Below are 55,814 nucleotides of genomic sequence, written 5' to 3' on the forward strand. Positions count from 1 at the left end.
GATGAAAAAGAGCGTCAAGCCAGGTATCACCACCGGGGAACTCGATCAAAAAGCAGAGGATTACATCCGCGCGCAGGGAGCGGAACCGTCTTTCAAAGGGTATAACGGCTATCCCGCGTCGATCTGCGCATCTGTCAATGAAGAAGTTGTTCATGGTATACCGGGTATACGACAGTTAAAAAATGGTGATATTATCAGCATTGATGTGGGAGCTTTTATCAAAGGTTACCATGGCGATGCGGCCATAACGTTGCCTGTCGGTGAGATCGATCAAGAATTGCAGCGTTTGCTCGATGTGACGGAAACATCGCTGGAACGCGGCATCGAGAAAGCCCGTAAAGGCAACCGGCTCTTTGACATATCGAACACCATTCAAACCTACGTAGAGAGCAACGGTTTTTCCGTTGTTCGTCAATATGTCGGTCACGGCATTGGCAAAAAGATGCACGAAGCTCCCCAGATCCCCAACTTCGGTCCCGCCGGACGAGGTCCGCGGCTTCAACCGGGTATGGCCCTGGCCATTGAACCGATGGTCAATGCCGGTACCTATGAAGTAGAGACTAAGGAGGACCAGTGGACGGTTGTTACCACGGACCGTAAACCGTCTGCCCATTTCGAGCATACCATCGCCATCACCGAGCAAGGTCCGGAGATACTCACCCGACCCCGCTAACGGGAGAGGGTCTTACTCCTGCCAACGGCTAGGTCGCCAGCGCTGGAGCTTTAGGACGCTGAACTGCTGTCTGTGAAATAAGGAGGCTGGAAATCCCCATGTCCAAAACCGACGTGATAGAAGTGGAAGGGCGCGTTCTGGAACCACTCCCCAATGCGATGTTCACCGTAGAACTCGAGAGTGGTCACAAAGTCCTAGCCCACGTATCGGGGAAAATTCGTATGAACTTTATCCGCATCCTGCCAGGAGACCGGGTGACGGTGGAACTGTCACCCTATGACCTTTCGCGGGGACGGATCACCTATCGCTTTAAATAATCGATTGAATATGGGAACGGCAATCGGGCATCAAGGATATACCCCTTGCGCTCATAATTCGTCCTCCTAAGGAGGTAATTCGCGATGAAGGTTCGTCCTTCGGTCAAGCAGATCTGCGACAAATGCAAGATCATCAAACGCAAAGGCAAAGTGATGGTCATCTGTGAGAACCCTAAACACAAACAAAAACAAGGCTAGCAACCGGGAGGTGCAAACAACTTTATGGCACGTATCGCCAGCGTCGATTTACCCCGCGACAAGCGGATTGAAATCGCCCTGACCTACATCTTCGGGATTGGCCGTTCCACGGCTACTCAAATCCTGGCCGCTACCGGTGTCAGCCCTGACACCCGGACGCGCGACCTGACCGACGATGAAGTTGCACGTCTCCGCGAATACATTGACAAACAAGTCAATGTGGAAGGTGACCTGCGTCGGGAAATCTCCCTGAACATTAAGCGCCTGATCGAAATCGGTTGCTATCGCGGCATCCGCCATCGTCGTGGACTGCCCGTTCGGGGCCAACGTACCAAAACCAATGCTCGCACACGTAAAGGTCCGGCACGGACTGTGGCGGGCAAGAAAAAAGCAACGAAGTAAGAAGGGGGGTAGGAATCCACTATGGCAGCAGCACGACGTGTTACACGCGTCAAGAAAAAAGAGCGCAAACATGTGGACCGCGGTGTGGCACACATTCGCTCCACCTTCAACAATACGGTGGTTACGATCACCGATGTCAATGGCAATACCCTCTCGTGGGCATCCGCTGGCGTCATGGGTTTCAAAGGCTCACGGAAATCGACCCCTTTCGCTGCGCAAATGGCCGCCGAAAGCGCCGCCAAAGAAGCAATGGAACATGGGTTGCGTGAAGTCGAATGCCTGGTCAAAGGCCCTGGTTCCGGCCGCGAAGCAGCGATTCGTTCGTTGCAAGCCGCCGGTCTGGAAGTCAGCATGATCAAAGACGTCACTCCCATTCCCCATAATGGTTGCCGGCCGCCCAAGCGTCGCCGCGTCTAATCGGACTACAGGAGGTGCATTCATAGAATGGCACGATATACCGGCCCGGTATGCCGGCTTTGCCGCCGCGAAGGGGCCAAACTTTTCCTCAAAGGTGAACGTTGCTACACAGGCAAATGCGCTGTAGACCGTCGCACCTACGCACCGGGCCAGCACGGCCAAGGTCGTAAAAAAGTTTCGGAATACGGCATTCAGCTGCGGGAAAAACAAAAAGCACGCCGCATCTACGGCATGCTGGAAGGTCAATTCCGCACCACGTTCCAAAAAGCAAGTCGCCAACAAGGCTCGGCTGGCGACAACTTGCTGCGTCTTTTGGAACGCCGCTTAGACAACGTCGTTTTCCGTCTTGGCTTTGCTCGTTCCCGTAACGAAGCTCGCCAATTCGTTTTGCATAATCACTTTACGCTGAACGGACACAAAGTCAACATCCCTTCGATCCGCTTGCGGGCAGGCGATGTGATTCAGTTGAAAGAAAAAAGCAAAGACATGCCGTTGTTCAAAGAGATCCTCGATGGCTTAGGCCAAAAAACTCCGCCCGCTTGGCTTGAACTTGATGTCAACCAGCTGTGCGGGCGTGTCGCTCAACTTCCTAACCGGGAAGATATCGACACCAACATTCAGGAGCACCTCATCGTCGAGTTGTATTCCCGTTAATAATCACGGGTCTTGGCGATTCTCGCGAAGGAGGTTCCGCAACTCATGCTGGAAATCGAAAAACCGAAGATCGAGTGTGTTGCGCACAGTGAAGACTCCACCTACGGAAAATTCGTGGTGGAGCCTCTGGAGCGCGGCTACGGGGTAACCCTGGGCAACTCTCTCCGTCGAATCCTGTTGTCCTCACTGCCTGGCGCGGCCGCCACTTCGGTCAAGATCGATGGGGTTCTTCATGAGTTCTCCACCATCCCCGGAGTGAAAGAAGATGTCACGGACATCGTTCTCCGCATCAAGCTGCTAGCCTTAAAGATGCACTCCGATGAAGTCAATACGATCCGTATTGAAGCCGAGGGAGAAGGTGTCATCACCGCAGGTGACTTTATCTGCGGTCCTGACGTGGAGATCCTTAATCCCGACCTGCAAATAGCCACCCTTGAAAAAGATGCACGACTGGCCATGGAAGTGACCGTGGAAAAAGACCGTGGTTATGTCGCTGCATCGGCGAGGTTAAAAAACCAGCAACACATCATTGGCGTCATTCCGGTCGATGCCAACTTTGCGCCTGTGCGTAAAGTCAACTACAAGATCGAGGACACGCGGGTTGGTCAAATCACCAACTACGATCGTTTGATCCTCGAATTGTGGACGAACGGCTCGGTTACGCCGAAAGAGGCAGTCAGTCGGGCAGCCAAAATCCTCAATGAACACCTGCAGCTTTTTATTGACTTGACAGAAGACATCCAAAAGGATGACATTTTGGTGGAAAAAGAGGAACGGCCGCAAGATAAAGTCCTGGAGATGACCATTGAAGATCTCGACCTTTCTGTGCGCTCTTACAACTGCTTAAAACGGGCAGGAATCAACACCGTCAAGGATCTTACCCACAAGACGGAAGAAGATATGATCAAAGTGCGCAACCTGGGACGCAAGTCGCTGGAAGAAGTCGACGCCAAACTTACCGCTCTGGGCTTATCATTAAAAAAATCCGACGAATAGCTGTTGGTCAGAATGAAATCACTGACCCTGCCGAAAAGGAGGGAAATAGATGCCATACCGTCAATTAGGACGTAACACCAACCATCGTCGGGCCATGTTACGGAATATCGTCACTTCGCTCTTGAAGCACGGTCGAATCGAAACGGTGGAAACACGGGCCAAAGAAATGGTGCGGATCACCGAGAAGATGATCACCCTGGGTAAGCGCGGCGACCTGCATGCACGCCGTCAAGCGCTGGCCTACATTCAAGAAGAAGGTGTCGTCACTCAGCTCTTTACGGAGATTGCTCCTAAGTACGCCGAGCGCAAAGGCGGATACACGCGTATGATCAAAAGCGGATTCCGTCGCGGTGATGCTGCACCATTGTGCATTGTCGAACTCGTATAAGCAGTCCGGAAACACCATACTACCGAACCAGAGGTCAGGAGCAAAAGTCCGTCAGGACTGGGTCTTCCTGGCTTTCTCTTTGGTCGGGAACAGGGAGAGAGCTTCTACATGCTGCTCGTTGAGGAACTTAGTTATGCCTATCGTACCCAAGAAGGCGCAAATTGCCCGGCACTGATGAATGTTAGCTTACAGATTCAGCCTGGTGAGCGCGTCGCCATTGTTGGTGCCAACGGCAGCGGGAAATCAACATTGGTCAAACATTTGAACGGCCTGATTGTCCCCCAAAAAGGCAAAGTCATGGTTGATGGTTACTGTACCAGCGATCCACAACAACGTGCACAAGTACGACGCACCGTGGGGATGGTGTTTCAGAACCCCGATAACCAGATCGTGGCGCCAACCGTAGAAGATGATGTGGCCTTTGGCCCGGAGAATCTTGGTTTACCTGTGGACATGATTAAGCAACGGGTTCATACAGCCTTACAAGCGGTGGATTTACTGGGTGCACGACTGCGACCGGTGCACGCCTTATCGGGAGGACAAAAGCAGCGCTTAGCGATTGCCGGGGCCCTGGCGATGGAGCCGCGCTATCTGATCCTTGATGAAGCAACGTCGATGGTCGATCCGGAAGGGAAAAAGGAGATTCTCCAGGTATTGCGACAACTGCAAGCCCGGAAAATCATGGCTCTGATCCAGATCACGCATGATATGCAAGAAGCTGCTGAAGCCGAACGAATTATCGTCATGGGTCAGCAGCATGTGCTTAGCGAAACCACGCCGGAAAGATTGTTTCAACAGCCCCAACTGTTACAGCAAGCCGGGTTGACGCAACCGCCAGTGATCAGCTTGGCCGATCGTTTGCGCCGGCGCAACGTGCCTGTTCCGGAGACGGTACAGACCATGAAGGAATTGGTGGATTGTTTATGCCAATTACGCTCCGTCAATTAACCCATATCTACCATGCCGGGACGCCCATGGCGCAACAAGGCATCGTGGCCATCGATCTGGAGATCACCGAACCAGTCATTGTCGCGATCATCGGACAAACCGGATCGGGGAAAACGACCTTGATCCAGCACATGAACGGCTTGCTCAAGCCGACCGACGGTAGCATTCAGATCGATGAATGGCACATTGATCGCCAGACCAAAACCGCGGTGTTGCAGGGATTATATCAACGGGTCGGTATGGTCTTTCAATATCCGGAGCATCAGCTCTTTGAAGCGACCGTGTATGATGATATTGCCTACGGACCGCGCAATATGAACCTTTCCGAATCGGAAGTGGCGGAACGGGTAGTACAAGCGATGACGATGGTTGGCCTTGACCCGGATGCGATACGACACCGTTCCCCCTTGCAGTTAAGCGGCGGCCAAAAACGCCGGGTAGCCTTGGCCGGTGTCTTGGCCATGCGTCCGCAGAAAATGATCCTGGATGAACCAACGGTAGGCCTTGATCCCCAGGGACGAGAAGCAATCCTTCAACTGATTCGTTCCCTTCATGAAACGTGGCAGATGACGATCATTTTGATCTCACACAATATGGACGATATCGCCCAACTGGCTGATCGCGTGATCGTGATGAAAGAAGGTCGAATGATCTACGAAGGAGCATCGGCAGCGCTCTTTCTTGATCAAGCGAAGTTGCTGCAGTTCGGGATCACCGCGCCTTACGGCGTACAGCTTGTTCATCAATTGCGGGCGAAGGGTTGGCCCATCGAACCGCAGGGCCTGAATGAAGAGCAGATTCTTGACGCCATCATCGAGGGCATGCATCGGCAGACGGACACCCCGTCAAGTACGCGCCCAACAGCACCTGCTATGGAGGGTGAGCCATGAGCGGCAACTTCATCGTAGGACAATATATTCCCGGGACTTCGCCGCTGCACAAGCTCGATCCCCGTACGAAGCTCATCATGGTGTTTGCCTATACGATCGGGCTTTTTTTCTTGCCTACATGGTTACCGGTATTGCTTGCCGGTATTCCGCTGGGAATCGCTGTTTATGCATCACGGTTGCCCTGGCGCTATCTTCTGCTCGGGTTGCGTCCGCTCTGGATATTGCTCGTGATTACCTTTTTACTGCATTTGTTGGGCGGCAGCAGTACGGCTCCGCCGGCACCGGAAGATGTGTGGGCCACGCTCGGCCCGTGGACAATCACCGGCACCGGAGCTGCGACCGGTTTTACCACGGTGCTGCGCCTGGCGTGGCTGTTTAGCGCGGCATCGCTACTTACCTTAACCACGTCACCGATGATGGTGACACACGGGTTGGAACGATTGCTGGGGCCGTTGAAACGGTGGCGCTTTCCGGCCCATGAACTGGCGATGATGACGTCAATTGCCTTGCGCTTTATTCCGACATTACAAGAAGAAATGGATAAGATCATCAAAGCCCAGGCAGCGCGTGGCAGTTCCTGGCGCTATGGTTCATGGACACGGCGGGCTCAAGCCTTGGTCGCCTTGATGGTACCGCTGTTGCTTTCAGCGCTGCGTCGCGCCGATGATTTGGCGGTAGCGATGGAAGCACGCGGCTACCAAGGCGGCGAGGGCCGTACCGCCCATCATCCGCTGCAAATGACCAGGATCGACCGGTGGTTGTTAATCATTACGGCACTGGCTGGGATCACGATCATCCTCTGGCGATGGGCGTAAGCGGGACAACCGGAAAAAGGCAAAGGCAAAGGAGTCGTACATGCAATGAACCGTGAGGAACGTAACCATCATCCGGCACGGAAGGTCCGCTTTGTGGTCATGTATGATGGTACCCATTATCATGGCTTCCAAACACAAGAGGATTCACGGTTGCCGACGATTCAAGATCAACTGCACCACGTCATCCAAACATTGACCGGTGAGAGCGTCAAGATCATTTGCGCCGGGCGCACCGATGCCGGTGTCCATGCACGGGGGCAAGTGGTGGACTTCAGCACATCGTCCCGTATCCCCGATGAACGGTTTCCCCTGGCAATGAATGCCTTATTGCCGCGCGATATCACCGTGATCCAGGCAGAGACCGTCCATCCGGATTTTCATGCGCGTTTTGATGCGCTGGGCAAGCACTATCGCTATACCATTTACAATCGCCGGATGCCTTCGCCCTTTCAACAGCGCTACAGTTATCAAGTATTCCCGGAACTCGATCTGGAACGGATGCGTGCTGCCGCTGCGGCATTGATCGGTACGCACCATTTTGGCGCCTTTTGTGCCAGTGGCAGCGTGGTCAAACGGTTGGAACGAACGATCTGGCGCTGCACCTTGACACCCGATGAGGAAGGTTGTATCCACATCGATGTGATGGGCGACGGTTTTCTTTATAATATGGTGCGGATCATTGCCGGCACCTTGATCGATGTGGGCAAAGGCAAGATTGATCCACGATCCATGCCGGAGATTATCGCCTCACGGGACCGTACCCAAGCCGGTACAACAGCGCCGCCGCGCGGTCTTTGCCTGATGAAGGTCTGGTATACACCGCAACCGGTGATGAACGGGAGCCAGCAATAGTTTAAACATAGGATATGCTTGACAATCCTTTTTCCGTCGAATAGAATACTATGGTAAGTTTTTATTTTGCACGGTTGCCTAGCCCCCAACTGTCAGATAAAGACCCGCCTGAAAAGGATGAGTAGCTGCGCGTGGCGATACGCGTGGCAGAGTGGTAGGTTACCAGCACAGATTGTGCGGTCGACCAGCTGCACATCGTGCCAGTGACCACAAGCCAATAAAGAGTCGGTAAGAATCGAAGGAGGAACACAGGATGCGCACCTTCATGGCCAAAGCCAACGAAATTGAGCGCAAGTGGTATGTTGTCGACGCCACGGATAAAACCCTGGGGCGCTTGGCCTCAGAAGTGGCTCGCCTGCTGCGCGGGAAACACAAACCCATCTTCACCCCCCATGTGGACACCGGTGACCATGTGATTGTCATCAACGCGGAAAAAGTCCGCTTGACCGGGAAAAAGCTGACCCAAAAAATGTACTATCATCATTCCCGCTATCCCGGCGGTATGAAGTTGATCAATTACGGGACCTTGCTGCGGACCAAACCGGAACGGGCAATGGAAAAAGCCATTCGCGGCATGCTGCCTAAAAACAGCCTTGGCGAGCAAATGTATCGCAAGCTGAAAGTCTATGCAGGCCCGAACCATCCCCATCAAGCGCAGCAACCGGAAGTTTTTGAAATTACGGAATAGGAAGGAGGTAACCACCAATGGCGAATGTTCAATACTTGGGAACCGGTCGTCGCAAAAAGTCGGTGGCTCGTGTTCGTCTCGTACCGGGTGAAGGCAAATTCTTAGTCAATAACCGCTCTTTGATGGAGTACTTTGGCAAACGCACTCTGGAAATGGTGGTCCGCCAACCGCTCGATCTGACAGCTACCGAAGGTCGCTTCGACGTGCTGTGCAATGTCTATGGCGGCGGTACTACAGGACAAGCCGGTGCAATCCGTCTGGGCATCGCACGGGCGCTGTTGAAAGCTGATATTGGCCTGCGTCCGGCCCTGAAACGTGCCGGTTTCCTCACCCGTGACCCACGGATGAAGGAACGGAAAAAGTACGGACTCAAAGCAGCCCGTCGTGCACCGCAATTCTCCAAACGCTAATCTTATTCCGACAGTTTGCAAGAAACCGAGCCTTTTGGCTTGGTTTCTTTTTTTTAAAAAAATTGATTAGCGACGGTAAAGTGTATAAGTAAGAGGATTAATTACGAATAAGAGGATTGATTACGGATAAATAGAGGGAAAGTCGATAAAATGTCGAATTTTTTCTTTCAAAAATAATTAAGCGATGCAGGCTCGGCATATTCGTAACCATGCCGATACAGGGAGGGACCGGCCCAATGGATAAAGAACGCCAGTACGCCGATATGGTGGTGGATCAAGAGATCCTGGACCAATGTATGGACGTATTTTATACCGAAGCCAAAGAACAACTGCAAGTGATTACAGATGGTCTTTTGGCGATTGAAGCCGGTGATCGTGGGCAAGAGAGAATCAACGAGATGTTGCGCATTGCCCATTCGTTAAAAGGAACCAGTGCTACCTTGGGGATGCCTGTTGTCGCTGAATTGATTCACCGGATTGAAGATATTCTCAGTCCTTTTCGTGATGAGGCCAACCGTATCAGCGGTCACGATATTGATAAGATCTTTGCCGCGCTTGATCTTGTGCAATCGATACTGTTTCATGGCGTCGTTCTGGATGAAGCGGCGGTCAAGCGTATTCTTGGTCCGCGCCAAGCGGAGAAGAAAGCCGCAGAATCAGCCCCGGACGGCAGTGCATTTGATCCCCTGGAAGCGCGGATTGAAAAGCTTTTATATGTCAAACCGGTCCATCCTCGAGCGTCCATCGAGGCAAACGAAGCCAACGCAGCGCAGCGGGCAAAACCGGCAACCGAGCCGGAAGCACCGATGACCGATGTGCTTTTGAGGGAGCCACTTGGCAGTGGTGTCCATGAGATTCTCGAAAGCAAAGGGACAGATTTGATTCGTGTGGAAGCGGCGCGACTTGATGGGATGATGAACTGGGTAGGGGAACTGATCACCGCACAAGCGCGAAGCCGGCAGATTCAACAAGCCTTACAGGAGCTTTACGGTCGCAACGGACCGGGCCATGAGCTGTTGGAAGTGGTGGAGCATCTGCGGCGCATTTCTCAGCAGTTGCAAGGTGAATTATTGAAAATGCGCATGGTGCCGATTGGCATGATTTTTTCACGCTTCTCCAGGACCGTTCGTGATATTGCCAAACGAAGCGGAAAGAAAATTCGTTGGGTTGTAGAAGGAGAAAAAACCGAAATCGATAAATCGGTGGCCGATCAATTGGCCGATCCCTTATTGCATATTCTGCGTAATGCCTGCAGTCACGGCATTGAATCACCGGAAGAGCGGATGGAAGCCGGGAAACCGACAGAAGGTACCGTGACCATGAGTGCGCGCCAAAAAGGCAATCGGATTGTCATCCAAGTTGCCGATGACGGCCGGGGTATTGACGTACAAAAGGTACTAGACCAAGCGCAAAAAATGGGTTGGTTCCACCCGGATCAGCAGTTGACACAGACCGAGATTTTCTCCCTCATTTTTTTACCTGGTTTAAGTACGGCGGAAACGGTCACGGACATCTCGGGCCGCGGTATTGGGATGGATGTGGTCAAACAAAAGATCAATCAGTTGCAAGGAAGCATCACGGTGCGCTCGCAAAAAGGTGAAGGGACGACCGTTACCTTACAATTACCGCTAACGTTATCGATTTTGCGCGGCTTGATTGTCCGAGTGGAAGAGGAGCACTTCGTGATTCCGTTGGACGATATTCATGAAAGTATTCAATTACGACCGTCGGAGATCACTACCTTTTCTACCGGTGAGATGTTTTCCTGGCGCGGACGCATTCTCACGCTGCGGCGGCTGCAAGAAGTACTGGATGTACCGCGCAGTGCCAATAAACCGCCGGCGAAGAAGCGCAACGTGGTCCTGGTCCATAGCGCTGAGCGCTATGTGGGCCTGGAGGTCGATCAACTCGTGGGGCAACAGGAAATCGTAGTCAAACCTGTCCAGGCATCATGGATGAAGCTCGACTATTTTTCCGGTGCTACCGTGCTGGGTGACGGGAAGGTAGCCTTAATTATGAATATTGCGGCCGTCATTAATCCTGTGGGGAAAACCAAATGAGCAGGGACAGAAAGGGAATCGCATTACCTTAAGTGGCTGCAGTTGATGGGCGACATCATCGGGCGAAAACCGGGTGTGAGGAGAGAACGGTATGCAATGGATAGGGGATCAAAAAATTCGCACAAAGATCATTGGAGCTTTTTCCTTTATCGGCATCTTAATGTTGGTAATTGCAGGATATGCTAATTATGCACTGGAACAATCAAGACATGAAATGGAAACGCTCCATAAAGAATGGTTGCAGCCTCTGACATTTATTCAAGAGGCCGGTAAGGATGCCATGTATTACCGTTTGAATTTGATGGAATCCGTCTTTACAATGCAACCATCGGAAATTATCAAATATCGTGAGCGAATGAAACAAGCCGATCAGGATATCCGCCTTCATGTGAATGAGTTTCAGCGGCTTCATCCGTTGACGATGGAAGGAACGGCGGAAGTGCAGCAGTTCTTGCCTGCATGGGAAAGGTACTTAGAAGCCTCCCAAATGATTCACCTTTTGGTTGACCAGGGCCGTCATGACGAGGCATCGGAACGACTGGTCAAAGGAGAAGGGGAACAACGCTTAGAAGCGGTACTGACGATCATTGATCGGATCACGGCCACGGCCGTCCGAAACAGTGAAGCGCTTTATGCTGCCCAACAACAGCGGGCGGAGCAGGTTCGGATGATCAGCGTAACCGTAAGCGCACTTGCCTTGACTGGTGCGTTGGTGATTGGACTGATTCTGGCCAAGCTCATTGCCGGTTCAGTACGTGCTGTGGCGATGCAAGCAGAACTTTTGGCCAAAGGTGACTTTTCACAATCCTTTCTGGCTGGAAAAAGCAATGATGAATTAGGTCAAATGGAACGAGCGATCGCCAAAATGATCGAGAATATCCGCGCACTCTTGAATGAGATTCAAGGCAACTCACAAAGTGTAGCCACGGCATCGCAGCAGATTGCCGCTGCTGCGGAACAAGTGGCTGTTGGTGCAACAAACCAGGCAACCGAAGCCGATAAGCTCTATCGGACCGTAGAAGCGATTGAAGCAGCTGCAGAAGAAGTTACGTTCAAAGCGAAAGAAGCGGAGAATGCCGCTCATCAGGCCGATCAAATGGCGCAAACGGGAGCGGCAAAAGTGGAAACAGCGGTGCAAGGCATGCAAATGATCAAGCAGCGCATCTTGCATCTCGGTGAGCGAGCCGAAGAAATTGGTGAGATTACGGAAGTGATTGAGGAAGTAGCCAGCCAAACGAATCTCTTGGCACTTAATGCAGCGATCGAAGCGGCACGGGCCGGGGAGCATGGGCAAGGTTTTGCCGTTGTTGCTGATGAAGTGCGTAAACTCGCCGAACGTACGGCGCAAGCAACCAAGGAGATTGGCAAGCTGATTCGCACGATTCAACGGGAGATGGAATTTGCCAAAGTGGAAGTTCACGACGGTGCCCAGCAAGCCGATGAAGCGGGAGGCGCTTTTGGTGAGATTGTGGGCAAGATGGAGATTACCTCGGAAAGGATTACCAGCATTGTCGCGGCAGCCCATCATCAGGCGGAAGCGTCAAAACGCGCGGTGAATGCCGTGCAAAATATTGCTGCTGTCAGTGAAGAAACATCAGCAGCCACGGAGGAAACGGCGGCGGCCACGCAATCATTGACGCAATTGGCCGATGAATTGGAGCAAGCGATTGCACGTTTTCGAACACATTAATCGATCGTTGGTCTCCCTGAGCGGAGGTGAGCACCGATGGGCAAGACAGGGACGTCGCGGGGGCCATGGGAACCTCGAACCAAAGCGGAAAAACTGAGTGGAGCCATCTGGGTGGAAAACGGTCAGTTTTTTGTGCGCAATCCCGTAGTGCGCAGTGCCCAAGAGCATGGCCGCTTTGCTGTACTTATCAAACATAAGGAGATTCCCCTTTGGGTCGATGGAAAATTAGTGGAACACCCAGAGATTGTCGTTGAAGGATCGAAGATTGACTATGCCTTACCGAGCATTATGCCGGAGATCACCATGCAAGTGATTGTTTCGGACGATGCCATGGAGGCCTATTTACAGATCGATGTGGTCAATGGTGTAGAGTACATTCTGCCTGATCAGGGACCGGCACAAGTGATGGATGTGACTGTAGAAAAAATCCTCACCGAACCGGAAGGTTGGCCAACGGTCGCCGAGGTACAAGCAGCGGCCACGCAGGCCGGCGTGCGTGTTCCTTTATGGATGCTGCGCGTCAATGCGGCTCTGGAAGAAGGGAAACCGGGACGCTGGTTAATTGCCAAAGGGAAACCGGCTGTTGATGGGCAAGATGAACGGCTCAAGTTTTTTGGCCAGCGAGGGTTTTCGCCGCTCGATGCCCCACCGGGTGGAGCACCTGCGGAAACAACGGAGGGAGTACCGACGGCACAAGACGACGGCTCCCCGCGAAAAGACGTTGTCGACTTTCGTGATCGTGGCGTGATTCCATCGGTTGGGCCCGGACAGGTGGTGGCCATCAAGATTCGCCGGAGTGAAGGTCAAGTTGGCTACGATGTACGGGGCAATGTGTTGGAAGCACGGCAAGGGAAGCGATTAGAGATCAAGGCTGGGTTTGGGATCCGGGAATTAAACGATGGCTATCGCTATGTGGCCACACTCTGGGGGCGCCCCGTTTGGCAGCCAATTGCCAAAGTATTGGTGATTCAACCTCATTACGAGCATAAAGGCGATGTGGATATGCAAAGCGGGAATGTTGTCTTTCATGGCGATGTGACCGTTTACGGCAACGTGGCCCAAGGATTTGTCGTGCAAGCCGACGGCATGGTGTTGATTCACGGTTCTGTCTTTGGCGGACTGGTTAAAGCTGGCTCACACATCACCGTACGTGGCCACAGCTTAGGTGCGCTTGTGGAAGCCGGCGGGGAAAGCGCCCGATGCAATCATCTTATTTTGCTGCTCGTACCGATTCGTGATATCGTGCGAGATTGCATCGATGCAATCAAACTTTTAGAAAAAAACAACGCTTTTTCGGTGAAAGATCTGCAACAAAGCGGGATTGGTCCGCTGTTAAAAATGCTCGTTGAAGTGAAATACAAAGAACTGCCTCATCTGGTCTACCGCATCGATGAGTATCTCTACCGGGAACTGAGTACAGATACGGTTCATACGTTGGTCGAAACGATCCGCCATTCCTTGTTGGGTTTGGGGCCCTTGCGGTTTCGCCGCCTTGAAGAACTTGAACATTTTCATGAAGCGATCCAGCAAGTGATGGCCTCACTGGCTGCGATGGTGACGGAAGTAGCCCATATCACGTTGAACGAAACCCAATCGAGTCGCATTGAAGCAACCGGTACGATTACCGTGCATGGCAAAGGGGTGATCCAGTCGGAGTTGCTGGCCGGTCGGGATATCGTCATTCAAGGTACTTGCCGCGGTGGGCGGATCATTGCTCGCGGTTCGATTCATGCGGCCGAAGTCGGTGCCGAAGCAGAAGTACCGACCGAAGTGACGATCGGTACCGAAGGAGCGTTGCAGGCCGATCATTTGTGGCCCAATGTGACGCTACACATGGAGCGGTTTCGCCTCAAGAACATGGTTCACCGGCAACATATTTTGTTCGTGAATGATCCGGAACGAGGGCCTGTGATTCGCTAGCAGGAGAAGGGCAGGGAAAGTAATGGAACTACAATGCACTGTTCGGGAAACCGAGTTGTGGTGTGCGATTGACGGTGAATTGGATATGGCCGTGGCGGATCAGTTTTTCCGTGAAGTGACCGCCGCAATTCCCGCCGATTGTACCTTGATCGTCTTTGACATGCAAAAGGTACCCTTCATCGATTCCACGGGTATTGGCAAATTGATTCGCCTGATCATGCAAAGCCAAAAACAAGCCATCAAATGCCAAGTCATCCATTGTCACGAGGAGTTGGCGGAAGTGATGCGTTTGATGGGTCTCTTTGAGTTATTGAAAAACGATAGGGCAAGCGGAGCATAAGCACCGCTAAGGCAAAGAGGTGACGGGGGATGGATACAAAAAGCTTGCCCGGCGTGCCGCTTACGGAGTGCGGTAACCCGATTCAGGGGGCCAAGCTCGAAGCAAAGTGGGAAAAGGCGCAATTGTTGAACCATTTGCGCGTCGGACAGATTTGGACGTATGGGCAAGGACGAGTACAGCCGGTGGGTAAAGAACCAGTGTTCTTTCCCCGTTTTTTTTTGTATGATCTGATCGAGCGTGCCGATCGTGATCAATCACCGCAACGGGAATTGCTGGTGCTTGGCCAGCACTGGTACGATGTACATTGCTTGCCGCAAGGGCCCGGACAAGGAAGCCTGTTAGCCATCGATGTGACGTATGTACGGGAACATGAGCGTCAAAATCAACAGCGAGAACGGGCCATCTATCGTGATGTGATTATCGCGGCCACGCAAGGGCGGCTCCACTTGATCACGGAATCGGCCATGGGGCATTTGATGCAAGCCGGCGATTGGGTGATGGGCGATGAACTGCATGAACCGGCTCAGATGAGCCAAGTACGCCAAGCGGTACAAGCGTGGCTGAGTTCCTGGGTAGCGCTGCCGAGGGCACAGATGTACGGGATCGTGCTCGCCTATACGGAAGCCATGGCCAATGGATTTAAGCATGCCCGGCAAGTGAGTTATCAGTTACGGGTGGACGGCGATAAAGTGCGTTTTTTTGTCAGCGACCACGGCAGCGGCATCACTTTAGAAGAACTGCCGAAAGCGACGTTGCTGGATCATTATTCAACGAAAGATTCGCATGGTTCTGGTTTTACGATCATGCTGACCAAGATGGATCGCCTCTACTTGTATACCGGTGGGCATGGAACTGTGATACTTCTGGAAAAAAAGATCGAAATTGCGTAACCGGCCGGGCAACTGTGCCGGTTTTTCCATTCCCGAGGGTAAAATCAAGATAAGCGGTGTATATTGGCAAAAAAGATGGGAAATATTTAATTGGGAGAGATAAATCGCTCTCAGCGCCTGTGGAGCTGGTTGCATCTACCTTGCGTCCTCACTATCATATTACTTGAACGTGTTAGCACTCAGTGAAGGTGAGTGCTAACAACGAAACTACCTTTTGAAGCATTTTAAGGAGGGTACGTCTCGCATGAACATTCAACCCTTAGCTGACCGCGTGGTCGTAAAACCGTTGGAAGCGGAAGAAAAATTGGCCAGTGGCCTCATCGTGCCGGACACGGCTAAAGAAAAACCCCAGCAAGGTGAAGTTGTAGCAGCAGGTGCAGGTCGTATGCTCGACAACGGGCAACGTGCCGCCTTAGAAGTCGCTGTAGGCGATCGTGTCATTTACAGCAAATACTCCGGCACCGAAATCAAACTGGAAGGTACCGAGTATTTGATTCTCAACGAACGCGATATTCTCGCCAAACTGTAAGCTGCTCCATCGTTGATTCTGCAAGTAGTACGCTTACCAAAGTGACTCTACGATTTGAAAGGCAGGTTGATAACTCCCATGGCTAAAATTACTGTGTTTAATGAAGAAGCACGCCGTGCATTGGAAAAAGGCGTCAATACACTGGCCGAGGCCGTTAAAGTGACCTTAGGACCGAAAGGCCGCAACGTAGTTCTCGAAAAGAAATTCGGTTCGCCCCTCATCACTAACGACGGTGTAACCATCGCCAAAGAAATCGAGCTGGAAAACCCCATCGAAAACATGGGCGCCCAACTCGTTAAAGAAGTAGCTACCAAGACGAACGACGTCGCCGGTGACGGCACCACAACAGCGACCATCTTGGCCCAAGCGATCATCCGCGAAGGCATCAAAAACGTAGCTGCCGGTGCCAATCCGATGGTTCTCAAACGCGGTATCGAAAAAGCCGTTGCTCGTGCGGTGGAAGAAATCAAAGCCGTAGCGAAGCCGATCGAAAACAAAGAAGCGATTGCCCAAGTTGCATCCATCTCGGCCGGTGACGCTACCATCGGTAGCTTGATCGCCGAAGCAATGGAAAAAGTGGGCAAAGACGGCGTCATCACCGTGGAAGAATCCAAAGGCTTCACCACTGACCTGGAAGTTGTCGAAGGTATGAACTTCGATCGTGGTTACATCTCCCCCTACATGATCACCGACGCTGACAAAATGGAAGCTGTGCTCAACGATCCCTACATCTTGATCACCGACAAGAAAATCTCGGCGATCAAAGACATCCTGCCTGTGCTGGAGCGCGTTGTTCAAAGCGGCCGTCAACTGATGATCATTGCTGAAGATGTCGAAGGCGAAGCGCTGGCAACCTTGGTGGTCAACAAACTGCGCGGCACCTTCACCTGCGTCGCTGTCAAAGCGCCTGGCTTCGGCGACCGTCGCAAAGCGATGCTCGAAGATATCGCTGTCCTCACCGGTGGCCGTGTGATTTCCGAAGAAGTGGGCCTCAAACTGGAAAACGCTACGATGGAAATGCTCGGCAAAGCCCGTCAAGTGCGCATCTCCAAAGAAGAAACGATCATCGTCGACGGCGTGGGTGCACAAGCTGACATCGAAGCTCGTATCGCCCAAATCCGTCGTCAATACGAAGACTCCACTTCTGAGTTCGACAAAGAAAAACTGCAAGAGCGTCTGGCCAAACTGGCTGGCGGCGTAGCGGTCATCCAAGTCGGTGCAGCCACCGAAACGGAACTGAAAGAGAAAAAGCTGCGCATCGAAGATGCCCTGAACGCAACTCGTGCAGCTGTGGAAGAAGGGATCGTTCCTGGCGGCGGTACGGCGCTGGTCAACATCCAAGCTTCTCTTGACGATATCAAACCGGAAATTGCTGACGAAAAAACCGGTGTGGCCATCATCCGCCGTGCGCTGGAAGAACCGCTCCGTCAAATCGCCAACAACGCCGGTTACGAAGGTTCCGTTGTCGTTGAAAAAGTCCGCAACCTGCCCAAAGGCCAAGGCTTCAACGCAGCGACCGAAGTGTATGAAGACATGATCGCTGCCGGTATCGTTGACCCGGCTAAAGTGACCCGCTCGGCGCTGCAAAACGCTGCTTCCATCGCAGCGATGCTGCTCACCACCGAAGCGATCGTCGCTGACAAGCCCGAGAAAAAAGAAGCTCCGGCAATGCCCCCCGGCATGGACGGCATGGGCGGCATGGGCGGCATGATGTAAGAGAGGGCTCAAACCCTTGATTTCAAAGGGTTTTTCCACTTACACTAAGCCAATGACCACATTTTGACCACATCCGAAGGTATGATTAGAGGCTTCTCATGAGTTCGCTGAACTTTTGGGAAGCCTCTTTTTTCATGCTCTTCGTTACGTGGAGGTAAATGTTTTTGGTTGTCTGGTCATCGGCGTGGCCGAGCCGGTCCATGATCTCGACGAGGCCTACACCCGCTTCGGCCAGCAGTGACGTGTGGGTATGGCGTAAGGAGTGCGGGGTAAGTTTTTCGTTAAGTCCTGCGAGCTTCAGCAGCCGCTTCATTCGGATTTCAATGGTTTTGACCAGCTCGGGGTAGCCGCGATGGTTATCGCCGGATTTCGCAAAAACAAAGTTCTTATCATAGTACGTATCACGGTATTTCATCTTCAAGGTGTTTTGCTGCGTCTTATGTCTGGCTAGCTCATCCATAACGGTTTGATCCATTTCGATTTTGCGTATTGATTTTTTTGTTTTTGGGGTCAGCAGGTTGTAATCCGGAACAACGTTACTTGGGTTGTATAACGTTTTCGTGATGCTAATGGTGCCCTCATCGAAGTTGATGTCAGGCCATTTCAGGGCGCAAAGCTCACCAGCGCGTATACCGCTATAGGCAAGCGTAAGAAAGATTACGTAGTCCCGATCTAGGCCCTTTTCTTTGGCCGTTTTTAGAAAGCGGCGCAGTTCATCTTTTTCTAAGTACTTGGGCACGTCTTTGTTTTGTTCGATCTCTTCAACGGTGATTTGGGTACGTGGTAACTTGGCGAACTGAGCCGGACTTGTTTTGATCAGATTAAACTCAATGGCTTTCCTAAATAGCATCTGGCCGGTGGTGTGGATGCCGCTGATCGTGTTACTGGCGAACCCTTGTTCTTTCAAATCGATTAACGCCAATTGATACATTTTGCTCGTGATGTCTTTGATTTTGAGATTCGCAAAATAAGGCATCAGCTTGTCCAATTCGTGTTGGCGTACCCGTACCGTGCTTATCTTTACATTTCCGGTGTTTTTGTAAAACGATAGCCATTCTTGGGCAAAATCTTTGAACAGGATATTCGTTTCACTGACATAGGTGCCGTCCTGTATCTCCAGGATAAGGGCGGCTGCCGCAGCCTCTGCTTCGGCTTTTGTTGCAAATCCGCTTTTCGTTTTTTGCTTGCGCTCACCGGTTGCGGGGTCGATCCCGATGTCGATGGTGAAAGACCACTTAGCACCGCAAGTGCATTTTTTCTTACCGCATTTACAGCCGCGGCGGCGGAAGTATCCTTTCAAGGAAATCAGCTCCTTTCATTTGGGTAGGACATCTTAGTAGTCTTGCAATTCTCATTTTGTTAGATACATTTGAACAAAAGCCACCTGCATTATTTTGCGGGTGGCTTTTTATGTTTGGCATGCCGCTGTAGCTTGCCCAGTGAGCGATATGGGCGCGAAAAAAGCCCTTTGCTTCTCAAGGCTTCACCTCCGTACAAGGGGCGTTCTAGGGCATTCTGTGGGCCTTTACGACCTCCGTAATTACGAACCAACTCAATGAAAAAACCTCCGTCGTTATTATTTTAAGGGGCTTAATCGGAAAAAATTATTCTTGCCCTCGTCCCGTTTTGTTCAAGAAGATACAAAAGTCCGCCGCCGTCGATCAATTCAATTGGTTTATCCTTTGAGAATTCGTACGCATCAGGTCCGTAATTACTAGTGGTGACCAATATCCCCTTGTTGGCCCCTTCGTTCATCATGGTTCCGTATAAGTCCCTAACAGCGGATACGCCGACTACATTTTTATAACGCTTGGCTTGAATAACAACCTTACCGCCTATAACCGGCCGTGTGTCAAAGGCAACTGCATCTACTCCCCCATCTTTCGAGGAGCGGGTTAATTTCGTCTCAAGCCCCATGCGGCCAAAAAGGTTGCTTACTAGATTCTCAAATTCAAAGGGATTTAGATCCATAAGGTTGGGTCGAGCATCCAAAGAACTCAGTATATCGCTTTCTTCAACAAACCGTTTATCAACCATGTTAAATTCAACAATCGGTTTAACCGCAAGCAATTCTGCCGGCCGTGGGGAGACTTGGGCTCCTAAGTTTCTTAAGCAGACGAGTTTATCAAGTTTTTCAAGATTCAAATCTAAGAAGGCATCTTTTGTTACTCTAACAGAAACAACGTATCGCACTATATCTTTTCCGGTAGCTGGATCCACCGCTGAAATGTAGCCATTAAAAACCACTAGAAGCAAAGAGTTGCATTGATCAGCTTCGAATACTTCGTGAATCGTACGAAGTGTTACAGCGGCGATCATATCTTGGTATAATTCCGCAATTTCATTATTTTTGCGTTTTTTATCGCTAATCGAATCTTTGGACTTCACATATTTATACTCTTGTTCTGTAGGGATAACTTCTTTAGGTGGTAATTCATATTCGATTAGCAGTTGCTTAGATTCCGGATCGTAAGTCAATCGAAAATTTTGCGGAAATCCATCTGGATACTCAGAACGTTCGAGCACCATTGAGTTGTACGTTACGACAGTATCCTTGTCGTGAGCGAGATAAAGAGCCTCTAATTCGTCGACCTCTTGGTTTCTTTCTTCGGCTTTGATTAAATATTCTTGTTTACTTTTTTCATATTCTTCTTCCAGTTTGGCAAGTTGGCGTTTGCGTTCACTTTCTTCTTGCTCGTATTTATTTAATGCTACTTTATATTGAGCCTCGGCAGCTTTCAGCGATTGTTTATAGCGTTTTTCTGCACCCGGTAAAAGTTTTGCTAAAAAATCAGGGGCGACAACTTTGCTTAAATAATCTTCTAACACTGGAGGATTTAACGACTTGGCCAAGTTAGTTGGTGGCTTAAAAGAGCGATACTTAGTAGACAACCGCAATGACTTAAATGAAATGGTGTCGTCTTTGCTAAGCGTATGGGTTAGTATTTTTTTTAGTTCATCGATATAGTCGTTAAGGGTATCATTCATAATTTCTACTTCGTTTTCACGCGACAGAAGGTAGCGCTGTTTTGCTTCCTTTGTCGAAAGCGCAACTGAACGAGCGCGCTCTTTTTGTAATCTTTTATATTCTCTCTCGAGTCGTTTTTTCTCCGCTTCAGCTTGTCTCGCTTGACGAGCAGCATCTCTAGCCATTGCATCAATTAGACCGATAAATCCTTTTCTTCGTCCCATGACACATCTGCGCCTCCATTCGCGTAGTTAGAATAATAATAAAGTGTTGAAAAAAGTCGTATTATGTCGAAAACTCCTTTAAAAACACAAAACCACCCGCAAGGGTGTTTTTTATTTCGCTATTACAAATTTTTCTGCATCAATTTCTATAGTTGAATGCTGCATATCGATGCCAACGATATAGCCGACTGTTGGTAGGTCGAAGACAATATGTTTGATTTCATGTACAAAAACACGGTACTGCGTTTCTGCGTTAATATTGCCGTTCATCACGAGATGATAATTGCCGCGCCTGCTGACATAAACAAAGGCGTGCACGCTGGCCGGCAGGTTGGCGATGCTTGTCCGGATTCCGTACGCGTTCATAACTTCGTGAAAAGGGATTTGTTCATCAGTTAAGCTGCGAAGTAGTTGTTTGTCAAGGATTGAAACTTGCAACGTCTGCTCCTCCTTGTGCAACGCTCCTTATTTTGCCCGGCGAAGTGCGTTAATTTCATCTTCCGCTTCAATTGAGCGTATGGACAATCTCTCCTTACTTTTATGATTCCTGTGTTTCTTCATCCTCGATGGCTTTGATAACCCTGACAATTTTCTTGATGTCCCCCGGCGACATGGGGCGCACTTGCTTAAAGAGAAGTTGTAGATCATCCCTGGTTCGTAGTTCCTCGAAAAAGCTAAGTAGTTCTTTATCGTCTCCGATAGCTTGTTTAATTACCGTATCAGGGGCGATTCGCCCAAGAAGGAAGTCGGTGGTGACGCTATAGTAATCGGCAAATTGTTTCAGCGTAGCATAGTCAGGGGAGCGGCGGCCAGTTTCGTAACCTGCATAAGTGTCCCTGCTCATATTCAACTCCTTTACTAATTCTTCTTGCGTCTTCCCTGACTCGATGCGCAGCTTTTTCAATTGTTTTGACAACATCTTTTGTCACCTCCACCCCTCACGATTTCTAGTTACACGTTTATTATACGTTGCAAAACGCAACATCGAAACAGGTAAACAAAAACTTTTCAAATCGTCACAAAAAGTGTTGACTGTTGCAAAGTGACACGGTAAAATTGGGTCAGTTGTTGCGAAACGCAACAAAAAGGGGGTGCAAGATGAATAGGACGTGGCTAACCGAATACCGGGGAGAACGCACACACCAACAAGTTGCTGATTTAGCCAATATCGATCGCTCGTATTATACCCAGCTTGAGAGTGGTATTCGTAATCCCAGCGTCGAGACAGCGAAAAAAGTGGCGTCAGCCCTCGGGTTCAATTGGACTCTTTTTTTTGAATCCGATTGTGTCGAAACGAACCAAACGAAAGGGGGGATTTATTGACCACGGCGAGAGTCAAGCGATTGGCCACAATTTAGGTTTGGTGCAAATCGCCATACGGGTACTGAGGCGTAATTCGTTTATACGAGGGGAGGGTGGTTGTATGGCCTACATCCACGCATATATCGACCAGGTGCCGCCAAAGACGCGGGAACGGGTAGATGAATTCTTGGAAAAAGGTTACTCGCTGGTAAAAACCGACGGCTATACCGGAAGCAATAATGAGTATGCGATGTTCGATGTGTACCTGAACAACTTAGCCGCCGGCATGTGCATACTCGTTTCATCGGGAACTGATGATACCCCTGAAGTTAAGCACCTCACGATTTACGACATCGAGGTTTTCGCAAAAGCGTTAGGGATGCTTCGGTAACACAGTCTGATACTGGCTAAGAAAGAAGGTGTACAGATGGCACAAAAAATCGTTCGCCAAGACGATCTTCCTGATGTGCTTACCGCGCAGCACATTGCAAACTTTCTGGGTATATCTCGTCGGCGGGTATACGAATTGCTCAAAATGAGTCCCGGTGTAGGCGGTATACCGAGCTTTGAAATTGGCGCCTCCAAACGGGCTACGAAAGTGGATTTTCTAGCGTGGATAGAGGCTAAGAAGATACAAAGCGCCGGGGCCTAGTAGCCCCGGTTGTCACAGTGGACAAGTAGTGCAAACCAGCATCAGGGTGCGACTGGTGCAAGTGACGTGCAAGCCAGCCACCGGCGTTAGGGGCGAAGGTTAATGTTGGAGGTGGGACAAGATGACAGAACAAAAAGAGGCCGCTCCGGAAGTGCAAGTTCCAGAGCAGCCAAAGGTTCGTAAGTACTGCCCGGACATCAATAAAGTCGAGCCGTGCGTGAACGAAATTCTTGGGTTAATCGAAAAATACGGTTTGTCCATAGATGAGGTAACGGATTGCCTGAGGGTCGTCGAGGATGTTGCGAGGATGTCGCCGATAAAAAAGGTCATTGGTCCCGTGGAACTGTTGCTGGAGGGTAGCCGGGAGGTCTCCTGGGAAATCAAGCAAGAAGCTTCGACAAGGCCAAGTTTACTAGACCAACTGCGGAATTCTCCAGAACGTTAATCCCGGAGTTCACAATCCGGCTCATGAATTCGCTAAAACGAGTTTCTTTGTCCTGAGAGTCTACAGATGAACCCAGTCGAGAGAATTCAACGATGTCGCATCCTTCGGCGGTCAGTTTAATGCCGAAAATTCTCTGCTGCATGCCCCAGTCAACGGACAACAACCCTTTGTCCTCAAGGTAACGAAGGTTGAAAATTATCGAGGTATCCGCCAATCCTTCGGCTTTGAAGCTATCCAACAATTTTTCGGATATGTTGACCTTAAGTCGGCCTGACGCAACAGCCTGATCATACAGGTCTTCAAGTATCGCATAGCGGATTTCGATTTGATTCATTTTGACACACCCCCTTCCTCGTCGAGTGATTGGTTGAGCAACTACCATTTCGACAAGGGATGTGGCATTCCTTGTAAATAAAAAGCGGAAGGTGGTGATGGCATCAGACGAATGATTGCGGTTACAGGTATGGCGGCAGCGCTGCTTACGCCGACGCCGTTGAGTTGGGAGTCCATCGTCGTTGTTACCGGTCCACCGGTGGCGGCAAGTTGTACACTGCCCAATGGCGTACAGGTGCAGTTCGGGGCATCAATCACGGACAGATCGGAGTTGGACAAGTTACCGGGTGACCGATACGACTACAATCATTGATAAGGGTGCCAAAGGGGTGAAGGACCTATGTATTTTGCCAGCGAGTGTTTCTCGTGGAAATGCCCGAAGTGCAATCATCGCAACGAGATGGAAGCGGATGATGAAGGCGACTATGAAGTTATTGAAACATGCGAAAAGTGCGGTGCAAAAGTGCAAGTTTCCTATCATGTTTCGGTATCAGTGGATATTGATGTTGACCCACCGGTGCTTATGGAAGATGACGGGGAAGAAATGGACCTGGCGATGACGGAGTATTTGCGGGATGTGCCGGGACAGATGGGGTTATTCGGGGAGGTGGTTGTATAAAGCGGATTTTTGCGGTTGCCGGCGTGGCAACGACACTGCTGATGCCGACGCCGGCAACGATGGAGTATCGGACGGTGTTTGAACCACCGAAACCGGCAAGTTGCACGCTGCCGAATGGTGTCGTGGTGCAGTTCGGGGCGACGGTACCGGAGTTTGTCAGTGAAACGGACAAGCTGCCGGGTGACTACCACAATACTGCGGAATTGATGACCGTTACGGCTTACACGAACCGGGATCATGGGATGACCGGGCATGGCATCACGGCATCCGGCGAGAGGGCAACCGTAGGGCGCACGGTGGCGGCAGGGCCAGCGGTGCCAATGGGGGCAACGGTGGAGATTGGCGGCGTGAGGTACGAGGTAGAGGACCGCGGCGGGGCGATTGATGATGGCGACATTGACCTGTTGGTGGCGAGCCGCCGAGAGGCGCTTGAGTTTGGGCGGCGGATGGAGCCGGTGACTGTTAAATATGTGGAGGAATGAAAAGTGATTAAAGCAGCTAATTTCAAGGCGACAATCAGCAAAGGCGAGCCGATGCCCTGCATCTGTGCAATTTGTTCATCGATTCGCGCTTGCAACAAAAGCGAGCGCAACACTGAAAACCCGGAGGCAAACTCCTGTTTCGTGAAAAGGGAGCATCCACACGAGTATCAACCCTTTACAAATTCCAGACGCAAGGTGCTTTGTGTTTGTAAAAACTTCTCCCATGTCCGGTCAGCGGTGTATCGGTAAAGTGATATTCCACGTGGAATTGAGGTGTGATCGTATTGTGGGCAACAAAAAGCGGCGAAAGCCTAGCAAGCCATCTGGCCGCAAGTCTCAAAGAGTGGTGGCGTCAAAAGAAAGCGGATCGCGAACTGCGCTGGTACCGCCGCCAAATGATCAAGCGAAAAGCGCGATGGAAAGCGTTGGCGCACGAGCCGACGGACGAATAGCAGGTATTTATGCCTGGTACCGGAGGTGGTGCGCTTGCGTTTGATCCGCTGGATTGTGCTGTGGCTAGGTAGCTTCGGTGAAGGGAGGTGAGGAGAGTGGATAAATACTGCCCATTTATGATGTCGAGCGCCATTGCTCATCAGGATGCAAGAGTAATCACTTTGTGTTATGACGCTTGCGCCTGGTACATGCCAGAGCAAGGACGGTGCGCGATTGCAGTGATTGCCCAAGGCATCGGCAACGTAGCGCAAGATGTAGCCGAAGCGACTGATGCGATTAAGTCGGAAATCACGGAATAAAAAAGACCGCTCGAAAGCGGCCAAAAGAAAAACATATGCGAGTCAAGTATAACACAGAAAGAGTGGGGTTTATGAGTAGTTATGTGGTCAAAGACCCGGCGATGTTGGCAGAGAAGCTGGACGAGTTTCTCGGTGTGTTGACCAAGTGTTATTGCGTGGAAGAATTCATTGATAAAAGCATCCCTTGCGATGCAAGAGATTGCAAGAAGTGCTTCCAGGAGCATTTTTTCGACAGCATCGGCATTGCCTGCGAAGAAGACAAACCTGTGTCAATGACCGTCGAAGGCAACGTAATCACGGAGGGGCGCCAGCCAAAAGAGTGCGGGTGCGACGAAGAATGTGACCACGAAAACGGTAATTGCGCTTGTGGATCGCCTAGGTGGGCGCAGGGCGGACGATGGTAATGCCGTCAAAAGTCAAAGACCAACCCGCTTTTATCGATGCCTTCGACCAGCTCCTTCGCAAAGCCCTAGACACGGGCATAGCAGAACAAATCGTAGAGTCCTGGTACTGTCCTCCGGGCTGTACCGGCTACAAAAAAAATGAGGAGGAACCAATCTTGCAAATCCAAGTTAACGTCAATATTGATGCTCCTGCGCTAGCTGCCGCCATTCAAGCTCTGGCCAATGCAATCGGTCAACCAGGTACACTCCCCTCGCCAGCGCAAGCGCAAACAGCGGCAACCAAAACTGTACAACCACCTGCCGGTTGGCCGACACAAGTAGCCCAAGCCCCAGCATCTTCACCGGTTGAAATGGGAATGGGCGTAGGCTTGGAGATACCTTTCCCGGCAACTACGCAACCTATGCAACTTGTCGCAACGGCACCTGTGCAATCCGCTCCCGTTGCCCCTGTAGCGTCTCCAGCGCCGGCACAGGTACCAATACCGCAAGCACCAATGCAAACGCCGCAAGCAGCATCGCAATCGGCGCCTATGGCTCATCCGACATCTATGCCGCAACCAGCACCGGTACCAACATCAACACCGTCATACACCATGGATCATCTTGCCGTGGCCGGTACCCAACTGGTTGATGCAGGACGGCAACCGGAGCTCATATCGCTGCTCAATCGATTTGGTGTGCAAGCGCTAACCCAACTTCCTAAGGAGCGGTATGGCGAGTTTGCAACCGCATTACGGACATTGGGGGCGAAGATATGACATCTGCTCCAACTACAGTTGCCTCGCAACCTGCCCACGCTCTCCTATCGGCCAGCAGTAGCCATCGATGGCTGCACTGTACGCCTTCGGCCAGGCTGGAGCAGCAATTCCCGGACAGCACCAGCACGTTCGCTGCCGAGGGCAGTTTAGCCCACGAGATCGCAGAATTAAAACTGCGAAAGAAATTCGTTGAGCCGATAGGGCCGCGCACCTTTTCGAACCGGCTCAAAAAGCTCCAGGAGAATCCCCTATACCAGTCTGAAATGCTTAAACATACCGACACCTATGTGGACTACATTTCAGGCATCGTCCATAGCTTCGTCCAGCCTCCATACGTGGCCGTTGAAAAACGTATCGATTACAGCGCTTATGTACCTGAAGGCTTTGGCACAAGCGATTGCATCATCATCGGGGGTAATGTGATGCACGTGATTGACCTGAAATACGGCACAGGTGTTCCGGTCAGCGCTCAACAAAACACCCAAATGATGCTCTACGCACTGGGCGCGCTAGGGGCCTATGGATTTCTGTACCCAATCGAAACCGTGAAGATTGCGATTGTCCAGCCCAGACGGGACAGCATCGGTGAGTGGGAGATCAGTGTCGCGGACTTGCTGGCCTGGGGAGAAAGCATCAAACCGATTGCGGCTAAAGCGTTTGCCGGAGAGGGCGAATATATACCTGGTAGCCACTGCAAATTCTGCCGGGCTAAAGCGCAATGCCGAGCGAGGGCCGAGTATAACTTACAGCTTGATGGTTTTGAGAAGAAGATGCCGCCACTAATCACCAATGATGAAGTGGGCGCCATACTTGCCAAAGCACAGGACTTGGCCAAATGGGCGGAAGATCTTAAAGAATACGCATTAGCCGAATGCCTCAAAGGCAACGAGATCCCCGGATGGAAAGCGGTTGAGGGACGAGGCCATCGAGCTTTTGTAGATATAGATGCCGCTTTTGCGACTGTGAAACAGGCTGGATATGACGAAGCCATGTTGTACGAACGCAAACCTTTGAGTGTCAAAGGTGTCGAAGACCTGTTGGGTAAAGCCAAGTTTAAGGAACTGCTAAATGGTTACGTCAATACGCCACCCGGAAAACCTGCGTTGGCCCCTGTGAGTGATAAACGGTCAGCGGTCACTCTTAAATCCAATGCCGCTGAGGACTTTAGCTAAGGAGTTGGACTGGATGAAGCCCCATGAAGTTATCGAGAAACTGAAAGCAAAGGGAATACGAATCAGTCGGGCTACGTTGAGCAACTGGGAAAAGTGGGGGCTAATCCCCGCATCGACACCCATTAACGGTCGAGACGTCGCGTACCCAAGAGAAGCAGTTGCTCATGCTTATGCTTCATGGGCATTGCTTCACGGCAATCCATTCCCCGGCGTTAGTTTTACCCCAGAGAAAGTTGCTCAAATACGCATGAACGCACTGACTGGTACCAACGAAGAGATAACTTTTTTTAACGGTGATCCCGTTAAGTTGGTTGATAAAGCATTCTCGGCGTATTGGGATAAAACCAAAGAGATAAATGATTTTGAGTGAAAGAGGTAATGCGAAAATGGTAAATCAAGATGTACTGCGTGTTATTACCGGCGAAGTTCGGTTGTCCTATGTCCATGCGTTCAAACCCTATGCCAAACAACCCAACCAAGAGCCAAAGTTTAGCGTAACAATTCTGGTGCCTAAGACGGATGTTGCGACGAAACAGAAGATCGACGCTGCCGTTCAAGCGGCCATCCAAGAAGGCGTAAGCAGTAAATGGAACGGTGTACGGCCTCCGGTGATCGCTATTCCAGTTCACGACGGTGACGGTGCCCGCCCATCGGACGGTATGCCGTTCGGTGACGAGTGCAAAGGACACTGGGTGTTTACTGCATCGAGCAAGGAGCAGCCGCAGGTGGTCGACGCATATGTTCAGCCCATCCTGAATCAGTCCGAAGTGTATTCCGGTATCTATGGCCGTGTGTCCGTGAGATTCTTCCCGTACAACCAAAACGGTAAAAAAGGCGTTGGGTGCGGACTCGGCAACATCCAAAAGCTACGTGATGGAGATCCGCTGAGCGGCCGGACGTCTGCATCCTCCGACTTTGGCGAATTCGGAACACCACCGCAGCAACCGGCATGGGGCTTCCCGCAACAACCACCGCAACCCGCTGCGCCAGCGTATCCCCAACAACCCGCCTATCCACAAGCGCCACAAGGTTACGGCCAGCCGCAATATCAACCTCCCGCACCCCAAGGCTATGCCCCTCCGCAGTACCCGCAGGCAGCGCCGCCGGCACCACAACAACAAACGGCACAGCAGCAGATTGACCCGATTACGGGAGCGCCCGTTGTACCGGGTGGTGTGTACGGGGTAGATACGCTGCCGTTCTAAGTCTAAGACAAGCAAAAAGGGGGCTCGATTGAGCCCCTTTTTTAACAGAACGAGGTGGTCTTGTGGGCGCGGTGAAGCATTTAAGCATCGACATAGAGACGTTTTCCAGTGTTGATATAACAAAAGCAGGTCTTTACAAATATGTGCAAAGTCCGGACTTTGAAATTCTACTTTTTGCGTATAGCTGGGATTTTGGAGACGTCCAACTTGTAGATCTGGCGCAGGGGGAGCGATTACCCCAAGAGGTTGTTTTTGCGCTGGCCGATCCGAACGTCATCAAACATGCGTATAACGCCAGCTTTGAATGGTACTGCATCAACAAGTTTTACTATTCACCGTTGCCTCAATGGCGATGCACAATGCTGCATGGATTGTACTGCGGCTACACTGCCGGGCTGGCGGCTACGGCCGTGGCGCTCGGATTGCCAGAGGACAAGAGGAAAATGAGTATTGGTTCTGCACTAATTCGAACGTTCTGCGTGCCAAAGAAGGCGAAGCCGAAAACACAAACTACTGCGTTATTCCCGCAGGACCCACTTCCTAACCGAACCATGCCGCATCACGAGCCTGAAAAGTGGCAGTTATTCAGGTCCTACTGCAAACAGGACGTTGTGACCGAAATGGAGATCGAAAAGCGACTGTCCGCTTTTCCCATACCCGAGAGGGAGCAACATCTGTGGGTAATCGACCAGCAAATCAACGCCTTCGGTGTAGCTGTCGATATGAGCCTGGTGGACGGAGCCTTGCAGTGTGACGAAATCATAACGGCCGAGCTGATGGGTGAGGCCGTGCGGTTGTCCGGATTGGACAACCCGAAATCCGTAAAACAATTAACCAAATGGCTGACCATGGAGTTGGGGGAAGAGGTTGCCAACCTAAAAAAAGAGACGGTCAAGTCCATGCTCAATAACACAGACGATGGGGCGGCAAAGCGGATGTTGGAAATCAGACAAGAGCTGTCAAAGACATCTACCAAGAAATACGTGGTCATGAAAGAGGCCGCATGTGAGGATGGTCGGATCCGTGGATTACTCCAATTCTATGGGGCCAACCGAACGGGTCGGTGGTCGAGCAGGATGGTGCAGGTTCAGAACTTACCCCGCAATTACATGAAGACGTTAACCCATGCTAGAGATTGCGTGAAAGCCGGAAAAGTAGACGCGCTGAAACTGATTTACGGAAACATACCTGATACGTTGTCACAACTCATTCGAACGGCTTTCGTCCCGGCACCCGGTCACGTGTTCCTTGTGGCCGACTTCGCAGCGATCGAAGCGCGGATTATCGCTTGGCTCGCCGGCGAACAATGGCGCCTTGAAGTCTTCGCAACGCATGGAAAGATCTACGAGGCCAGCGCTTCACAGATGTTCGGCGTGGCCATCGAGTTGATCACAAAAGGGAACCCGGAATACGAACTGCGCCAGAAAGGAAAAGTGGCAGAGCTGGCTCTTGGCTATCAAGGTGGACCTGTCGCGCTGATATCTATGGGAGCCTTGACTATGGGGCTCACTGAAGAAGAATTACCGGACATCGTTAAGCGGTGGCGAGCGACGAACCGGCGTATCGTTGACCTGTGGTTTTCGCTGGAGAATGCGGCCCTGGAGGTCATGCGGACCGGTCAGCCGGTTGGGGTGAAGGGGATGCTCCTGGCCCGAGAGGGCGACTATCAAAACGGGCAGGACTTCTTTACCATCACCCTGCCAAGTCGCCGCAAGTTGTTTTATACCCGGCCGTTCCTTCACGAAAACGACTTTGGAAAAGAGGCGCTACACTACCACGGCATCAACCAGAAAACGAAAAAGTGGGATCGGATATCCACATATGGCGGAAAACTTGTGGAAAACGTGGTGCAAGCCATTGCGCGTGACTGTCTCGCAGAGAGTTTGATCCGGTTGCACTACGCTGGGTATAAAACCGCGATGCACATCCATGATGAGGTTGTTCTGGACGTGCCAGCAGAACGCGCAAACCTGGATGAAGTATGCGGTATCATGGGGCAACCCATCGAATGGGCACCAGGCCTGGTATTGAAGGCCGATGGCTTTGAAACGAGCTTCTATAAAAAAGATTAGGAGGATGGTGCAATGAAACTTAAGACTATCGACGGAACTGCGCTAACGAACGAACAACGCATCATGATCTATGACGATGTGCGACAAGGAATCGAGAGTGGCGATATCAAGGTCTATCAAGCTCATTCGGTGATTATTTGGACGGATGAGCAAGGATTGGCGTGGCAGGTCAAAGGCGAAACGCCCATTGAGCGGATTCGCCGGATAACCGGCTACTTAAGCAAAGTGGACAATTTCAACGGCGCGAAAAAGGCTGAACTGGAGCATCGAGTCGCGCATTGCGATTGTTAGCATCGAAGCAATTGGATGTGAGTTGGCCCAGATAAGAAGGTGGCGGCCAAGGTAAGGGCTTTGGCCGCTAATAAAAAGAGCGGGGGATTGGCGCGAATGAAAAAATGCCAAGACTGCCCACATGCGCGGGGCGAAAACAAAGACCATCCTAATCCCGCGAGTTTGGCGTGCCTCTACTGTAACGTGATGAGTGAAAATGCCAAGGAGGAATAAAGAAGATGCTTCATGATGCCATCAAAAAAATACAATCAGAGATGCAGAAAAACAGCAATCACCCCTATGTGCAAGTGATTGGCACTTTCCTGCATCAGTACCTTGAAACAAATCCTGCGGCTGCCGAACGTATTATGGCCGCTGACAAGACCATCATTAAGAGCCTGGATGCCATGCGAAAAGAAGCTGAGAAAAAGAAAGTGGGCAGTTGTGCCGTCCTGACCGATGCCGAGGGGTTTGGTATCGTGCTGAGCTATTTCGGCATCGATGGGGTGGTGCCGACTGCAACGCCGATAAGCCAGCCGGTACCGGCGCCACAGCCGCAACCGATGCCCAAGGCCAAGCCGGCAGCAGTCGACTTCGATGTCAATCTCGATGATTTACTGAGGTGATGGGCTATGGATTTTGAAGATCTAAAAGTACACATACCCCAATCACTTAGTGACGAGATGATCGAATATGCCGAGAACGTTGCACTCCTGCATAGCCGCTATCTCTTCGTCACACGGCGCGGTAAAAGACAGCATTGCTACTGCACGCACTGCAACGGGATGTTTGAAACACAAGGGCTGAATGTTGGCAAGCAAGCACATTGCGAGAAATGTAATAGCCTATGTTACGTTAAGTCGGCCGCTCGGGGGCGAAACAAAATGGTCGATGAAGTGTATTTTGTCTACTACGCAAAGTCGGTCATTGACCCTAAAGCCATTGTGGCCACGGGAATCTACGCCGTCAGAGATTACCGGTTTAGCTACCGAAACGTCAAAACGCATTTTGAACTTGTGGCTATGTACCTGTTTATCCCGAGGGAAGGCAGCTATATGTGGCGGCGGATCGCGTATCAATCCATGGCGGAAGGATTTGTATACGTTGGAGAATGGACGCCATGTGCCACGACATACTCGATGGGCGTGCTCATGAAAAAAGCGCGGGAGTTTGTTTCGCATGAAAGTATTAAGCAGGCGGTACAAGACACTCCGTTTGCTTGGTCAGGATGGGATCAATACGATTATCGTCGTGATAGCGACATGGTGGCGTTTTTTGGCTTATATGCAAGATACCCGTGTGTTGAGTATCTCGTGAAGCTTGGATTTGACAATATTGTAGGTGGGAAGTTAGCAGGTGAACGAAATTATAAAACCATCAACTGGCAAGGAAAAACGCTGTTTGATGTGCTTAGAATTACCAAGAAAGAACTAAATGAGATAAAGCGCAAAAACATTACGTTGGATTTTGAACTGCTTAAAATACTTCAAATGTCATTGAAAGACAGGTCTAATTTTTCGTTGGAAGAAGCAATGGCATTTTGCAAAGATTTTAACTATAGCATAGGAACACTTGAAAAACTAAATAAATATGCACATTTGCGAAGAATCAGCAACTACCTGAAAAATCAAAAGCATAAAAATCATTTTGTGACTGTATCCGGTGCGCTGACTACATGGAGGGACTATCTGAATGATTGTGAAATCATGCAAATGGACCTTAGTGATGAAAGTGTGGTATTCCCACGTAACTTGTATCAAGCTCACCAAAACACCATAAAGCAAGTAAAGATAAAAGCGGATGAAAAGTTGAATCAACAGATCCGTGATCGGCTAAAAAGTTTGAATCGGTACTGCTTCGAGTTTGGGGGCCTGATGATTCGGCCAGTGGAGAGCACCGAAGAACTAATCGCCGAAGGAAAGACACTCCATCACTGCGTAGGCACCTACGGCAATCGGTATGCCGAAGGCAAAACGGATATCTTGGTGATTCGACGCATCGAAGAACCGGACAAGCCATACTTCACGGTTGAAATCACAGATGGGCACGTACGCCAGGTCCATGGGGCGAAGAACTGCAACCCAACGGAGGATGTGCAAGCCTTCATGGCCGAATTCACCAAGCAGAAGTTAAAGCCCAAAGAACGGGAGGGTAAAGTGGCATGAGTGAACTGGCGAGAACACCGGAACTGATTGCTGCCGAGATCAATCTCATCAAACACGAAACTCGGCGAACAATCCTGGTCAACAGCGTCGAGATTGGCAAACGGCTGCACGAGGTCAAGAGCTTGGTACCTCATGGCGAGTGGGGTAAGTGGTTGGAAAGCAATGTCGATTATTCACAAAGCACAGCCAATAATTTAATGCGCATCTCTGAGGAATACGCGCCAATGCTTACCCGATCAAATTCCCAAGCGCTTGAGAATTTGAGCTATACGCAAGCGGTAGCCCTGCTGGCGTTACCGAGCGAAGAACGGGAACAGTTTGTCACTGAGAACAATGTGAAAGGCAAGTCAACCCGGGAATTGAACAAGCTTCTAAAGGAAAAACAGCAGCTCGAACAGATGCTCGAACAAGCACAGAAAGAGCTTGAATCGGAACGAAGCGCGTTGAAGACTGTCTCAGAGAGTTATGATCGGCTGGAAAAGGCCAACACGAAGCACTACGAAGAAGCGAAAAAGCTGAAAGAGCAGCTTAAAGAAGCAAAGAAATCGGGCAACAGCGATGAAGTTGATCGTTTACAACGGGAAATAGCGGCCAAGAATCAAGAGCTTCAATCAACCACTGCACGTATCAAATCCCTTGAACAGGAACTCATGGAAAAGCCCCTCGAGGTATCAGCCGTTGTTGAGAAAGTACCGGAAGCCGTGGAAAAAGAGCTTCAGGAACTACGACAGGGCGCTGCCGTTACAAAGTACAAGCTACAATTTGAGGGCCTTGTCAGTGGATTTAAGGGCTTACTGGGTGCCCTGGCCGAAATCAAAGAGACCGATCCTGCGTCGCATGAACGGTATAAGAACGCCGTAGCCGGCTTAATCAACAAGATGTCGCAGGCGTTGTAACGCTGAAAACAGGAGTGATCAAAGTGCTCCTTCATGATAGACAGATAACCATATCGGCAGCCGGGAGTCGCAAAGCCTTATCCTGGCCGGCACAGACGCTCCAATGGTCCGAGCTTGTGGAGCGCTTAAAAGTACCTGTTCGCGGGACGGAAACGCTAAGCGAATATTTACGTTTGCCCAAGACACAGCAAGATGACCTAAAGGACGTGGGCGGGTTTGTCGGCGGTGCCTTAGCCGGGCATCGCCGGAAAGCCTCCAACGTTACCGGCCGCGATGTGATCTCGTTGGACCTTGATAATATCCCACCAGGCGGAACGCAGGATGTCCTGCGTCGCCTGGACGGCCTGGGCTGTGCATACGCGGTCTATTCCACACGCAAACACGAAGAAGCGAAACCAAGGCTTCGTGTGCTCATTCCGACGAATCGAACCGCAACGGCAGACGAGTATGAACCGGCAGCAAGAAAGTTGGCCAGCCTGATCGGCATGGAACTCTGTGACCCGTCTACGTTCGAAGCGTCACGGCTCATGTACTGGCCGAGTTGCAGCGCAGACAGCGTTTACGTCTACACCTATGGGGATAAGCCGTTCCTTGATGCTGACGGGCTGTTAACGCTCTACCGCAATTGGCGGGATGTGAATGAATGGCCGCAGGTACCCGGCACACCGCAAGCCCACGTAAGATTGGCGGCCAAGCAAGGCAACCCTACCGAGAAGAACGGTGTTGTGGGTGCATTCTGCAAGACCTATGACGTGTATGCAGCCATGGACAAGTTTCTGCCTGGGGAATATGTGGCCTGCGATGACCAGTCAGGCCGGTACACCTACATTGGCGGCAGCACCACAGGCGGGGCAATCATTTACGATAACGGACAGTTCTTATACAGCCACCACGCCACCGATCCCGCCGGAGGCAAGTTAGTCAACGCCTTTGATATGGTCCGACTGCACCTGTTTGGCGAGAAAGACGATGAATCTAAACCGGATACGCCGGCGAATAAACTACCATCATACGTCGCGATGTGCCAATTGGCCGTCAGCGACCCCAACGTGTCCACACTCTTAAATCAAGAGCGGTATGCGAAGGCAACCCAAGAGTTTGCATCGGCGCCGGATGATAACGTCAACTGGATGGCCAAGCTGGCGAAGTCAGCTACTACGGGTAATCCGATCAAAAACAGTCAGAACGTGCTGATCTTGCTGGAGCATGACCCGCTTATCCGGAAGCGGATCTACATGGATACGTTCGCCAACTCCATCATGGGCGCCGGGCCGTTGCCGTGGGCACCGAGAGACGCGGAACAGTCAATCTTCCGCTGGACGGACGATGACGACGCGGGGTTACGTATCTACATCGAAAAAATCCTAGGGTTCCGTTCGAAGGAAATCATTAGCGATGCCTTGATCCAGTGCGCCGCACAGAACCGAATTAACCCGGTAGTGGATTACCTGGCATCGCTAGCTTGGGACGGCATTAAGCGCCTGGACACGCTTTATATCGACTATCTGGGGGCCGCGGATACCGCCTACATACGCGCCGTGACCCGTAAGTCCCACGTGGCCGCCGTCGCCCGGGCCATGAATCCAGGCGTCAAGTACGACACGATGCCGGTTCTGACGGGTGCCCAAGGCCTAGGGAAAACAACATTAATTCAAAAGTTGGGCAGGGATTGGTTCTCCAACAGCATTGAATCGTTTGAGGGCAAAGAAGCAGCGGAGCTGCTGCAGAACGTGTGGATCGTGGAAGTCGGTGAAATGAGTGCCTACAATCGTTCGGATTTGCAGGTGATCAAGGGGTTCCTAAGCCGCTGTGATGACCAGTACCGGGCCGCCTACGCTAAGAAAACAGATAAACACCCAAGGCGATGCGTTTTTTTCGGGACGTCCAATCGTGATGATTACCTGCGTGATTCGACCGGTGGCCGACGCTTTTGGCCTGTGGACGTGGGTGTTACGGCACCCGTGAAGAACGTATTCACGGATTTAGATGGGGAGATTGACCAGCTATGGGCGGAAGCCGTGACGTATTGGCGGCTGGGTGAGCCCCTGTTTTTATCGGGAGAGCTTGAAAAAGAGGCGAAACGGCAGCAAGAAAATCATGCAGAGACGGATCCGCGGGAGGGCATGATTCAAGAATTTGTGGAGCGCCGCGTTCCGGACGGATGGGAGAAGCGAACGATCGCGGAAAGAAAACTGTACTGGTCCGGTGAGTTTGGCCGAGTAGACGCGGTGAACGTGAAGGACCGCGATCGGATTTGCGCGATGGAAATCTGGTGTGAATGCTTGGGCGGTGAAGTGAAGCACATGAAACGGAGTGAAACCTTAAGCATCAATGCAGTGCTGGATAAGTTGCCGGGGTGGAAAAAATGTAGCGATGCGTATCGCTTCGGGCCGTACGGACGGGTGAAGGGCGGGTATGTTAAAGCTTGAAAACTGTTCACTTTGATTGTCCACTTTCACCCGTTTTGTTCACTTACTAGTTTTTTCCTTTGTTCACCTTGTTCACCGTGAAAAACTATAAAGTGAACAGGCAAGGTGAACGCGTAAAACCGCATAAATCAAAGCTTCCTATTATGTTGTTCACTTTGTTCACCTTAAATATATATAAATATATAAATAGATAGATAGACAGTAGTATATACGCCTGACACGCCTGATCGTGTATACACGTACGTGCGCGAGGGTGACAAGGTAGACAGAGGCTGTTCGCAAGAAGAAAGGAATGACCACCGTGAGTGAAAAATCAACAGAAGCCTACCTGCGCGATCGGGCCAAAGCGATGGGCGGCATTGCGTATAAGTTTGTCAGTCCCGGCAACAATGGGGTGCCAGACAGAATCGTACTGTTACCCGGCGGCCGGATAGCGTTTGTGGAATTAAAATCGCCGGGCAAAAAATCGACGGTACTACAGCAAAAGCAGCAGAACCGGATTCGGCAACTAGGGCACAAGGTATGGACGGATATTGACAGCAAGGCAAAGGTTGATGACCTGCTGTCGGATTTACAAAGGGATGATGAGCAGTGACAGTTCGGGCGCCAAAAAAGTTTGTGCCAAGACCGTATCAAAGCTACTGCATTAACCGACTATTGGCCGGCGCTGAAATGATGCTGCTACTGGATATGGGCTTAGGCAAAACCGTGATTACACAAACCGTTGTCAACGACTTGAAGTTTAACCGGTTCGCCATTTCGAAATGCTTAGTGTTAGCACCCAAGAAGGTGGCCGATGACACGTGGGCCCGGGAGCAAAGCACATGGGAACATCTGAAATTGCTTCGGGTGATCAAAGTACTGGGTACCGAGAAGCAACGGATACGGGCGCTGAACACCCCTGGCGATATCTACGTCATCAACCACGAAAACACACAGTGGATCGTTGATTACTACCGGAATGCCTGGCCGTTCGATATGGTGGTCATCGACGAAATCAGCCGGTATAAAAATCACATGGCGAAACGGTTTAAGGCCATGACCTGGATTCGTAAGCACGTAAGCCGGTTTGTTGGATTGACCGGTACACCCACACCGAAAAGCCTTCTTGACTTGTGGGCGCAGATGTACCTGGTGGACGCTGGCAAGCGGCTGGGCAAGGTGTACGGGGGATTCCGGGAACGATTTTTTGAACCGGACCAACGGGACCGAGACCACGTTTTTTCGTACGCACCCAAGCCCGGTGCGGAGGAACAGATTTACGAGAAGATCAGCGACATCTGTATCAGCATGAACGCTGCCGATTATCTGGACTTACCGGGAGCCTTACCAGTGACCGTGCCGGTCATCCTGGATACAAAAGCAAAAGCGGCCTACAGCAAGCTGGAAAAAGAGATGCTGCTTCAAGTGGACGGGACAACGATTGACGCCGGATCTGCCGCCGTACTGACCAACAAACTTTTGCAACTGTGCAATGGCGCGGTGTACGACGAAAACCGCAATACCGTGGAGATTCATCACTGCAAGGTCGAGGCGTTCATGGAACTGGTAGAAACGCTGAACGGGAAACCGGCATTGGTCTTTTATTCGTTTCAGCATGACGTCGCAAGGATCAAGCAGGCACTGAGTAAAACAGGATTGCACGTCCGGGAGATTAAGACTACGAAAGACATCGATGACTGGAACGACAAAAAGATTGATATCGGCTTGCTGCATCCGGCCAGCGGCGGCCACGGGCTGAACCTCCAGTTTGGAGGCAATCACGCCATCTGGTTCGGGCTTCCCTGGTCACTGGAATTGTACCAGCAGGCTAATAAGCGATTGGACAGGCCTGGACAAACCGAAAAGGTCATCATTCACCACTTGATCGTCGAGGGAGGCGTGGATGAGGATGTGATGGAGGCACTGGCTGACAAGAGCAACACGCAGAATCGGTTATTAACAGCATTAAAAGCAAGAATCGAGCGAGCCAAGGAGTGAGACCGTGACTAAACAGCAACTCCAAGAATATTACTGGCTACGGAAGAACATTCATCGGCTTGAGCGCCGAATCGGAGAGTTGAAGACCGTAGCGGAACGACAGACGTCACAGACCAGCAAAGACCAAGAGCGCCGAGCTTCGGGAGGCGCATCAGACCGAGTAGGCAATGCGGTAGCAGAATATGTGAGCATTGAAGCTGAATTACAGAGCAAAATACAAAGCTTGCATACGGACACAGTAGCCATCGAAAAGGCCATCGCCGTTTTACCTTCAAGAGAGCAATATCTAATCCGCATAAGGTACATAGACCTGATGACCTGGAAACAGATCGCTGCGGACATGGAGTGCAGTTGGCCGCATGTGCACCGGATACACAGCAATGCTTTGAAGCTGTTAGCCGAAAATGATACTAAATGATACACAATGATACTTTTTGAGACACTTTTATGTGATATTATGGTAGCAAGTAAAGCCCTGCATTGATGCGGGGCTTTTGTTTTTCAGTTGGTCGGGTGTAGGGCAAATTCTCAAGCGCTTGGGAATTTGAAATAGGTGAGTATATGGGTGTAGTTGCATTGCACCGATGGGAAGTCCACGAATTCTCTTGGGGTGTGGCCGTCAAAGAACAACGAACCGGGCGATGGTCAAGGATATTCTTGAAGCCAAGCGGCCAAGAGATTGATGTGTCACACTTGAACGTGAGACTGCATCAAAACGGCATTGAGTTTTTATAAAGCGTCAGCAGAGGCAGGTGATGTGAAGTGGCACTAACCGATAAGCAAGCCCGGTTTGTCGAAGAGTACTTGATCGACCTTAACGCTACCCAAGCGGCCATTCGAGCAGGTTACAGCGTAAAGACAGCTAATGAGCAAGGAAGTAGATTGTTGGCAAATGTTAGTGTCCGCGCGCGCATAGATGAACGCATGGCTGAGTTGTCCCGGCGAACTGGCGTCAACCAAGAGCGCGTCATTCGCGAGTTAGCACGGATTGCTTTTGTGAATGCCGCGGGCGTTATCAACTTTGACGATGCTACGTTACTACCAACGGCCACGGACGATGACACAGCGGCCATCATTGGCGTCAAGGTGAAGACGATCCCGACGCCCGACGGCAATGCGGTGGAGCGTGAAATTAAATTCGCTGACAAACAAAAAGCGCTGGAGCTCCTTGGCAAGCGCTACGGCATGTGGGTAGACCGGCAACAAGTCGAAGGTGCTGTTGGCGTCCAGATCATCGACGACATCGGCGGTGACGGAGATGCAGAAGGTTAGGCTATCCCGTATCGTTACCCCGCACTTTCAGACGTTCTGGAAAGCGGCCAACTCCCGCCGGTATCTTCGCCACGTCCTGAAGGGCGGCCGCGGATCGGCGAAGTCCACGCATATCGGCATTCGCTTGATCACCGACATGATGCGCTATCCTGTGACGGCCGTATGTATTCGCCGCGTGGCCAACACGCTGGCTGAGTCGGTCTTTGAGCAGCTTAAAGAGGCCATCGAGATACTCGGGGTAGGCGAGTATTGGCGAGTCGTGAAAAACCCCTTACAGCTCATCTACAAGCCACGAGGGAACAAGATAATCTTCCGTGGTGCCGATGACGCCAACAAGATCAAGTCCATCAAAATGGCCAAGTTCCCCATTGCGATCATGTGGATTGAGGAATTGGCCGAGTTCAAAACTGAAGACGAAGTCTCCACCATCGAAAATTCCGTGTTGCGTGCCGAGTTGCCCGATGGTCTTTTTTATGCCTTTTACTACTCCTACAACCCGCCGAAGCGAAAACAAAGCTGGGTGAACAAGAAGTATGAGACCCAGTTCGTCCCGGTCAACACCTTTGTCCATCACTCGACCTATCTGGACAACCCCCATATCTCCAAAGCCTTCGTTGAAGAAGCGGAGGACGTAAAAGCCAAGAGCCCACAGAAGTACGAGTGGGAGTATCTTGGCAAGGCCATCGGCAGCGGCGTGGTGCCCTTCGACAATCTGGTCTTCCGGAGAATCACCGACGAGGAGATCAAGCGGTTCGATAATATCCGCCAGGGCGTTGACTGGGGCTATGGCGTGGACCCGTTCGCTTTTGTCCGCTGGCATTACGACAAGACCCGACGGAAGATCTACGCGCTGGATGAGATTTATGCCGTGAAGCTTTCTAACCGGGAAGCGGCGGAGCAGATCAAGGCCAAGGGTTATGACACGCAGCAGTCGATTGCGGACAGTGCTGAGCCCAAGTCGGTTGATGAACTGAAGCTCCAGTACCATATCCGCATTAAGGGCGCCCGCAAGGGACCGGGCAGTGTGGAGTACGGGGAAAAGTGGCTGGATGATCTCGAAGAGATTGTGATCGATCCGCAGCGCACGCCGAACATCGCCCGGGAGTTTGAGAACATTGACTACCAGACCGATGCCGATGGTAATCCGAAAGCCAAGCTGGAGGATAAGGATAACCACACGATCGACGCCACTCGGTATGCTTTTGAGAATGACATGAAGCGGTCAGGAATTTCGTTTGACTAGGAGGTGAGACCACTGAATATCACCGCAATCCTACAAGCTGGCTCGGCCATGACCATGGAACAGATCATCAAGCTGGAGATTGACGAGTGGAAGGTATCGCCGGAACTGCGGCTGATGGTAACCGGCCAGCGCTATTACACCGGTGACCACGACATCCTGCAACGCCGGCGGCTGGTTATCGGCGAGAACGGCGCGTTGGTGGAAGACACCAACCTTGCCAACCGAAAACTCGTCCACACCCTCTACCGGAAGCTCGTAGACCAAAAGGTCGGATACCTGCTGTCCAAGCCGCTGACGGTGCAAACAGAAAACCAGGCCTACGCGGATCAGTGGCGCGTGGTCATGGATAAGGGCTTTCACCGGCTGCTGAAGAACCTTGGCAAAGAGGCTATTAACAAGGGCCGTGCCTGGATTCAGGTGTTTTACGACGAAAGCGGCAAGCTCTCGTTCAAGCGCATCCCGGCCGAAGAGGTGATTCCCCTTTGGCGTGATGCCGAACGGACGCAATTGGACGGTGTGATCCGCATGTACGATGTGGAGACCTACGAGGGCACCGTCAAGAAGATTGTTACCAAGGTGGAATACTGGGACACTTCCGGAGTCAAGCGGTATGTCATGCCCAATAATGCCACAGCGTTAGTACCGGATGATGAGGGTGACGGCAGCCACTTCACCGTGACTGACTCAACGGGCAAGGAGACGCCGTACAACTGGGAACGGGTGCCCTTTATCTGCTTCCGGTACAACGACGAGGAACTGCCGCTGATCAAGTTCGTCCAGTCCCTGGTTGATGACTATGACCTGCAAACATCGGACCACAGCAACAACCTCGCCGATCTACCCAATGGCATTTACATCATCAAGAACTACGATGGGACGGATCTGGGCGAATTCCGAAGAAACCTCTCCGTCTATCGGGCCGTGAAAGTGACTGAGGACGGCGGCCTCGATACGCTCAGCCTTGACATCAACACGGATGCCCTTAAAGCGCACCTGGAAGCATTGAGAAAAGACCTGTATGAGTGCGGTCGGGGCGTGGATACCCAAAGCGATAAGTTCGGCAACAGTCCATCCGGTATCGCACTGCGCTTTTTGTATTCGGACCTGGATATGGACGCCAACATCCTGGAGACCGAGTTCCAGGCAAGCCTTGAGCAGTTGCGTTGGTTTGTCGATAATCACCTGGCCAACACCGGCGCCGGCGACTTTGCCACTGAGTCCATCGACTTCCTGTTCAACCGGGATATCCTCATCAACGAAACTGAAGCGATCACCAATGCCAAGAACAGCACCGGTGTGATCTCTGATGAAACCATTATCTCGAATCATCCTTGGGTGACGGACCCCGAAGAAGAACAGAAGCGATTGGAGAAGCAGCGCACTGCGGACCTGGAAGAGATGCAAGCCTATTCCGGTATGGGTGACGTCAACGGGAACGGGAACACGGCCGGCGGAGTGGATGCGTAATGCCATCAGCAGAATACTGGCAAAAGCGGAGTGAGCAGCTCGCCCAACGTCAATTTGATAAGGCCGATCAGTACGTTGGGGAACTGAACAAGGAATACCAGCGAGCCATCCAGGAGATCCGGCGCAACATTGAAGTCTTTTACCAGCGCTACGCCGACAATAACGAGATCAGTTTGGCAGAAGCCCGGAAGAAGCTTGGTGGCAAAGAGTTGACCGAGTTTAAGATGACGCTGGAAGAGTTCATTGCCAAGGCGAAGAATAATCAGGACGGCCGCTGGACCCGAGATCTCAACAACACCTATTACCGGACGCGTGTAAGCCGTTTAGAGGCGTTGCAAACTCAGATAAGGCAACAGGTCGAGATGCTCACGGAAAGCCGTCAGAAAGGCGCACAGGCGCTCTTAGGCGGCATTTACGAAGATACATACTACCGGACCATCTACGAGATTCAAAAAGGCATCGGCTTGGGCGTATCGTTTGCATCCATCGACCAACAGGGTTTGAAGACCGTCCTGAAAACCGAGTTCGCCGGTGCTAACTATAGCAAGCGGATATGGGATGACCGGGATCGGCTGGTTCGGGAGTTGCAGACGAAACTTACACAGTCGTTCATTCGTGGCGATAGCATTGATCGAACCATCAGCGATATGACGGAGCGAATGAACGTCTCCCGCACCAACGCTGCACGCTTAGTCCAGACGGAAAGCTCTTTCTTCGCCAACCAGGCCACGATGGCCGGTTACAAGGCCAGCAAGGTTGTGCAGAAGTATGAGGTCTTGGCTACGCTTGATAAGCGTACCAGCGAGATCTGCCGGTCGATGGACGGCAAGGTGTTCAATTTGAACGAGGCCGAGGTCAACGTAAACTACCCGCCTTTTCATGTGCGCTGCCGGACAACAGTGGTGCCGTACTTTGACGATGAGATCGATGCAGGGGAACGAATCGCCCGGGATGACGAGGACAATGTGTACTATGTCCCGGGAGACATGACGTATAAAGCATGGTATGATAAACACACAGGGGGAACAGGTAAAGGCGAAACGTCACCTGCTGGCAATCGTTTGGATCTTAAACCTATCGAGCGGCTTCAATTGGCGGAGGTGGATAAAAAGCTCATAGAGTACGAAGACCGTATTCGAAACGAACCGATTGAGCACGCATACGCCATTACGGAGAAGGGGGAGGTTTATCACTCGATTGGCACAGAAGGCAATGTGCAAATTGACGCGATTGGAATAACAAATCTTCGAAACAGCCGAGTGACCCACAATCATCCATCGCCGTATGGTGATCCTGGTGGCTCTTTTAGCCGTGATGATATAATTAAATTTTTTGCGTGTTCGTTATTGGAGTTACGAGCAGTGGACTCAAAATATAGGTACACGCTTAAAAGAGAAAAAGAAATTATGCTTACGCCGGGCGAGGTAGGGAGCCTATTAATTCAAGCCAATTATGATTTTAGGTCGAAGACAACAATTTGGGACTTGGAAGACGGTTATGATGATAAACATTTAACCATGGAAGAGTTTGTTCTTTTGGTGGATGGTTTATTTTACAAAAGGGAGCCGTTAACATGATTAAACCGCCAACCAAACAAGAAAATAGACAAATGATTGCCAAAGCCCTTGAATGTCATCGCTCAAAACTAAAAGAAGAGCAATATGAAAAGCTTGTTGATGAAATTAATGACATGAATTATCCGTATACGATTAAAACAATAGCCTTGCTCAATAATTCAAATGGGGCATTGGATGCAAATGCAAAGGAACATGATAAACTAAGTCGCGAGGAAACTATGAAGTGGATTGAGATTAGGCAAAAATACGGGGTATAAAAGCACTCTCGAAACGAGGGTGTTTTTCTTTTTCCGCCGTTTCGGTACTGTCGGCGTAAAAGAACAGGACATCACCGGACACGACCGGGTAACCAAGTGAAGATGAAGGAGCGATCGATTCATGGAATGGTTACGTAAGCTGCTGGAAGGCAAAGGGCTCACCGAAGAGCAAATCAAGGCGATTGTCTCCGGTGTCGAGGACAACTATAAGGGCTATGTCCCCAAGCATCGATTTGACGAACTCAACGAAGCCAAGAAGCAACTGGAGACGGACTTAAAGGACCGTGACAAGCAACTGATCGATCTCAAGAAGGCGGCTGGCGACAATGACGACCTGAAAAAGCAGATCGAACAGCTTCAGACCGACAACAAGCAGAAGGAACAGGACTATCAAGCCAAGATCAAAGATATGGCGGTAACTACGGCCATCAAGTTAGCTGTCGGCAAGGATGCTCATGATCTCGACCTCGTTGTAGGGCTACTCGACAAATACAAAGTGGAGATTGGTGAAGACGGCCAAATCAAAGCCGGCCTTGACGATCAGTTAAAAGCGTTGCGCACCAGCAAGGCTTTTTTGTTTGTCGATCAAGAGACCGGAGGTACGCAGACCCAGATGAGAGGCGCAAAACCTCCAGACGGCAGCGGCAAACCGCCACAAACACAGAAAAACCCTTGGCTCAAAGAGAGCTTCAACCTCACCGAGCAGGGGCGGCTCATTCGGGAATATCCCGATCTGGCGCAGCAGTTCATGGCCGCAGCCAAACAATAATTTTTCAAGGAGGAATTGACCCATGCCAAAGACTCAAATTGCGGACGTGATCGTCCCACAGGTATTTAACCCCTATGTCATCGCACGAACGGCGGAACTGTCGGCACTGTCTCAGTCGGGTATCATCTCCAACAACCCGGAACTGGACGCACTCGCTCGCGGCGGCGGGAAGTACATCAATATGCCCTACTGGAACGACCTGACCGGTGACGACGAAGTGCTGTCTGACTCCGGAGCACTGACTCCGCAAAAGATCACCGCCGGCCAAGACGTGGCCGTCTTGTTCCTCCGCGGGAAAGCGTGGAGCGCCAATGACCTCGCCTCTGTTCTTGCCGGCTCGGATCCGATGGCGGCCATCGGGGACCTGGTCGCTGCATATTGGGCGCGGATGCGTCAGAAACTGCTGTTCTCCATGCTGAAAGGTGTTTTTGCATCGGCAACCATGTCCGGCAACATCCATGATATTTCGGCCTTGACTGGTACCGCAGCCGTTCTCTCCGGTGAAACCTTCCTTGATGCACAAGGGAAACTTGGTGACGCAGCCGAGAAACTGACAGCCATTTCCATGCACAGCGCAGCGTACATCAAGTTGCAAAAAGACAACCTGATCGCCTTTATCCCCGACTCAGAGGGTAAGGTGAACATCCCCACGTACATGGGCCGCCGAGTGATTGTCGACGATGGACATCCCGTTTCTTCCGGAGTGTACACCTCGTACCTGTTCGGTGCCGGCGCGATTGGCTTGGGTAATGGTCAACACCCAGTACCAACCGAGACCGATCGGGATTCGCTGGCCGGTGACGATATCCTGATCAATCGTCAAGCGTTTATTCTCCATCCCCGCGGTGTTAAGTTTACCGGTACCAGCGTGGCCGGTGCCGCTCCCACCAACGCGGAATGCGAGAATGCAGCCAACTGGACCCGAGTGTATGAGAACAAGAACCTTCGTATCGTGAAGTTTGTTTACAAGTTGGCGTAAACAGCGAATGACCAAAGAAGGGGCAAATAACCCTTCTTTGGTCATCTTTGCAAGGAGGGATGAAGGTTGTCAGCAACCGCATTTCAACGCAATCGCCGGGCGACTGCACTACGGGAACAATGTGCAGAGCTTGGCATTGAAGGCAGTGATAGCCTTGGTGAAGCTGAACTGAAAGCACTACTGGAGAAGCACTCTGTAGCGCCCAAGGAAGCAGGTGACGTTTCCAGTGACAACAAATCAAGCGGTCGTACTAAGCGCGGTAAAGATTCGCCTACGAATCAATCACAATGATCTCGACCCGCTGATCCTGTCCTACATTGATGAGATCGGCGTAAGGATCAGTCACTACTGCAACATGGATGTGATACCCGATACGCTTACGTTCACCTGGACATCCATGGTCATCGATGCGCTACGGGCTGAACAGTCTGCTATTGACGAGATCGCCCAATCCAATGCCGGTAGTGCCGATATTAAGATCGGCGACACGTCGATTAAACCGGTTGCCGCGTCAGGCCAGAATAAATCGGCTATTGATGCCGTTGTGCTGAATTACCGCGTGGATCTGAACCGGTACCGGAAGTTGAGGTGGTAGCATGTACCGCCAATATCGCAGGAGCTTGGAGCGTCTCTATGAAGATACGATGACCGTCAAGCGATCGGTCGAGACGGAGAAACCATCCGGCGAAACGGTTCCTGCCCTGCAGATCATTTATCAAGATCAACCCTGCCGACTGTCGCAAAAAGCATTGGCGACCAACCGGCAAACCGAAGCGCAAAACGATATCCTCTATGAAACCAAGGCCTTTGTGGCGCCTGAACTGCAGATCCGGCAAGGTGACGTTATCGAGGTAACCCGATGTGGCGTTACGCAGGCCTATGTCGCCGGTGAACCGTTTCGGTACCCAACCCACCAGGAGATCAGTTTGCAACGAAAGGGCTATGCGTGATGAGCCGTTGGGGCGACTTCGATTTTAACGATCTCAAGAAGCTTGCTGACAACTTCCAAAAAGCGCTGGATGAGCGGGTGGTAGATCGCTTTATCCAGGAATTCTTGCTTGAGATGGCCTATCGAGCGGAGCGGAAGATCAAGAAACGTACTCCCGTAGGTGTTTATAAAAACGGCAAGGTTGGCGGTACCCTTCGTCGCAATTGGAGAGTCGGACAGGTCCAGCGCCAGGGCAATGAGTATGTGGTGGAGATTTTCAACAATACCGAGTATGCCCCCTTTGTGGAGTACGGGCACCGGACGGGCAAGGAGTTAACCAAATGGGTGGAAGGCCGGTTCATGATGACCATTTCCATGCAGGAGATGGAACAGGAACTGCCACGATACTTGGAGCGTCGCCAGATGGAACTGCTGAACCAAATCATGAACGGGCGGCCGCCGAGAAGGGGTGAATAGCCCATGACAATCAACCAGGTCCGTGACGGCGTAATTGCTTCCATTCGGGCCATATTTCCGGACAAAAAGATCTATGGTGAAGCAATGAAGCAAGGGGTTACGGTCCCTTGCTTTTTTGTGAAGATTTTATTGGCGGAACAAACCAATGAAGTCGGGAGACGGCTGAAACGGACCGTTCTCTTTGATGTTCACTATTTTGCTGATACCAACGAAGAAGCACATGAGGTTGCAGAGCAACTCTATCAGATGGGGTTTGTAACAGTCCAAGGCAGCTTATTACGCGGGAAGAAGATGCGTCACGAGATCGTTGATGGGGTACTGCACTTCTTTGTGGAGTATGAATTCCATCTCCTTCGCGAAGTGGCCAGTGGGCCCACAATGCAAACGCTTGAACAGGAGGCGAATCTGATTGGCTAAAGAAAATCCGAAATTCACCAAGGAACAACTACTTTCAGCAAAAGCCTTTGCCGGCCAGCGTGACATTCTGAACGCGCTGCTCGAAGAAGGCAAACTTTACACCGCCGACGAAGTCGCTCAAATGGTGACTGACTTTTTGAGCAGGGAGGTCGAATAGATGGCTGGTGGAACGTGGACCACACAGAACAAGGTGAGACCCGGTGTCTATATTAATTTCCAAAGTGCCGGTGGGCCAGTTGGTACCGTCGGGGAGCGCGGAACTGTCACAGTGCCACTGCCGCTCTCTTGGGGCGAATCGAAGAAGGTGATCGAAATCAATGCGGGTGATGACGTCAAAACCATTTTGGGTTATGACATTACCGCCGCGCAACTTCTTCTTGTTAAAGAAGCCTTGAAACGAGCCAAGACGCTCTTACTGTACCGCCTTAATACCGGGACCAAGGCGACAAAAACAGTCGGTACGCTCACGGCAACCGCGAAATACAGCGGGGCTCGGGGCAATGATCTCAGCCTGGTCATCCAAACCAACGTTGATGATGCAGCGAAATTCGATGTAAAAACGGTGCTTGCAGGACAAGTTGTCGACACACAAGTAGTGGCAAGCATCGCGGAATTGGTTGCTAATGATTGGGTCGTGTTTAGCGGAACCGGTACCTTAACCGCAACGGCCGGGGCTGCTCTCACCGGTGGCGCCGATGGAACGGTTACCAACCAGGATTACACCGATTACCTGTCCGCCATTGAGCTTTACGAATTCCAGACGATGGCGTTGCCTTCTACGGATGCCACACTGAAATCCGTCGTTGTGTCGTTTGTCCGGCGTCTTCGGGAGATGGAGGGGCGTAAGATCCAAGTGGTTCTGGAGAATTACCGGAATCCTGACTTTGAAGGCGTCATCAGCGTCAAAAACGGGGTCATTCTTGCCGATGGCACTACGCTGGATGCAAGGCAAGCGGTTGTATGGGTGGCAGCGGCTACGGCCAGCGCGGAGATTAACCAGTCGTTGACGTATGCCGCTTACGACGATGCTGTTGACGCCAACCCTCGCTACACGAATTCGCAAATTGAGACCGCCTTGCTGAACGGGGAATTCCTCTTTGTGCAGAACAAAGGCCGCGCCATCGTGGAGCAGGACACGAACACCTTCCGATCCTATACGCCGACAAAGACAAAGGTATTTTCCAAGAACCGTCCGATTCGGGTGCTTGATGGCATCAACAACGATTTCAAGCGCATTTTCGAGACGTACTACATCGGCAAGGTCAACAACAACGACGATGGCCGCAACCTGTTCCGTAAGGAATGTATTAACCACCTGGAGACGCTGCAAGGCATCGGGGCCATCCAGAACTTTGACGCCGAGACGGATCTAGCGGTTGTTCAAGGTGCTGATTCTGATAGTGTAGCCGTGGAGCTGTACGTTCAGCCGGTTGATTCCATCGAGAAAATCTACTTCAGCATTAAGGTGAAGTAACCGGGAGGTGAAGACGTAGATGGGTTTTTTGCAAGCGAGGGATACCATCAGCGGCCAAGAAGGCCGGGCTTACGCAACCATCAACGGCCAAGTGGAAGAAATGTTTTACATCAAGAAGCTTGAGGCCAAGGCGGAAAAAGAAAAGTCGGAGATCAAAACCTTGGGCCGTCGGGGAACGCAACATAAGGCGAAAGGCTGGAAGGGCACGGGGAGTATGACGATTTATTACGTCACATCTCTCTTCCGTAAGATGATGATGGAATACATCAAAAAGGGTATCGATGCTTATTTCGATGTGCAAGTGGTCAATGAGGACCCGACTTCCAGCATCGGCAGGCAGACGGTGGTGCTTAAAGGCGTCAACTTGAACAGTGTCATCATGGCATTGCTGGATACGGATACCGACGCACTGGAAGAAGATGTGGACTTCACGTTTGAAGACGTGGACATCATGGACAGCTTCGGCAAGCCGATTTTAGGATAGGAGGATGTAGCCTGTGGGTGATTTAAGCGCATTCTTCGCGCAAAACGTGACCACGGATATCACCGAAGATTTTGTGGTATCCCAGCGGTTCAAAGATAAAGACGGCAAGCCGGTACCGTGGACGTTGCGCACGATGACCGAAGCGGAGAACGAAGAGATCCGCAAGGCGGCAACAAGAACCGTAAAAGGCAAAGGCGGCATCAAAACGCCGGAAACGAATGTGGACGAATACCTGGCGAAGCTGACAGTAGCCAGTGTCGTGTTCCCCAACCTCAAAGACGCAGAACTACAGAAATCTTACGGCGTCATTGGTGCCGAAGCACTCTTGCGTAAGATGCTTTTGCCCGGTGAATACGCTGCCTTGGTCGAGAAGGTTCAAGAAATGAACGGCTACGACAAGGACATGAACGACCTGGTGGAAGAGGTAAAAAACTAATCAATGAGGGCGATAGTGAGGCGAATTACGCCTACTATGCCCTCCATGAACTCCATATCCTTCCCCACGTCCTGGTGGCCATGCCGCGACGGAAGAAGGCGGCTATCTATGCCATGATCGATGTACGAATCACCGAAGAGAAGCGATTGCGCAAGAATAAATAAGCAGAAAGGAGGTGCGACATGGCAACGGTACAGTCCAGCCTACGCCTGTTTGATGCTTTCACCGGTCCCTTGAAAAACATCACGCAAGCGCTAAACATGACGATATCATCCATGCAACAGATGCAGCGGACAACAAACCAAAATGCAAACGTAGCAAGAACACTCGATGTAGCGAAACAGCGGCTGGCAGCGGCTGAATCACAAATCAAGCTAGCCATTGATCAATCGACGGCATCGCAGGATAGATTCAACCGTACTGTTCGTAAGGCGAAATCCGAAGTTGGGGGGCTGTTGTCGGAGATCAAAGGCGTGGCTGCCGCTTACCTTGGTCTACAGGGCATTCAGATGTTGGCCACTGCGACGATCGGCGGGGCGATGCAAGAGCAGCAGATGCGCGATATGCTGGTTGCCCGTACCGGTGACCAGACAGTTGGGTCAGCGATGTTTGATAAGTTCAAAGCGGATGCGCTGAAAACCGGAATGGACGTTAAGGAAGCACTTACAGGCACACTTTCCTTCTTCTCAATGACTCAGGACACAAGGCAACTGGAGAAGCTGAACAACTTAGCGCAGCGACTGGCAGCATTCGATACAACCGGCCAAGGGCTCAGCGGCGCCACATTCTCGATCAAGGAAGCGATGAGCGGCGATCTAATCTCCCTTGCTGAGAGATTCAACATGAGCAAGGCACAGATTCGAGCGGTTAATCTGACGGAGCTAGGAAAGAAAGGTGACATTGAAGGATTTATCAAGGCGTTTGATCAACTCTTAGAGATTCAGAAGATGGGTCAGAACGCCTTTGACACGATGCTGGCAAGCCCGATCAAGCAAGCGGAGATTCTAAGAAACAACGTGAAATCCATGTTCGCCGACGCCGGCGGAGCGGCCGTGCAGCGGCTCTTGCCGCTTATCTTGATGCTAAATCAAGCGTTCCAGCAAGGAACCTTTCAGCCGTTTTTCAATGCACTTAGTATTGGCTTGGCGTGGGCGGTAAGCGGCATGATCCTGCTGATCCAGGCAGGGCAAATGGCCTGGTCGCTGTTTACCATGTTGTCGCCTGTGATTCTAAGTGTCGCATCGGCCTTGGCGGTTTATTATGGTGTTCAAAAAGCGGTTGTGCTTTGGACAAAGATTCATCAGATCTACACAAACGCGTTGACAACTGCACAAAGGATACTTAACGCGGTCATGACGGCCAATCCGTATACACGGGTGATTATGCTTGTTGTTGGCCTGATTGTTGCGCTTGCCACACTTGGACAAACGAGCCAATGGCTTAAAGAGGCCTTTGCGAGTGCCTTTGGCTTTCTTGTTGATCTTGCACAAGGATCTGTTAACGTGATCATCTCGTTCATCAACGGGCTGATACGGAGCATCAACACAGTGGCTGGCTTTTTCGGTAACTTGCTCGGTGTGGGCGTGCAGCCCATCCAAGAGATCCAGTATCGCGCTGATCTTTCGGGGCTCAAGGCGGGTGGACAGGATTTCATTCGTAATTTCAGCTTGTCTCCTGGCGCAATTGGCGGAGCTAACCCTTTGAATACGGACATCTTGGATCAATGGAATAAGAACGCTACTATCGCCAAGGTGGGCGAAGTGGGTGAAGTCGGCAAGATTGGCGACACCGTGGACATCTCCAACGAAGACCTGAAGGTCATGCGGGAACTGGCAGAGATGAAGAGCATTCAAAATTTCGTCACCTTAACCCCGACCGTGCAAGTGACCACCGGGGACATCAACAACGGCTATGATGTGGATACGATTGTCAAAAAAATAGCAGATACCTTAGAAGAGCAAATCGCGTCCAGCGCAGAAGGGGTGTACAGCTAGTGAAAGACGTCGGTATTTATCTTAGCTGGAACAACCAACAGGAAGGGTTTCGCATCCCTGTTAACCCGGACGCCATTGAGATCAAAGAAAGCGGCGAAGGGAAGACGTATGATGTGGCCGGGCTGGGCGAGATCAATGTGATTAAATCGCCAAAGCTAACCGAGATTTCCTTTGGCAGCATATTCCCTGCGATGCGGTATCCTTTCGTGGTGGCTAACGCCCTTGCCGCACCCATACAGTATGTGCAATTCATTCAGCGGTGGCTGAACACAAAGCGACCGATTCGGTTTGTGTTTGTCAGCGGAAGCTACGACATCAATCTCCCAATGAGCATTGAAAAGTTCTCATGGAAAGAAGTGGCCGGCAGTCCTGGTGATATTGAATACGATCTTTCGTTGAAGAAGTATGTTTTCTACGCGGCGAAGCGGGTAGCGGTTCAACCCGCTGCAACACCGGAAGCGCGGGCGCTGGTTGTTGCAGAAACACAGCGGCCGGTCGAGCGACAGGAACAAAAAAGTTATGCCATTGCTTCTGGTGATACCCTCTGGCTGCTTGCACAACGATTCCTTGGTGACGGTTCACGCTGGCCGGAGATTCAGTCGCTGAACAACATGACCGACGCCGATGTGCTCCATCTTCCGATTGGACGAGAGATCCGCTTGCCAGGGGGAACCGCGAATGCTTGAGGTTCTGATCGATAACCGCAACGGCAATGTCTGGGATATTACCGACATCGTTGACGAGGTAGCCTGGAAGACCAGCCGGATTGGCCGACCGGGCAGCTTGGAGATCACATTTATTCAGGGTGGACTGTACCAGGATGCCGCGTTCACGGTGAACAGCGGCGATATCATTCGATTCCGGAAAGATGGCGTGAATGTCTTTTACGGGTACGTCTTTATCGTCAAAGGTGGGCGCGATGAGCAGGTGAAAATCACGGCCTATGATCAGCTGCGCTATCTCCTGGCTTCGGATACATACGTGTTCAAGGGTGTTGGTGCGGTAGATGTAATCCGTAGAATATGCGGTGATTTTAACCTGCGCGTGGGGACCTTGGATGATACCGGCTATATCATTCCCGCTCTTGTCGAAGACGGCAAGAAGCTACTCGACATTATCTGTAAGGTGTTGGATTTGACGCTGATCGCAACCGGGAAAAATTACGTCTTCTTTGACAATTTTGGGGAGCTTACACTCCGAAATGCGGCTGATATGCTACTGGATTTTGTGGTTGGTGACGGCAGTTTGCTTTGCGATTATGAATTTACCCGTTCCATCGATGACAGCTATAACCGGATCAAGTTGGTAAGCGACAATAAGGACACCAAGAAGCGAGAGGTTTATATTGCCGAAGACGGCGCCAACATGGCGAAGTGGGGCCGGTTGCAACTCTATCAAAAAATCAATGAAAACATGAATGCCGGCCAGATCAATGAGTTGCTGAATTCCTTGATGGCCGTCCATAACCGCGAGAAAAAGACGCTTCAGGTGGACGCTATGGGTGATCCAAGGGTGCGTGCCGGTTGTTTTGTTCCGATTTTTATCGAGCAGCTTGGCGTTGGACTGCCGTTTCTTGTTGATGAGTGCAGCCATCGCTTCAGCGGAACGGACCATACGATGAAGCTAGAGTTGAAGGTGATCTGATGCTTGATGCGATTAAACGGGCCGGATTGGCCGCGGTAGAAGCGGGCAACCCTGTGGCCATCCTTTTTGGTACGGTAACCGGTGTGAATCCTCTGGAAGTGAACGTAGAACAACGGTTCACTTTGACAGAGGATTTTTTAGTTGTTCCGGAACGGATGATTCATTACGAAGTGGATTTGACTCATAAGCACGATTACATCGACACGCCAGCCGGGGAGAAGAAAACTCAGACGGCCTTATCCCCACTGGTCATCCGCAAGCGTTTGGAGGTTGGCGAAAACGTGCTGCTGATGCGCGTCCAGGGCGGACAACGGTACGTAATCTTGGATCGGGTGGTGGCGACATGATTCCATTGGGCGGGGTGGTAAGTACCCAAAACGTGAAAGTTGAATCCTATCCATCCAAGACGTATCGGCTGGACGTCTCCACCGGTCAAGTAGTCGGTACCGTTGACAACATTGAAGCGGTTAAGCAAGCCGTCTTCAAGATATTGAGCACGGAACGTTATCGGCATCCCATCTATAGCTTCAATTACGGCTTTGAGATGGACGGACTTATCGGGATGGACCCCTTATTGCTTCGGTCCGAACTTCAGCGACGCATCCAGGAGGCGCTGCTGCAAGATGACCGGATTACCCGCATTGACGATATGCAGATCGAGATCAGCGGCGATAATGCGGTAGCGACATTCACCGTAATCACAAAATATGGCGATTTCCAGGCGACGAAGGGGGTGATGGGTAGTGTATGAGTCGCAAACCTACGCCGCAATCTTGCAGCGTATGCTGGACCGTGTGCCGGCTGACCTGGACAAACGGGAGGGCAGTGTCATCTATGACGCACTGGCCCCAGCGGCGGCAGAACTGGCACAAGCCTATGTCAATCTAGATCTGTTCTTAAAACTTGGATTCGCCGCTACCGCGAGTGGTGAATGGCTCGATAAACGGGCCGCCGAACAGGGTGTGACACGAAAACAAGCAACCCCTGCGAGACGGGAGGGCATTTTTAATGTTCCCGTAACGACAGGGGCGCGGTTTTTTATCGATGGGCTCTATTTTGTTGTCATGGAAGGTGGTACTGCTGCAACGCTTGAGTGTGAGACGGACGGAACCAGAGGAAACCGGCCCAACGGAACACTGCTGCCCGTGGATTACATCGATGGGCTCTCGTCAGCCACATTAGGCGCCGTACTTGTGCCCGGTACCGACACAGAGAGCGATGAGTCACTGCGAGAGCGATTATTGAAAAAAGTGCGCAGTCCGGCAACCAGTGGCAATATGGCGCATTACCTTCAATGGGCAAAGGAAGTGGCCGGAGTAGGGGGTGCGAAGGTATTTCCGATGTGGAACGGCCCCGGTACTATCAAAGTCGTTATCGTAAATAGTGAAAAAAAACCAGCTTCAGCTCAGCTTGCGGCGGATGTAGCTGCTTATATCGAGAGCGTTCGACCTATCGGGGCCAATGTAACTGTGGTT

Annotated in this window: 70 protein-coding genes (2 of these 70 cut by a window edge); 65 read left to right on the plus strand and 5 right to left on the minus strand. The window is 51.3% G+C overall.

The annotated features are described in order from the left end of the window. The 21 genes from map to groL all read left to right on the plus strand — a co-directional run. Positions 1-673, plus strand: the 3' portion of a protein-coding gene (gene map / locus EDD73_RS05895; RefSeq protein ID WP_131918856.1) for a type I methionyl aminopeptidase. Its footprint begins 77 nt before the window's first position; the window shows 673 of its 750 coding nt (coding positions 78-750); the start codon falls outside the window, past its left edge; the stop codon is at positions 671-673. Positions 674-771: 98 nt separating this feature from the next. After that, complete coding sequence (gene infA / locus EDD73_RS05900; protein WP_131918857.1) at positions 772-990, plus strand: translation initiation factor IF-1; 219 nt, start codon at positions 772-774, stop codon at positions 988-990. A gap of 84 nt (positions 991-1,074) precedes the next feature. Continuing rightward, the gene (gene rpmJ, locus EDD73_RS05905) at positions 1,075-1,188 is read left to right on the plus strand and encodes a 50S ribosomal protein L36 (protein WP_131918858.1); all 114 of its coding nucleotides are present in this window, start codon (positions 1,075-1,077) and stop codon (positions 1,186-1,188) included. A gap of 24 nt (positions 1,189-1,212) precedes the next feature. Further along, on the plus strand, positions 1,213-1,590 hold the full coding sequence (gene rpsM, locus EDD73_RS05910) for a 30S ribosomal protein S13 (protein ID WP_131918859.1): 378 nt from the start codon (positions 1,213-1,215) through the stop codon (positions 1,588-1,590). A gap of 21 nt (positions 1,591-1,611) precedes the next feature. Further along, a complete protein-coding gene (gene rpsK / locus EDD73_RS05915; protein WP_131918860.1) occupies positions 1,612-2,007 on the plus strand; it encodes a 30S ribosomal protein S11 in 396 nt (131 codons plus the stop codon). Positions 2,008-2,034: 27 nt separating this feature from the next. Further along, on the plus strand, positions 2,035-2,661 hold the full coding sequence (gene rpsD, locus EDD73_RS05920; RefSeq protein ID WP_131918861.1) for a 30S ribosomal protein S4: 627 nt from the start codon (positions 2,035-2,037) through the stop codon (positions 2,659-2,661). Positions 2,662-2,706: 45 nt separating this feature from the next. Continuing rightward, positions 2,707-3,657, plus strand: a complete 951-nt coding sequence (locus tag EDD73_RS05925; protein ID WP_131918862.1) for a DNA-directed RNA polymerase subunit alpha — start codon at positions 2,707-2,709, stop codon at positions 3,655-3,657. A gap of 49 nt (positions 3,658-3,706) precedes the next feature. Continuing rightward, on the plus strand, positions 3,707-4,045 hold the full coding sequence (gene rplQ / locus EDD73_RS05930) for a 50S ribosomal protein L17 (protein ID WP_131918863.1): 339 nt from the start codon (positions 3,707-3,709) through the stop codon (positions 4,043-4,045). Positions 4,046-4,153: 108 nt separating this feature from the next. Further along, positions 4,154-4,993: an energy-coupling factor transporter ATPase gene (locus EDD73_RS05935; RefSeq protein WP_131918864.1), complete on the plus strand. Its 840-nt coding sequence runs from the start codon at positions 4,154-4,156 to the stop codon at positions 4,991-4,993. Then, complete coding sequence (locus tag EDD73_RS05940; protein ID WP_131918865.1) at positions 4,969-5,883, plus strand: energy-coupling factor transporter ATPase; 915 nt, start codon at positions 4,969-4,971, stop codon at positions 5,881-5,883. The genes EDD73_RS05935 and EDD73_RS05940 overlap by 25 nt, the downstream gene beginning before the upstream one ends. After that, positions 5,880-6,698: an energy-coupling factor transporter transmembrane component T family protein gene (locus EDD73_RS05945; RefSeq protein ID WP_131918866.1), complete on the plus strand. Its 819-nt coding sequence runs from the start codon at positions 5,880-5,882 to the stop codon at positions 6,696-6,698. Before EDD73_RS05940 ends, EDD73_RS05945 begins: the two co-directional genes overlap by 4 nt. Before the next feature lie 45 nt (positions 6,699-6,743). Continuing rightward, positions 6,744-7,550 carry a tRNA pseudouridine(38-40) synthase TruA gene (gene truA, locus EDD73_RS05950; protein WP_131918867.1) on the plus strand — a complete coding sequence of 269 codons (807 nt, stop codon included), beginning with the start codon at positions 6,744-6,746 and terminating at the stop codon, positions 7,548-7,550. 253 nt (positions 7,551-7,803) lie between these two features. Continuing rightward, positions 7,804-8,238 (plus strand): 50S ribosomal protein L13, encoded by a 435-nt coding sequence (gene rplM, locus EDD73_RS05955; RefSeq protein ID WP_131918868.1) that lies wholly within the window; start codon positions 7,804-7,806, stop codon positions 8,236-8,238. A gap of 17 nt (positions 8,239-8,255) precedes the next feature. Continuing rightward, the gene (gene rpsI / locus EDD73_RS05960; RefSeq protein ID WP_131918869.1) at positions 8,256-8,648 is read left to right on the plus strand and encodes a 30S ribosomal protein S9; all 393 of its coding nucleotides are present in this window, start codon (positions 8,256-8,258) and stop codon (positions 8,646-8,648) included. 236 nt (positions 8,649-8,884) lie between these two features. Continuing rightward, complete coding sequence (locus tag EDD73_RS05965; RefSeq protein ID WP_165876348.1) at positions 8,885-10,708, plus strand: chemotaxis protein CheA; 1,824 nt, start codon at positions 8,885-8,887, stop codon at positions 10,706-10,708. Positions 10,709-10,799: 91 nt separating this feature from the next. Next, positions 10,800-12,398 (plus strand): methyl-accepting chemotaxis protein, encoded by a 1,599-nt coding sequence (locus EDD73_RS05970; RefSeq protein WP_131918871.1) that lies wholly within the window; start codon positions 10,800-10,802, stop codon positions 12,396-12,398. 36 nt (positions 12,399-12,434) lie between these two features. After that, on the plus strand, positions 12,435-14,318 hold the full coding sequence (locus tag EDD73_RS05975) for a DUF342 domain-containing protein (protein WP_131918872.1): 1,884 nt from the start codon (positions 12,435-12,437) through the stop codon (positions 14,316-14,318). Between the two features lie 22 nt (positions 14,319-14,340). Beyond that, a complete protein-coding gene (locus EDD73_RS05980) occupies positions 14,341-14,658 on the plus strand; it encodes an STAS domain-containing protein (RefSeq protein ID WP_131918873.1) in 318 nt (105 codons plus the stop codon). 29 nt (positions 14,659-14,687) lie between these two features. After that, a complete protein-coding gene (locus EDD73_RS05985; RefSeq protein WP_131918874.1) occupies positions 14,688-15,548 on the plus strand; it encodes an ATP-binding protein in 861 nt (286 codons plus the stop codon). Between the two features lie 244 nt (positions 15,549-15,792). After that, a complete protein-coding gene (gene groES / locus EDD73_RS05990) occupies positions 15,793-16,077 on the plus strand; it encodes a co-chaperone GroES (protein WP_131918875.1) in 285 nt (94 codons plus the stop codon). Between the two features lie 78 nt (positions 16,078-16,155). Then, positions 16,156-17,793, plus strand: coding sequence for a chaperonin GroEL (gene groL / locus EDD73_RS05995; RefSeq protein WP_131918876.1), 1,638 nt, complete (start codon positions 16,156-16,158; stop codon positions 17,791-17,793). 85 nt (positions 17,794-17,878) lie between these two features. Here the strand turns inward: groL and EDD73_RS06000 are convergent, their stop codons facing one another. The 4 genes from EDD73_RS06000 to EDD73_RS06015 all read right to left on the minus strand — a co-directional run bounded on the left by EDD73_RS06000 (position 17,879) and on the right by EDD73_RS06015 (position 21,904). Next, positions 17,879-19,093 carry a tyrosine-type recombinase/integrase gene (locus tag EDD73_RS06000; protein ID WP_131918877.1) on the minus strand — a complete coding sequence of 405 codons (1,215 nt, stop codon included), beginning with the start codon at positions 19,091-19,093 and terminating at the stop codon, positions 17,879-17,881. A gap of 290 nt (positions 19,094-19,383) precedes the next feature. Then, positions 19,384-20,985, minus strand: coding sequence for a restriction endonuclease (locus EDD73_RS06005; RefSeq protein WP_131918878.1), 1,602 nt, complete (start codon positions 20,983-20,985; stop codon positions 19,384-19,386). A gap of 111 nt (positions 20,986-21,096) precedes the next feature. Then, entirely contained in the window at positions 21,097-21,423 is a 327-nt protein-coding gene (locus EDD73_RS06010; protein WP_131918879.1) for a hypothetical protein, read from the minus strand. A 100-nt stretch (positions 21,424-21,523) separates the two neighbouring features. Further along, on the minus strand, positions 21,524-21,904 hold the full coding sequence (locus EDD73_RS06015; protein ID WP_131918880.1) for a helix-turn-helix domain-containing protein: 381 nt from the start codon (positions 21,902-21,904) through the stop codon (positions 21,524-21,526). Between the two features lie 179 nt (positions 21,905-22,083). Between EDD73_RS06015 and EDD73_RS06020 the strand changes: the two genes are divergently transcribed. The 4 genes from EDD73_RS06020 (at position 22,084) to EDD73_RS06035 (ending at position 23,384) form a co-directional block, all read left to right on the plus strand. Beyond that, entirely contained in the window at positions 22,084-22,308 is a 225-nt protein-coding gene (locus tag EDD73_RS06020; RefSeq protein WP_131918881.1) for a helix-turn-helix transcriptional regulator, read from the plus strand. A 100-nt stretch (positions 22,309-22,408) separates the two neighbouring features. Beyond that, positions 22,409-22,678, plus strand: a complete 270-nt coding sequence (locus EDD73_RS06025; protein WP_131918882.1) for a hypothetical protein — start codon at positions 22,409-22,411, stop codon at positions 22,676-22,678. A gap of 36 nt (positions 22,679-22,714) precedes the next feature. Further along, positions 22,715-22,939, plus strand: a complete 225-nt coding sequence (locus tag EDD73_RS06030; protein WP_131918883.1) for a helix-turn-helix domain-containing protein — start codon at positions 22,715-22,717, stop codon at positions 22,937-22,939. A gap of 121 nt (positions 22,940-23,060) precedes the next feature. Further along, positions 23,061-23,384, plus strand: a complete 324-nt coding sequence (locus EDD73_RS06035; protein WP_131918884.1) for a hypothetical protein — start codon at positions 23,061-23,063, stop codon at positions 23,382-23,384. Here the strand turns inward: EDD73_RS06035 and EDD73_RS06040 are convergent. Next, a complete protein-coding gene (locus tag EDD73_RS06040) occupies positions 23,320-23,718 on the minus strand; it encodes a hypothetical protein (protein ID WP_131918885.1) in 399 nt (132 codons plus the stop codon). The two genes, EDD73_RS06035 and EDD73_RS06040, sit on opposite strands and share 65 nt — an antisense overlap. Before the next feature lie 111 nt (positions 23,719-23,829). Here EDD73_RS06040 and EDD73_RS06045 point away from each other — a divergent pair, with 111 nt between their 5' ends. The 40 genes from EDD73_RS06045 to EDD73_RS06230 form a co-directional block, all read left to right on the plus strand. Further along, complete coding sequence (locus EDD73_RS06045) at positions 23,830-24,030, plus strand: hypothetical protein (RefSeq protein WP_131918886.1); 201 nt, start codon at positions 23,830-23,832, stop codon at positions 24,028-24,030. Positions 24,031-24,057: 27 nt separating this feature from the next. Then, the gene (locus EDD73_RS06050) at positions 24,058-24,336 is read left to right on the plus strand and encodes a hypothetical protein (RefSeq protein ID WP_131918887.1); all 279 of its coding nucleotides are present in this window, start codon (positions 24,058-24,060) and stop codon (positions 24,334-24,336) included. 23 nt (positions 24,337-24,359) lie between these two features. Next, a complete protein-coding gene (locus EDD73_RS15215) occupies positions 24,360-24,818 on the plus strand; it encodes a 3D domain-containing protein (RefSeq protein WP_243116812.1) in 459 nt (152 codons plus the stop codon). A 275-nt stretch (positions 24,819-25,093) separates the two neighbouring features. After that, on the plus strand, positions 25,094-25,270 hold the full coding sequence (locus EDD73_RS14825; protein WP_165876349.1) for a hypothetical protein: 177 nt from the start codon (positions 25,094-25,096) through the stop codon (positions 25,268-25,270). A gap of 96 nt (positions 25,271-25,366) precedes the next feature. Beyond that, positions 25,367-25,570: a hypothetical protein gene (locus EDD73_RS06060; RefSeq protein ID WP_131918888.1), complete on the plus strand. Its 204-nt coding sequence runs from the start codon at positions 25,367-25,369 to the stop codon at positions 25,568-25,570. Between the two features lie 71 nt (positions 25,571-25,641). Continuing rightward, a complete protein-coding gene (locus EDD73_RS06065; RefSeq protein ID WP_131918889.1) occupies positions 25,642-25,974 on the plus strand; it encodes a hypothetical protein in 333 nt (110 codons plus the stop codon). Between the two features lie 155 nt (positions 25,975-26,129). After that, positions 26,130-26,732: a hypothetical protein gene (locus tag EDD73_RS06070; RefSeq protein WP_131918890.1), complete on the plus strand. Its 603-nt coding sequence runs from the start codon at positions 26,130-26,132 to the stop codon at positions 26,730-26,732. Then, entirely contained in the window at positions 26,729-27,904 is a 1,176-nt protein-coding gene (locus EDD73_RS06075; protein WP_131918891.1) for a DUF2800 domain-containing protein, read from the plus strand. The genes EDD73_RS06070 and EDD73_RS06075 overlap by 4 nt, the downstream gene beginning before the upstream one ends. Before the next feature lie 13 nt (positions 27,905-27,917). Further along, positions 27,918-28,274, plus strand: coding sequence for a MerR family transcriptional regulator (locus tag EDD73_RS06080; RefSeq protein WP_131918892.1), 357 nt, complete (start codon positions 27,918-27,920; stop codon positions 28,272-28,274). Beyond that, positions 28,267-29,109: a DUF2815 family protein gene (locus tag EDD73_RS06085; protein WP_341467347.1), complete on the plus strand. Its 843-nt coding sequence runs from the start codon at positions 28,267-28,269 to the stop codon at positions 29,107-29,109. The genes EDD73_RS06080 and EDD73_RS06085 overlap by 8 nt, the downstream gene beginning before the upstream one ends. 71 nt (positions 29,110-29,180) lie before the next feature. Continuing rightward, positions 29,181-31,181 carry a DNA polymerase gene (locus EDD73_RS06090; protein WP_131918935.1) on the plus strand — a complete coding sequence of 667 codons (2,001 nt, stop codon included), beginning with the start codon at positions 29,181-29,183 and terminating at the stop codon, positions 31,179-31,181. A gap of 12 nt (positions 31,182-31,193) precedes the next feature. Further along, complete coding sequence (gene nrdD / locus EDD73_RS06095) at positions 31,194-31,472, plus strand: anaerobic ribonucleoside-triphosphate reductase (RefSeq protein ID WP_243116813.1); 279 nt, start codon at positions 31,194-31,196, stop codon at positions 31,470-31,472. A 218-nt stretch (positions 31,473-31,690) separates the two neighbouring features. Further along, entirely contained in the window at positions 31,691-32,077 is a 387-nt protein-coding gene (locus EDD73_RS06100) for a Cas9 inhibitor AcrIIA9 family protein (protein ID WP_131918893.1), read from the plus strand. Positions 32,078-32,083: 6 nt separating this feature from the next. Continuing rightward, entirely contained in the window at positions 32,084-33,616 is a 1,533-nt protein-coding gene (locus tag EDD73_RS06105) for a PcfJ domain-containing protein (protein ID WP_131918894.1), read from the plus strand. Beyond that, positions 33,613-34,512, plus strand: a complete 900-nt coding sequence (locus tag EDD73_RS06110; protein WP_131918895.1) for a DUF3102 domain-containing protein — start codon at positions 33,613-33,615, stop codon at positions 34,510-34,512. Before EDD73_RS06105 ends, EDD73_RS06110 begins: the two co-directional genes overlap by 4 nt. A gap of 23 nt (positions 34,513-34,535) precedes the next feature. Continuing rightward, positions 34,536-36,941 carry a virulence-associated E family protein gene (locus tag EDD73_RS06115; protein ID WP_131918896.1) on the plus strand — a complete coding sequence of 802 codons (2,406 nt, stop codon included), beginning with the start codon at positions 34,536-34,538 and terminating at the stop codon, positions 36,939-36,941. Positions 36,942-37,242: 301 nt separating this feature from the next. Then, positions 37,243-37,536: a PDDEXK family nuclease gene (locus EDD73_RS06120; protein ID WP_131918897.1), complete on the plus strand. Its 294-nt coding sequence runs from the start codon at positions 37,243-37,245 to the stop codon at positions 37,534-37,536. Then, the gene (locus EDD73_RS06125; protein WP_131918898.1) at positions 37,533-38,921 is read left to right on the plus strand and encodes an SNF2-related protein; all 1,389 of its coding nucleotides are present in this window, start codon (positions 37,533-37,535) and stop codon (positions 38,919-38,921) included. The genes EDD73_RS06120 and EDD73_RS06125 overlap by 4 nt, the downstream gene beginning before the upstream one ends. A 4-nt stretch (positions 38,922-38,925) precedes the next feature. Further along, the gene (locus tag EDD73_RS06130) at positions 38,926-39,339 is read left to right on the plus strand and encodes a sigma factor-like helix-turn-helix DNA-binding protein (protein ID WP_131918899.1); all 414 of its coding nucleotides are present in this window, start codon (positions 38,926-38,928) and stop codon (positions 39,337-39,339) included. A 344-nt stretch (positions 39,340-39,683) separates the two neighbouring features. Then, positions 39,684-40,193, plus strand: coding sequence for a terminase small subunit (locus EDD73_RS06135; protein WP_131918900.1), 510 nt, complete (start codon positions 39,684-39,686; stop codon positions 40,191-40,193). Beyond that, the gene (locus EDD73_RS06140; RefSeq protein ID WP_131918901.1) at positions 40,180-41,436 is read left to right on the plus strand and encodes a PBSX family phage terminase large subunit; all 1,257 of its coding nucleotides are present in this window, start codon (positions 40,180-40,182) and stop codon (positions 41,434-41,436) included. The genes EDD73_RS06135 and EDD73_RS06140 overlap by 14 nt, the downstream gene beginning before the upstream one ends. Positions 41,437-41,484: 48 nt before the next feature. Continuing rightward, positions 41,485-42,903 (plus strand): phage portal protein, encoded by a 1,419-nt coding sequence (locus EDD73_RS06145; RefSeq protein ID WP_131918902.1) that lies wholly within the window; start codon positions 41,485-41,487, stop codon positions 42,901-42,903. Then, complete coding sequence (locus EDD73_RS06150) at positions 42,903-44,480, plus strand: minor capsid protein (protein WP_131918903.1); 1,578 nt, start codon at positions 42,903-42,905, stop codon at positions 44,478-44,480. Before EDD73_RS06145 ends, EDD73_RS06150 begins: the two co-directional genes overlap by 1 nt. Then, a complete protein-coding gene (locus tag EDD73_RS06155) occupies positions 44,477-44,737 on the plus strand; it encodes a hypothetical protein (protein ID WP_131918904.1) in 261 nt (86 codons plus the stop codon). The genes EDD73_RS06150 and EDD73_RS06155 overlap by 4 nt, the downstream gene beginning before the upstream one ends. Positions 44,738-44,858: 121 nt before the next feature. Further along, on the plus strand, positions 44,859-45,506 hold the full coding sequence (locus tag EDD73_RS06160; protein ID WP_131918905.1) for a phage scaffolding protein: 648 nt from the start codon (positions 44,859-44,861) through the stop codon (positions 45,504-45,506). A 22-nt stretch (positions 45,507-45,528) separates the two neighbouring features. Beyond that, a complete protein-coding gene (locus EDD73_RS06165; RefSeq protein ID WP_131918906.1) occupies positions 45,529-46,485 on the plus strand; it encodes a major capsid protein in 957 nt (318 codons plus the stop codon). Positions 46,486-46,711: 226 nt separating this feature from the next. Next, positions 46,712-47,080, plus strand: a complete 369-nt coding sequence (locus EDD73_RS06170; RefSeq protein ID WP_131918907.1) for a phage head-tail connector protein — start codon at positions 46,712-46,714, stop codon at positions 47,078-47,080. A 1-nt stretch (position 47,081) separates the two neighbouring features. Further along, positions 47,082-47,435 carry a DUF6093 family protein gene (locus tag EDD73_RS06175; RefSeq protein ID WP_131918908.1) on the plus strand — a complete coding sequence of 118 codons (354 nt, stop codon included), beginning with the start codon at positions 47,082-47,084 and terminating at the stop codon, positions 47,433-47,435. Beyond that, the gene (locus EDD73_RS06180; protein ID WP_131918909.1) at positions 47,435-47,890 is read left to right on the plus strand and encodes an HK97 gp10 family phage protein; all 456 of its coding nucleotides are present in this window, start codon (positions 47,435-47,437) and stop codon (positions 47,888-47,890) included. The genes EDD73_RS06175 and EDD73_RS06180 overlap by 1 nt, the downstream gene beginning before the upstream one ends. 3 nt (positions 47,891-47,893) lie before the next feature. Then, positions 47,894-48,307, plus strand: a complete 414-nt coding sequence (locus EDD73_RS06185) for a phage tail terminator family protein (protein WP_131918910.1) — start codon at positions 47,894-47,896, stop codon at positions 48,305-48,307. Next, complete coding sequence (locus EDD73_RS14830; protein WP_165876350.1) at positions 48,300-48,464, plus strand: hypothetical protein; 165 nt, start codon at positions 48,300-48,302, stop codon at positions 48,462-48,464. Before EDD73_RS06185 ends, EDD73_RS14830 begins: the two co-directional genes overlap by 8 nt. Next, positions 48,465-49,781 carry a phage tail sheath family protein gene (locus tag EDD73_RS06190; protein ID WP_131918911.1) on the plus strand — a complete coding sequence of 439 codons (1,317 nt, stop codon included), beginning with the start codon at positions 48,465-48,467 and terminating at the stop codon, positions 49,779-49,781. It begins immediately after the preceding gene. Between the two features lie 19 nt (positions 49,782-49,800). Next, on the plus strand, positions 49,801-50,265 hold the full coding sequence (locus EDD73_RS06195; RefSeq protein WP_131918912.1) for a phage tail tube protein: 465 nt from the start codon (positions 49,801-49,803) through the stop codon (positions 50,263-50,265). Positions 50,266-50,278: 13 nt separating this feature from the next. Next, positions 50,279-50,701 carry a phage tail assembly chaperone gene (locus EDD73_RS06200; RefSeq protein WP_131918913.1) on the plus strand — a complete coding sequence of 141 codons (423 nt, stop codon included), beginning with the start codon at positions 50,279-50,281 and terminating at the stop codon, positions 50,699-50,701. Positions 50,702-50,883: 182 nt separating this feature from the next. Beyond that, a complete protein-coding gene (locus EDD73_RS06205; protein ID WP_131918914.1) occupies positions 50,884-52,695 on the plus strand; it encodes a hypothetical protein in 1,812 nt (603 codons plus the stop codon). Further along, a complete protein-coding gene (locus tag EDD73_RS06210; RefSeq protein ID WP_131918915.1) occupies positions 52,695-53,381 on the plus strand; it encodes a LysM peptidoglycan-binding domain-containing protein in 687 nt (228 codons plus the stop codon). The genes EDD73_RS06205 and EDD73_RS06210 overlap by 1 nt, the downstream gene beginning before the upstream one ends. Beyond that, positions 53,374-54,339, plus strand: a complete 966-nt coding sequence (locus EDD73_RS06215) for an XkdQ/YqbQ family protein (protein WP_131918916.1) — start codon at positions 53,374-53,376, stop codon at positions 54,337-54,339. The genes EDD73_RS06210 and EDD73_RS06215 overlap by 8 nt, the downstream gene beginning before the upstream one ends. Beyond that, a complete protein-coding gene (locus EDD73_RS06220; RefSeq protein WP_131918917.1) occupies positions 54,339-54,686 on the plus strand; it encodes a DUF2577 domain-containing protein in 348 nt (115 codons plus the stop codon). The genes EDD73_RS06215 and EDD73_RS06220 overlap by 1 nt, the downstream gene beginning before the upstream one ends. Continuing rightward, positions 54,683-55,090 carry a DUF2634 domain-containing protein gene (locus EDD73_RS06225; protein ID WP_131918918.1) on the plus strand — a complete coding sequence of 136 codons (408 nt, stop codon included), beginning with the start codon at positions 54,683-54,685 and terminating at the stop codon, positions 55,088-55,090. Before EDD73_RS06220 ends, EDD73_RS06225 begins: the two co-directional genes overlap by 4 nt. Then, a protein-coding gene (locus tag EDD73_RS06230) for a baseplate J/gp47 family protein (protein ID WP_131918919.1) crosses the window boundary here: on the plus strand, positions 55,083-55,814 show its 5' portion. 282 nt of this gene lie beyond the right edge of the window; only the first 732 of its 1,014 coding nucleotides appear in the window; the start codon lies at positions 55,083-55,085; its stop codon lies off the right edge, out of view. The genes EDD73_RS06225 and EDD73_RS06230 overlap by 8 nt, the downstream gene beginning before the upstream one ends.

Source organism: Heliophilum fasciatum (assembly GCF_004341395.1).
Lineage (GTDB): Bacteria > Bacillota > Desulfitobacteriia > Heliobacteriales > Heliobacteriaceae > Heliophilum > Heliophilum fasciatum.

Bases quoted from the DNA above. Each gene is read 5' to 3' on its own strand.
- EDD73_RS06160 (WP_131918905.1), top strand. From the start codon at position 44,859: ATGGAATGGTTACGTAAGCTGCTGGAAGGCAAAGGGCTCACCGAAGAG.
- EDD73_RS06020 (WP_131918881.1), top strand. From the start codon at position 22,084: ATGAATAGGACGTGGCTAACCGAATACCGGGGAGAACGCACACACCAA.
- rpmJ (WP_131918858.1), top strand. From the start codon at position 1,075: ATGAAGGTTCGTCCTTCGGTCAAGCAGATCTGCGACAAATGCAAGATC.
- EDD73_RS06205 (WP_131918914.1), top strand. From the start codon at position 50,884: ATGGCAACGGTACAGTCCAGCCTACGCCTGTTTGATGCTTTCACCGGT.
- rpsI (WP_131918869.1), top strand. From the start codon at position 8,256: ATGGCGAATGTTCAATACTTGGGAACCGGTCGTCGCAAAAAGTCGGTG.
- EDD73_RS05940 (WP_131918865.1), top strand. From the start codon at position 4,969: ATGCCAATTACGCTCCGTCAATTAACCCATATCTACCATGCCGGGACG.
- EDD73_RS06005 (WP_131918878.1), bottom strand. From the start codon at position 20,985: ATGGGACGAAGAAAAGGATTTATCGGTCTAATTGATGCAATGGCTAGA.
- EDD73_RS05945 (WP_131918866.1), top strand. From the start codon at position 5,880: ATGAGCGGCAACTTCATCGTAGGACAATATATTCCCGGGACTTCGCCG.
- EDD73_RS05975 (WP_131918872.1), top strand. From the start codon at position 12,435: ATGGGCAAGACAGGGACGTCGCGGGGGCCATGGGAACCTCGAACCAAA.
- EDD73_RS06075 (WP_131918891.1), top strand. From the start codon at position 26,729: ATGACATCTGCTCCAACTACAGTTGCCTCGCAACCTGCCCACGCTCTC.
- infA (WP_131918857.1), top strand. From the start codon at position 772: ATGTCCAAAACCGACGTGATAGAAGTGGAAGGGCGCGTTCTGGAACCA.
- EDD73_RS05965 (WP_165876348.1), top strand. From the start codon at position 8,885: ATGGATAAAGAACGCCAGTACGCCGATATGGTGGTGGATCAAGAGATC.
- EDD73_RS06045 (WP_131918886.1), top strand. From the start codon at position 23,830: ATGATTGCGGTTACAGGTATGGCGGCAGCGCTGCTTACGCCGACGCCG.
- rpsD (WP_131918861.1), top strand. From the start codon at position 2,035: ATGGCACGATATACCGGCCCGGTATGCCGGCTTTGCCGCCGCGAAGGG.
- EDD73_RS06225 (WP_131918918.1), top strand. From the start codon at position 54,683: ATGATTCCATTGGGCGGGGTGGTAAGTACCCAAAACGTGAAAGTTGAA.
- EDD73_RS06150 (WP_131918903.1), top strand. From the start codon at position 42,903: ATGCCATCAGCAGAATACTGGCAAAAGCGGAGTGAGCAGCTCGCCCAA.
- EDD73_RS06035 (WP_131918884.1), top strand. From the start codon at position 23,061: ATGACAGAACAAAAAGAGGCCGCTCCGGAAGTGCAAGTTCCAGAGCAG.
- EDD73_RS05985 (WP_131918874.1), top strand. From the start codon at position 14,688: ATGGATACAAAAAGCTTGCCCGGCGTGCCGCTTACGGAGTGCGGTAAC.
- EDD73_RS06145 (WP_131918902.1), top strand. From the start codon at position 41,485: ATGACCATGGAACAGATCATCAAGCTGGAGATTGACGAGTGGAAGGTA.
- EDD73_RS06155 (WP_131918904.1), top strand. From the start codon at position 44,477: ATGATTAAACCGCCAACCAAACAAGAAAATAGACAAATGATTGCCAAA.
- nrdD (WP_243116813.1), top strand. From the start codon at position 31,194: ATGAAACTTAAGACTATCGACGGAACTGCGCTAACGAACGAACAACGC.
- EDD73_RS06220 (WP_131918917.1), top strand. From the start codon at position 54,339: ATGCTTGATGCGATTAAACGGGCCGGATTGGCCGCGGTAGAAGCGGGC.
- EDD73_RS06050 (WP_131918887.1), top strand. From the start codon at position 24,058: ATGTATTTTGCCAGCGAGTGTTTCTCGTGGAAATGCCCGAAGTGCAAT.
- EDD73_RS05925 (WP_131918862.1), top strand. From the start codon at position 2,707: ATGCTGGAAATCGAAAAACCGAAGATCGAGTGTGTTGCGCACAGTGAA.
- EDD73_RS06105 (WP_131918894.1), top strand. From the start codon at position 32,084: ATGGATTTTGAAGATCTAAAAGTACACATACCCCAATCACTTAGTGAC.
- EDD73_RS06175 (WP_131918908.1), top strand. From the start codon at position 47,082: ATGTACCGCCAATATCGCAGGAGCTTGGAGCGTCTCTATGAAGATACG.
- rplQ (WP_131918863.1), top strand. From the start codon at position 3,707: ATGCCATACCGTCAATTAGGACGTAACACCAACCATCGTCGGGCCATG.
- EDD73_RS06040 (WP_131918885.1), bottom strand. From the start codon at position 23,718: ATGAATCAAATCGAAATCCGCTATGCGATACTTGAAGACCTGTATGAT.
- EDD73_RS06100 (WP_131918893.1), top strand. From the start codon at position 31,691: ATGCTTCATGATGCCATCAAAAAAATACAATCAGAGATGCAGAAAAAC.
- EDD73_RS06190 (WP_131918911.1), top strand. From the start codon at position 48,465: ATGGCTGGTGGAACGTGGACCACACAGAACAAGGTGAGACCCGGTGTC.
- groES (WP_131918875.1), top strand. From the start codon at position 15,793: ATGAACATTCAACCCTTAGCTGACCGCGTGGTCGTAAAACCGTTGGAA.
- groL (WP_131918876.1), top strand. From the start codon at position 16,156: ATGGCTAAAATTACTGTGTTTAATGAAGAAGCACGCCGTGCATTGGAA.
- EDD73_RS06025 (WP_131918882.1), top strand. From the start codon at position 22,409: ATGGCCTACATCCACGCATATATCGACCAGGTGCCGCCAAAGACGCGG.
- EDD73_RS05935 (WP_131918864.1), top strand. From the start codon at position 4,154: ATGCTGCTCGTTGAGGAACTTAGTTATGCCTATCGTACCCAAGAAGGC.
- EDD73_RS06065 (WP_131918889.1), top strand. From the start codon at position 25,642: ATGAGTAGTTATGTGGTCAAAGACCCGGCGATGTTGGCAGAGAAGCTG.
- EDD73_RS06180 (WP_131918909.1), top strand. From the start codon at position 47,435: ATGAGCCGTTGGGGCGACTTCGATTTTAACGATCTCAAGAAGCTTGCT.
- EDD73_RS06015 (WP_131918880.1), bottom strand. From the start codon at position 21,904: ATGTTGTCAAAACAATTGAAAAAGCTGCGCATCGAGTCAGGGAAGACG.
- rpsK (WP_131918860.1), top strand. From the start codon at position 1,612: ATGGCAGCAGCACGACGTGTTACACGCGTCAAGAAAAAAGAGCGCAAA.
- EDD73_RS06030 (WP_131918883.1), top strand. From the start codon at position 22,715: ATGGCACAAAAAATCGTTCGCCAAGACGATCTTCCTGATGTGCTTACC.
- EDD73_RS06215 (WP_131918916.1), top strand. From the start codon at position 53,374: ATGCTTGAGGTTCTGATCGATAACCGCAACGGCAATGTCTGGGATATT.
- rplM (WP_131918868.1), top strand. From the start codon at position 7,804: ATGCGCACCTTCATGGCCAAAGCCAACGAAATTGAGCGCAAGTGGTAT.
- EDD73_RS06195 (WP_131918912.1), top strand. From the start codon at position 49,801: ATGGGTTTTTTGCAAGCGAGGGATACCATCAGCGGCCAAGAAGGCCGG.
- rpsM (WP_131918859.1), top strand. From the start codon at position 1,213: ATGGCACGTATCGCCAGCGTCGATTTACCCCGCGACAAGCGGATTGAA.
- EDD73_RS06165 (WP_131918906.1), top strand. From the start codon at position 45,529: ATGCCAAAGACTCAAATTGCGGACGTGATCGTCCCACAGGTATTTAAC.
- EDD73_RS06140 (WP_131918901.1), top strand. From the start codon at position 40,180: ATGCAGAAGGTTAGGCTATCCCGTATCGTTACCCCGCACTTTCAGACG.
- EDD73_RS06080 (WP_131918892.1), top strand. From the start codon at position 27,918: ATGAAGCCCCATGAAGTTATCGAGAAACTGAAAGCAAAGGGAATACGA.
- EDD73_RS06110 (WP_131918895.1), top strand. From the start codon at position 33,613: ATGAGTGAACTGGCGAGAACACCGGAACTGATTGCTGCCGAGATCAAT.
- truA (WP_131918867.1), top strand. From the start codon at position 6,744: ATGAACCGTGAGGAACGTAACCATCATCCGGCACGGAAGGTCCGCTTT.
- EDD73_RS05980 (WP_131918873.1), top strand. From the start codon at position 14,341: ATGGAACTACAATGCACTGTTCGGGAAACCGAGTTGTGGTGTGCGATT.
- EDD73_RS06185 (WP_131918910.1), top strand. From the start codon at position 47,894: ATGACAATCAACCAGGTCCGTGACGGCGTAATTGCTTCCATTCGGGCC.
- EDD73_RS05970 (WP_131918871.1), top strand. From the start codon at position 10,800: ATGCAATGGATAGGGGATCAAAAAATTCGCACAAAGATCATTGGAGCT.